Source organism: Saliphagus sp. LR7 (genome assembly GCF_003344565.1).
Classification (GTDB): domain Archaea; phylum Halobacteriota; class Halobacteria; order Halobacteriales; family Natrialbaceae; genus Saliphagus; species Saliphagus infecundisoli.
This window is the reverse complement of the sequence record NZ_QPND01000003.1, coordinates 1-55,557: the sequence shown is the minus strand read 5'-3', so window position 1 is coordinate 55,557 and position 55,557 is coordinate 1. Positions and strand designations below refer to the sequence as shown.

The window sequence follows — 55,557 nt, the reverse complement described above, 5'->3', positions numbered from 1 at the left end:
TCGGTCGCGATCTGGCCGGGTGCGACCCCGTTGACCCGGATCCCCTCCTCGGCGAGCTCGAGGGCCGCCCCGCGGGTGATCATCCGGACCGCGCCCTTCGTCGAGTCGTACTGGACCTGTTCATGCTGGGCCAGGGTCGAACTGATCGAGGCCGTGTTGACGATCGCGCCGGGTTCGCCCCGCTCGAGCATGTCGGCGGCCGCGACCTTGGTCCCGAAGAAGACCCCCCGGGCGTTGACCGCGTGGATCCGGTCGAACTCCTCGGGGGTCGTCTCGAGCATCGGCTTCGGGATCTGGAGGCCCGCGTTGTTGACCATGACGTCGACGCCGCCGTACTCGTGGGCGCTCTCGACGAGGGTCGCGAGGTCGTCGGCATCGGCGACGTCGGTCTCGACGTATTCGGCCTCGCCGCCCTCCTCGCGGATCAGTGCGTCGGTCGGAACGTCGCCGTCTTTGGGCTCGCGATCGATGTCGCCGTTGATCACCGTCGCGCCCGCCTCGCCGAACCGGCGGGCGACCGCCCGCCCGATCCCCGAGGAGGCCCCGGTCACGATCGCCGTCGCGCCGTCGTAGTCGTACGCTGGCATACTCCGTAGTTAGCCGGCCCGAACCAAATCAGTTCGGCTCCACCACGACCACCCGCAGGTCGTTGACGTTCGTCCCCGTCGGTCCCGTCCGGATCACTGCGCCGGCCTCCGCGAGAAGCGTCTGGACGTCGTTTCGCTCGAGGGCCTCCCGCGCCCGCTCGCGGTCGGTGACCGTTTCCCCGTCCACGATCGCGCCCGCGGCATCGCTCGCGCCGTCGATCCCGTCGGTATCGACGCTCCCGACGACCACCCCCTCCCTGCCGGCGAGGTCGATCGCCGCCGCGAGCGCGAACTCTCCGTTCGGTCCCCCGATCCCGGGTTCGCCCGCGACGGTGACGGTCGTTTCCCCGGCGGAGAGAAAGACCGCGGGCGCCGGGACGGGGTCGCCCGATTCCCGGCTCTCCTCTGCGATCGCGGCGTGGAAGCGTCCGGCCTCGCTCGCCTCCCCCCGAACGCGCGAGGAGAGTACCAGAGGTTCGTATCCCCGCTTTCCGGCCGCCGAGCGGGCGGCGTCGAGAGCGGTCCGCGAACTCGCGATCAGACACACGTCGGTCCGCTCAATGTCGGCGCCGGCTCCCCCAGGGTCCCCCCGTTTCCCGATCAAGTGCTCCCGGACGGCCGGCGCCTCGATACCGTACCGATCGAGGACTCCCCAAGCCTCGTCATCGGGTATCTCGTCCGGCGACACCGGACCGCTCGCGATGGTGCCCGGATCGTCGCCGACGACGTCGCTCATCACGACTCCGAGGACCCGGGCAGGTGCCGCGGCCGCCGCGAGTCCCCCGCCTTTGACCGCCGAACACCGCTTCCGGACGGCGTTTATCTCGTCGATCGCCGCGCCGCTTTCGAGCAGCTTTTCGGTGAGTTCCTGGAGGTCCGCGACCGTAAGGGCGCCCGCGGGCGCGACGAGCAGTGCGCTCCCGCCGCCGGTGATCGGCGCGATCACGAGGTCCTCGGGGCCCGCGCGCTCGGCGACCTCGAGCACCCGTCGGGTGCTCTCGACGCCGCGCTCGCTGGGATAGGGATGATCCCCCGGCAGGACCTCGATCGGACCCGCGGCTGTGGGATCGTCGGTGACGACCGCGCCGCCCGCGATCCGGTCGCCCAGCAGGTCCGAGAGCGCGCCCGCGAGGTGACCCGCGGCGTTGCCGCCGCCAGCGACGACGACCCGCTCGAACCCCGAAAGGTCGTACGCGGTCGTCTCGTCGCCGACGTCGGTGACCCGCAACTCGGTTCCCGAAAGCGAGAGCGCGTCGCCGACGACCCTCCTCGGATGGGCGGCGTCGATGCCGGCTGCGAGACAGTCGAGGGCAACCTCGTATGCGGGCGTTCGCTCGAGACGCTCCCGGTTCTCGATTTCGACGTGCGATACTCCGTCGGGCGCCGTCATGCCGTTTCCCCTCCGCTCCCGTGGTTCGACCGATCCGTCATGGAGGAACTCACGGCGCCGATGGCTTCAATGGTATCGGTGGAATCGGCGGATTTCATCCGGTATTTCCGGACACCTGCCACCAATCGGACCGACCGGCGCGTGGATTCGACCGATGCGGCCCGCGACCGACCGACCCCGGAGACCCGTACGACATCATCGGACGCCGGGCCGGCCTCCCGTCCGTACGCGGGCCGGCCCGCCGGGATCCTCGCCGCCCGAAGCGTTATACCCTCCCGGACGTAGCGCATCGCCATGGCACGGATCGCCTTCCACCGACGGGTCGAGGACGGAGAACGCGACGCCTACCGCGAGGAACACGAGGACGTTCCCGACGCTCTGGAGGAGGCGTACCTCGAATCTGGTGCCGGCCTCGAGACCTACTCGGTGTTCGAGGCCGACGGCCACGTCTTCGGGTTCATGGAGGTCGAGGACGAAGAGCGGATCCGGGAGATCATGGCCGAAAGCGACGCCCAGGCGGAGTGGGAGGTCGTGATGGACGGAATTCTGGAGGCCGACGACGGCGACTCCTGGATGGACGAGGTCTACCGGATGTGCTGAGGCGGGTCTACGAGCCGTCGTCGCCGCCGGCCGGCCGTCCGGGTGCGAGCAGTTCGATCGGGTGGACCGGCTCGTCGCCCAGCGAGCCGAGCTGTTCGGTACAAGAGGTGCCGCTGGTGAGAACCCGACCGCTCCCCTCGAGTTGGCCCGATAGCTCCTCGCCGATATCGACCGCGAGCTCGTAGTACTGGGACTTGTAGCCGAACGAACCGGCCATCCCACAGCACTCGGCCTCGCTGGTCGTCACGTCGTAGCCCGCGCGATCGAGGACGGCGACGGTGTGAGCCTCCAGGCCCATCGTCCGCTGCTGGCAGTGGCTGTGGTAGGCGACGTCTCCATCGCCTCGCGGCCCCGAAAGAACCCCCGCGTCGGCTCCCTCCTCGAGCAGTCCGTAGACGTACTCGAGGAGTTCGTAGCTCCCGGCCGAGATCGCGTCGGCGGTCCGCTCGGGAAGCAGCTTCTCGTACTCCCCGCGGAACATCGCGAGGTCGCTGGGCTCGATGATGACGACGTCGCGCTCCTCGATCAGGTGGGGCGCGAGCGCGTCGGCGACTCCCTGTGCTTTCTCGCGAGCGGTGGCGATCATCCCCTGGGAGAGCGGTGCTCGCCCCGACGACGGGATCTCGGGGATTCGGACCGGAACGCCGAGGGCCTCCAGCATCCGAACGGCGGCCTTCCCCCGATCGACGAGCACGTGGTTCGTGTAGAGGTCGGGGTAGAGGACGACCTCTCTGGTGGACTCCACCTCGCCGGATTTTCCTCGTTGCGCTCGTTTTTCCGAGGTGGCCACGCCACCTCGCTTCTCGAACCAGTCCACGAGCGTCTCCCGCCGGAACGCCGGCAGCTCCCGGCGGCTATCGACGCCGAAGAGCCGTTCCATCGCCTCTCGAGTCGGGCCGAGACCGGCGAGCCAGTTCGAGACCGGCGCGGTGGCGCTCCCGAGCCTCGCGAGGGTCTCGAAGTTTCCGAACAGGCGTTTCTGGAGGGACACCCCTCCGGGGTCGGCGTCGGGAGTCAGCCCCTCGACGAGCCAGTCGAACTCGCCGTCGTCGCCCCGGTTGATCCGATCGCGGACGACCGTATTGATCCACGGGATGTCGATCTTCACGGGGCAGGCCTCGACGCAGCGCGAGCAGCCCGTACAGAGGTCGTTGAACTCCGCGGCGGACTCCTGGCCGTGGACGCCGGCCTCCCAGCCGGTGGCGATTCCTCCAGTATAAGTCTCGCCGCCGAAGGCGTGGCCCCCGACGTGCTGGAAGTTCGCGCACGTGTTCGCACACGCCGAACACCGGATGCAGTACAGCGTCTCCTTCAGTTCGGGGTCCTCCCGCATCGCCATCCGCCCGTTGTCGATGAGCACGAGGTGAAAGTCGCGGTCGTCGGCGCTCCCCGAGTCGATCAGCTCGTCGGGCGAAGCGTGATCGACCACCGGCGACTCGACGGGCGGCGTCAGCAGGGAGACGTAGCTCGTGAGGTCCTGACCGGTGCCCGACCGGCCGATGAGTTCGACGAACGGCTGGAGGTCCTCGACGGAGGGAACGATCTTCTCGACGCCCGCGACGGCGACGTGCGTATCGGTGGCGGCGACGCACTTCCGGGCGTTGCCCTCGCTCGTCACCAAGGCGAGGGTTCCCGAGTCCGCGGTGATGAAGTTCGCGCCGGTCATTCCCACGTCGGCGGCGGCGATCTCTTCGCCCAGGCGATCGCGGGCGAACATCGTGAGCTCCTGGGCGGTCTCGAGTGGCTCCTCCGGCTCGAACACGCCGTTGAAGAGCTCGGCGATCCCCTCTCTCGATTTGTGGAGCGCGGGCGCGACGAGGTGGGACGGGGCTTCATCCGCAACTTGTAGGACCCACTCCCCGAGGTCGGTCTCGACCGCGTTCACTCCCTGCTCGGCGAGGTGGTCGTTGACGTCGATCTCCTCGGTCGTCATCGATTTGGATTTGACGACCGTCTCGGCCTCCTGCTCCGCACAGAGCTCGGCGATGTGGCGGTTCGCGTCGGCGGCGTCCTCCGCGATGTAGACCGTCCCGCCGCGGGCCTCGATGGTCTCCCGAACCGCGTCGATCAGCTCGGGAAGGCGCTCGATGGCCTCTTCCTTGATCGCCCGCGCCTCGTCTTTCAGCCCCTCGTAGTCCTCCAGACGGGCAACCGACTCGTAGCGCCCCTGATTGAACCCCTCGGTGTTCGCCCGGACGGCGTCGCCCTCGGATTCCATCAGCGCGCGGATCTTCGCCGCCTTCACCTGTCGAGACTCGCTCCTGGAACTCATTCGTCGCTACCTCCGTCGATCGTCTCTCCGACGTCCGCGTCGTCGTCGATCAAGACCACGTCGACCCCGCGCGGGCCGTGGGCGCCGACCACGAGTTCGCCCATGTCGGCGGTCGCGCTCGGTCCCGTCGCGACGACGATGCTCGCGCCCTCCTCGCGGAACGCGTCGCCGTGGTCGGCAAGGGTTGTTCCCATGTCGGGAACGACGTCGGCGGCGTCGAGGACCGCGATATGGCGATCGACGAAGAGGCTCGTCGGCTCGCTGCCCGCTCGATCCGAGCGCAGGAGGACGCTCCCGTAGTCGGCGACGGCGCCGACCGCGGGGGTGACGCCGGTCGTCGCCCGCTCGAGGTCGTCGGGCGTCGGCTCGGTCGTCGCGTCCTCAGGAGAGTCGATTCCCTCCCAGGGCAGCGGTGTCGCGACGACCGGCGGATCGGCGAGCTCCCCGATGACGTCCGTCGCCTCCTCGCGGGAAACGCGCGCGACGGGGACGCCGACCTCGCGGCTCCGCTCGCAGAACCGTTCGATCGCCGACCCGCCCTCGGCTTCGGCTGTCTGGTCCGCGTGCATCTATCCCAAGATTTGCCCCCAGCGGATTAGGCGTTGCGCTCTCCGGGATGGCAACGTTTACGGCTCCGTCGAGCGACGTCGATCCATGTCGATCGGCGTCTGTTACTTCCCCGAACACTGGCCCGACGAGGACTGGGAGCGCGACGTGGTGGCGATGGCCGACGCCGGTCTCGACTACGTCCGAATGGCCGAGTTCTCGTGGGGCGTCCTCGAACCCGAACGCGGCAGCTTCGAGTTCGAGTGGCTCGACCGCGCCCTCGACCTGATCGACGATCGGGGCATGCAGGCGGTGCTCTGTACCCCGACGGCCGCGCCGCCGCGGTGGCTCGTCGACGAACGCCCCGAGATCCTCCAGCAAGAGCGCGACGGCACCGTCCGCGAGGCCGGCAGCCGCCGCCACTACTGTTTCAACTCGCCGGCCTACCGCGAGGAGACCGAGCGGGTCGTCCGAAAGCTGGCCGAACGGTACGCCGACGATTCGCGAGTAGCGGGCTGGCAGACGGACAACGAGTACGGCTGCCACGGCACCGCCTACTGCTACTGCGACGACTGCGCCGACGCCTTCGGCGAGTGGGTTTCGGATCGCTTCGAGGACGCGGCGGACCTCAACGAGGCCTGGGGAACGACCTTCTGGAGCCAGCAATACGATTCGCTGTCGGACGTGGACGTCCCCCGACCCACGCCCGCCCAGGACCACCCCGCGCTCGCGCTCGCGTTCGCCCGGTTCACGAGCGACGCCATCCTCGACTACAACCGGCTCCAGACCGAGATCCTCCGGGAACACGGCGCCCCGTTCGTCACCCACAACTTCATGCACCTCTATCCCGCTATCGACCTCCACGAGGCGAGTGCGGACCTCGACTTCCTCTCGTGGGACTCGTATCCGACGGGCCACGTCCAGGAGGGCGAAGGAGAGGCGAGCGCCGACGAACTCCGTGCCGGTGATCCCGACCTCCTCTCGCTCAACCACGACCTCTACCGGAGCGTTGGCGGCGCGCCCTTCTGGGTGATGGAACAACAGCCGGGCGACGTCAACTGGCCGCCCCACTCGCCCCAGCCCGGGGAGGGCGCCATGCGGCTGTGGGCCCACCAGGCCGTCGCCCACGGCGCCGACAGCGTCGTCTACTTCCGGTGGCGCCGGTGTCTCGAAGGGCAAGAACAGTACCACGCCGGCCTCCGGAAGGCCGACGGGTCGCCCGACCGGGGCTACGACGACGCTACGGAGGCGGCCGAGGAGTTCAAGACCCTCACCGATCTCGACCTTCCCGAGGCCCCCGTCGCGATCCTCCACGACTACGAGACCCTCTGGGCGCTCGACGGCCGTGAACACGCCCCCGACTTCGACTACTGGACCCTTCTGGGGGCGTTCTACGACGCCCTGCGGGCCCGCGGGGTCGCCGTCGACGTCGTCTCCCCCGAGGACGACCTCGCGTACGACGCCGTGATCGCGCCCGCGCTGTACACCGCGAGCGAGGAGACTGCCGATCGGCTGGAGGAGTTCGTGAGGGAGGGCGGCCAGCTACTCCTTGGCCCCCGATCGGGAGTCGCCGACGAGTACAACAAGCTCCGCAGCGCCCAGCCCGGTCCCCTCGCCGACCTCGTCGGCGCGACCGTCGAGGGCTTCGAGACGGTTCCCCCGGAACTCCCGCGGTCGGTCGAGTCCGAAGACGGCGACCGCTACCCCATTCGGATCTGGGCCGAGTGGCTCGCACGCGATGAGGCGGCGGCCGAATATATCTACACGGGAGAGGACGTCACCGGCGGCCGGCCTGCGGTCGTCTCGAATCCCGTCGGTGATGGCCAGGCGACCTACGCGGGCCTCTGGCCGGAGCCTGATCTGGCCGACGAACTCGTCGGATCGATGCTCGAGCGCGCGGGAATCGACCACACGGAACGGTTCCCCGACGGGGTTCGGGTCTCGGTCCGCGACGGCCACGTCTGGCTCTGTAACTTCACGAGCGAGCCGGTCGACGTCGTTCTGGACGACGGCGAGTGGGTGCTGGGCGGACCTCGAGTAGAGCCGTTCGACGTCGCGGTCGCGGAAACCAACCGGCTCTCCGGTCTCTCGCTGGATTAGCGGATCTCGAAGCGGTACGTTCCGGCGCTCGCGACCAGGGCGAGTCCAGTGTTTCGATTTTGCCCGCCCTCGCTTTCCTTGGCCGGCTCGAGCCCGTCGGGAAGCGAGTCGGTCCACTGCCCGTTCTCGCGGAGCGTCTCGCCGCCACCGGCTCCGTCGCCCGTTTCGCTGACGGCCGCCTCCGTTCTGCAGGGCAATCGAACCGTTGCCTCCGTGTTCCAGGGGATCTCGACCGCGAGGTCGATTCCTCCCTCGACTTTCTCCCATCGGGAGCCAAAGCGGCCGTCGGGCGTTTCGATCTCGCCGTCGGCCCACTCGAGCCCCTCAGGGATCGCGGGGTCGATTGCGAGCCGCCGGGGCGCACCCTCGAATCGAAGGCCCGCCAGCGACTCGTAGAACCACTCGGAGACGAAGTTGAAGGGGGAGTGGTTGAAGGAGTTCATCCCGTCGCCGATCCGGTCGTCGGAATCCCAGCGCTCCCACATCGTCGTCGCGCCCTGGCGGATCATGTACACCCAGCCCGGACGCTCAGGCTGGCTCGCGACCTCGTAGGCGAAATCCGGGTAGCCGTGATCGACCAGCGCGCCCAGGAGGGGGCGCGTCCCCAGGAATCCGGTTCGGAGTTTTCCGTCGTCCTCCCGAACCTTCTCGGCGAGGCCAGCGGCGACGCTCTCCTCGTGCTCGTCGGGAACCAGCCCGAAATACAGCGGAACGGCGTACGACGACTGGGTTCCGGGGCCGTAGGTCCCCGTGTCGGGGTCGAAGAACTCGTCGGTGAACGCGCGGGCGATCCCGTCGGCGCGCTCGCGGTAGCGCTCGGCGTCGGCGTCGCTGCCGACGACCTCCGCGACCCTCGCGAGGAGGTCGGTCGTGTGGTACTGAAAGGCGGTGTTGAACAGGTCGTAGGGAAGCCCCCGCCGGCCGTCCGTGTTCTCGAAGGCCAGCCAGTCGCCGTAGTTGCCGTACTCGCCCGGGACGATCCCCTCCTCGCTCACCGAGTGCCAGTAGTCCACGTACCGGCGCATCCCCTCGTAGTGGTCCCGGAGAACCCCCCGGTCGCCGTACAGACAGTAGAGGTGCCAGGGGACGGTTACCTGGGACACTCCCCACGTCGGGTCCTCCGGGATCGAGCCGTACCCGTAGGGGATCGTGTCGGCGACGTAGCCGTGTTCGGACTGGACGTCCGCGTGATCGCCCATCCACTTCTCGTAGAACCCCCGCGAATCGAAGTTGTAACACAGCGCGCGGGCGGCGATCTGGTTGTCGCCGGTCCAGCCGAAGCGCTCGTCGCGCTGGGGACAGTCCGTGAGCACGCCATGGAGGTTCCCGCGCAGGCCCCACCGGGCGTTTTCCTGGACCTGCGCGAGGTCCTCGTTCGAGCAGTCGAAGCTCCCCACGGAATCGACGTCGGTGTGGACGACCTTCGCCCGGATATCCTCCGGATCAACCTCACAGCCGACCACCTGGGCGTACCGGAAGCCGTGGTAGGTGAATCGGGGCTCGTAGGTCGCGGGCTTCCCATCGGAGACGTAGCGGTCGGTCGCCTCCGCGCTCCGGAGGTCCTCAAGTGCGAGCTCGCCAGAGGGGAGGAGGGTCTCGGCATGGCGGATCTCGACTTCCTCGCCCCGGCGGGGTCCCTCGATGGCGAGTTCGACCCATCCAACGAGGTTCTGACCGAAGTCGATTATCGGACCGTCGTCTCCCTCCCGGACGTCGGTCGGAGCCAGAGTCTCGGTGACCCGGATCGGCGGCGTCCGCTGGGGCCGGAGGTCGCCCCCCGGTCCCTCGACCAGCCGGGCGTCGTCCCAGTCGCCGTCGTCGAACCCCGGCTCGTCCCATCCCGATCTCGCCCGGCGCGCGTCGTAGGTCTCGCCGTCGTAGATATCGTTTTCGACGATCGGACCCCGGATTGCGCGCCAGGAGCCGTCCGTCGAGAGCGTTCGGCTGCGCCCGTCCTCGTACTCGATCTCCACCTGGCAGATCGCCCGCGGCGAGCCGAATCCGGGCCAGTCCTGGGCCCGCTTGCCGAACCAGCCCCGTCCGACCTGAATCCCGAGAATGTTCTCGCCCTCGTGGAGGGCGTCGGTCACGTCGTACGTGCTGTAGAGCGCCCGCTCGTCGTACTGTGTCCAGGCGGGATCGAGCACCCGATCGCCGACGCGCTCGCCGTTGATCGAGAGTTCGCCGTAGCCGAGCCCGCAGACGTGGGCCCGCGCCCGAGCGATCTCGCCCGAAAGGGAGAGGTCGGCCCGCAACAGCGCCGATCCCGGCGCCGTCGTCGATCGGTAGCTCCCATCGGTCAGAGACTCCTGACTCCAGCTCTCGGATTCGACGCTCGAGGAGGCAGTGATCGGACGGCCGACCGCGAGGTCCCGGCCTTCGCCGTCGCGGACCGCGATCGCCGCGAGCGCGAGGACGCCCCAGACCGCACGCTCCTCGCGGACGAACTCCGGTTTCGAGCCGTCCGCGCCGGGCTCGACCGTATCGAGGGCGGTCGCGACGACTCTGACCTGGCGAGCCTCCCGTCCCACGTCGATGGTCACGGCGCCGTCGTCGTCCTCGCCGTCTCCGGCCTCCCAGTCGACAACCGTCTCCCACTCTCCTGCCTCGCCGGCGACCTCGAGCCGGACCCCTTCGGGAAACCCGAACCCTGTCTCGGGTGCGATCGTCGCCCCGTCGGGCGTCTCGACGGCGCCGATAGGGGTCGCGGGATGGAGTTCGACCCGCTCGACTCCGTGGACGTCTCCCAGATCAATTTCGATCCGCTCGGTCGACTCCTCTTCGGGTCGTCGCCACCGGCTCCGGTAGCCGTTGCTGTCGCCGCCCTCCGGCCGGTAGCCGATCCACTCGCCGTCGAACTCGCCGGGCTCGAGGGCGGTCGAAAAGCGGGCGACGTCGGCCCACGCGGAGGGCTCACCTTCCTCGTCCCAGAGCCGTACCGACCAGTAGTAGTCGGTGCCGGACTCGAGGGGCAGGCCGTCGTAGAAGACGTCGGTCGAGTCCGGGGTCGAGCGCTTTCCGGAGTCCCACAGTTCGCCGCGCCTGTCCTCGATGGCGGCCGCCGAACGGGCGACGAGAACTCGATACGCGGTCTGGCCCGCACCCCGTCCCCCTTCCTCGCCGCGCCACGAAAAGCGCGGCTCGTCGGGTGGGACGTCGATCGGTTCGGCCTCGTGTTCGACGCGGAGGTCAGTGGCCGCGACTCCGCTGTCGGCTTGCTCCATGCCCGGGCGGTTCCCGGCGGGGTCGCATATAGGTTCGGCCCGGAGAAGGTGGGCTACTCGTCGTACTCGAACTCCGTCCAGGCGCCCTCGCGGAACGGATACTCCTCGACGACGTCGAGATCGACCTCGATCCCCAGTCCGGGGTCGTCGGGAAGTTCCAGGCGGCCGTTTGCGACCGGCGGCTCCCCCTCCACGAGGTCGAACGCGAGGTCGAAGGGATACATCCCGGAGTCGCCCGAGGCCTCCACAAGCGGGTCGTCCTCGAAGACGGGGTACTCGACGAGACCCACCTCCGGAGCGGCGGCGACGAGGTGGGCGTTGGCCATCAGGCCGAGCCAGGTCCCGAAGTTGTGGGGGACGAACTCGATGTCGGTCCCGCGACAGTGCTCGATCGCGCGCCGACAGCCCGTAAAGCCGCGGTGGTGGCGGACGTCGCCCTGGAGGTAGGCGATGGCGCCCGTTTCCGCCAACTCGATCAGGCCCTCGGGGGATTCCTCGCTCTCGCCGCCCGCGAGGTCGGCGCCGGTTTCCGCGAGTCGCTGATACCCCTCGCGGTCGTCGGGCGCGACGGGTTCCTCGACCCAGTAGGCGCCCATCTCGTCGGCGTAGGAAACGATCTCGCGGACCGTCTCCTCGCCGTAGGGCTCCTCGAGTTTCCACCAGGTGTGAGAATCCAGCATCATCTCGGGCTCGTCGAGTGCGTCGCTCACCAGCTCGATCGTCCGTCGGTCGCCCTCCGGGCCGATCCCGGGCCGGTACTTGTAGCCCATGAACCCGGCCTCCTCGATCAGGGCGGCCTGGTCGGCGAACGCCTCGGGCTCCATGTACATCCCTGCGCTCGCATAGAGGGGGAGGTCCGTGGTCGGCTCGGGGGCATCGTCGTACTCCTCGGCGAGCAGTTCGTACACCGGCGCGCCCAGTTCCTTCCCCAGGACGTCGTAGCAGGCGACGTCGAGCGCCGAGATCGCCTGGGTCTCGAGTCGGTCGGGGAGGTCGGCGGCCGCGACCAGGTCGTGGACCTCGGCGGGTTCTTCGATCCGTTTTCCTTCGACCGCGTCCGCGACGTCGCCGTCGATCACGTCCGCGAAGGTGCCCTGGGAGTCGCCCTCGAAGTACTCCCGCATCGACGAACTCGTCGCGCCCGCGGTCGCCGCCCCACGGAGCCCGTCTGCGGTCTCGACGACGACGAGGACGACGTCGCGTTTGTGGAGCGTCCGCGTCCCGCCGTGGAACGCCCGTTCCTGCGGGGGGTCGATCGGCGAGGAGAGCGCGTAGCCGGTGACGTCGGTGAGTCGCATACCGGTCGTCGAGTCCGAAGGGACACATAGGGCGCGGGTTCCGGCGAGTCGCGCCCCCTTCGACAGCCCTTTTTCCCGGTGCGGGTTGCTGTCCGTATGCATACCCTGGGCGAGCGGGCGGAAGCGACGGCTACGGGCGTGAAGATCGGCTACGTCGGCGGCGGCAGCGACGGCTGGGCCCACACCCTCATCAACGACCTGCTCCAGTGTGCGGAGGTCTCGGGCCGGGTCGCACTGTACGATATAGACTACGAGGGGGCGGCGAAAAACGCGAAACTGGGCAACGAACTCCGCACCCGCAAGGAGGCCGTCGGCGACTGGACGTTCGAGGCTCACCGCGAGATAGAGGACGCGCTCGCGGACGCGGACTTCGTGATCTGTTCGATCCAGGATCCGCCCGAGGAGACGTTCGTCCACGACATCGACCTCCCGAAAGAGTACGGTATCTACCAGCCCGTCGCCGACACCGTCGGGCCGGGCGGCACCGTCCGCGCGTTGCGGGCCGTGCCCCAGTACCGCGAGATCGCACGCACCGTACGGGAGGAGTGTCCCGACGCCTGGGTCATCAACTACACCAATCCGATGACGGTCTGTACTCGCGCGCTGTACGCCGAGTATCCCGAAATCAACGCCATCGGGCTCTGCCATGAGGTGTTTCACGTTCAGGAGTTCCTCGCGGAAGTCGCCGAGGACCACGTCGAGGGCGCCGAGGACGTTTCGGGAAGCGAGATCGATATCACCGTCACGGGGATCAACCACTTCACCTGGATCGACGAGGCCCACTGGCGCGACCACGACGTCTTCCAGTATCTGGACGCGGAAGTCGAGGCCCGCCGGCCGCTCGCGGGTTTCGAGGCCGGCGAGTTCTCCGACGCGGGCTACTGGATCAACAACCACCGGATCGCACTGGACCTCTACGACCGCTTCGGGCTGCTCGCCGCGGCGGGCGACCGCCACCTCGCGGAGTTCGTCCCCTGGTATCTCGCGGTCGAAGAGCCCGAAGAGTTCCACCGGTGGGGCGTCCGGCTGACGCCGAGTTCGGCCCGCGTCGACGCCGACGAGGGCCCCGCGAAGATGGAGCGCTACCTCTCGGGCGACGACGAGTTCGAGTTCACCCGGTCGGGCGAGGAAGCAGTGGACATCATGCGTGCGCTGCTCGGGCTCGAGCCCGTCAAGACGAACGTCAACCACCCCAACGTCGGCCAGTGTCCGGACCTTCCGGAGGACGCGGTCGTCGAAACCAACGTGATGATCACCGGGAGCGGCGTCTCGCCGATCACCGCCGGCCAGCTTCCGCCCCAGATCCGGAGCATGGTACAGCGCCACGTCACGAACCAGGAGACGATCGTCGAGGCGGGAATGGAGGGGGATCTCGATCTCGCGTTCCGAGCGTTTCTCAACGACGCGCTCGTGACGATCGAACGCGACGAGGCCCGAGAGCTGTTCACCCGGCTGATCGAGACCGAACGCGAGTACTTCGCCGACTACGACCTGGAGGGGGAGAGCGTCCTCGCCGAGTGAAAGCCAGTGGTGGCGGGTCGGCCCGCCGCGTGGTGCCACCGGACCGCGCTGGACCCGATACCGGTGGGTCGGGGAAGGATTGACAACTATTATAGTCCCTTCCTCGGAAGGCGTTCTCATGGCATATACGGTCGCCGTGATCGGGACAGGAGCCGAACCCGAAAACCCCGGCAGGGACGGCTACGCGATGGCCTACCACCACGCCGCGGGCTACGAGAACCACGAGGAGTGCGAACTCGTCGCGTGTGCGGACATCGTCCGGGAGAACGCCGAGGCGTTCGCCGACGAGTTCGAGATACGCGAGGAGGGAATCTACGAGGACTACGGCGAGATGTTGAGCGAGGCCGAACCCGATATCGTCTCGGTCTGTGTCCCGCCGGCGATCCACGACCGGATCGTCCTCGACTGCGTTCGATCGCCGTCGGTCGAGGGAATCCACTGCGAGAAGCCGATGGACGACACCTACGGCGGCGCCCGGATGATGACCCAGGAGGCCGCCCGTCACGACGTCCAGCTCACCTTCAACCACCAGCGCCGATTCAGCGACGCGGTCCGGACCGCGAAAGAACTTCTCGACGCCGGCGAGATCGGCGAGTTAGAGCGGATCGAGTTCTCCGCGCCCGTCGGCATCTTCGACTACGGCAGCCACTCGTTCGACCTCTGTAACTACTTCAACGACGAGGTCGGCGGCGAGTGGGTCATGGCCCAGATGGACTACCGCGAGGAGAACGTCCTCTTTGGCACCCACAACGAGAACCAGGCGGTCGTCCTCTGGGAGTACGAGAACGGCGTCCACGGCCTCGGAACCAGCGACAGCACGGGCGAGGGCGGCCCCAACGCCGCCGTCGAGTGCCACAACCGTCTGATCGGAACCCGGGGAACGATCGAGGTCGGCCCCGAGGACGGCGAGACGGCCCTCCGGATCCGGCGGGCCGGCGACGAAGAGTGGGAAGCGGTGGACACGGAAGACGGGATGCACGGCTGGGAGTTCGTCGACCGCTCGATCGCCGAGAACGTCCGCTGTCTCGAGACGGGAGAGGAGCCCGAACTCGGCGCCGAAAACGCCCTGAACGCGACCGAGCTCATCTTCGGGGCCTACGAGTCCGCGCGACAGCGCGGCCGGGTCGATCTTCCACTCGACATCGACGACCATCCCCTCGAGGCGATGGTCGAGTCCGGCGAGCTCTCGCCCGCGCCGATGGAGGGCGAGTAATGGTCTCGCTGTCGGTCTGCGTCGAGATGGTGTACGACGACGAGCCATTCGAAGCACGGATCGGTCGGGCCGCCGAGGCCGGCGCCGACGCCGTCGAGTTCTGGGACTGGCGCGAGAAGGACCTCGAAGCGATCCAGAAAGCAGCGGAGGAGGCGGGCCTCCCCATCGTCGACTGTACCGCCGGTGGCTCCCTGACCGATCCCGACGAGGCCGACGAGGCAGTCGAGACGATCCGGGAGTCGATCGGGACTGCCGAGGAGTACGGGATCCCCTCGCTGATCGTGACGACGGGACAGGACCAGGAGGGTCTCGATCGCGAGACCCAACACGAGAACGTCGTGGAGGTGCTCTCGCGGGTCGCGGGCGACGCCGAGGAGGCCGGCGTCACGCTCGTCGTCGAACCACTGAACACCGCCGTCGATCACCCCGGCTACTTCCTCGTGAGCTCCGAGGAGGGCTTCGAGATCGTCGAGGAGGTCGGCAGCGACGCCGTGAAACTGCTGTACGACGTCTACCACCAGCAGGTCACGGAGGGCAACGTCATCGAGACGATCACGGAGAACGTCGATTCGATCGGCCACGTCCACGTCGCGGACGTCCCCGGGCGCCACGAACCCGGTACCGGGGAACTGAACTACGCGAACGTCTTCGACGCGATCGACGACGCCGGCTACGACGGCTACGTCGGCTGTGAGTTCTCGCCGACGGGCGATCCCGACGAGGCGGTGGCCGGCGTCCTCGATCTGGACTGATAGGGTCGGAGACGACGATTTACCGTTCGGTCGTGGTACCGTGTCGCGACCGACGGCGCACTGACTCGTCTCCGACCCTATGACCGGACGACCGTTCGCCAGAACGGGATTTTCCCGGATCGGGTCCGGTCTCGCCGACCGTATCAGGCGTAAGTCATGTTGACCTCGACGACGTTCGCCGACGAGAGCACGGTTTTGGGGATCTCCTCGACGAAGACGTCGTCGTCGAACCGGCTCATCGGGCCCGAGACCGACAGCGCGCCAAGCGGGTCGCCGTTCGGTCCGCGAAGCGGTGCCGCGACGCATCGCATCCCCTCGACGCGCTCCTGGTCGTCGATCGCGTACCCGCGCTCGCGGATCTCCGCGAGGTCCTCGAAGAGGGTCTCTCGGTCGGTGATCGTGCGCTCGGTGACCCCGGGGAGGCCGTGGGAAGCGATGATCGCCTCGACGCGCTCCTCGGGGAGGTGGGCGAGGATCGCCTTCCCCGTGGCCGTCGTGTGGAGGTGGGTCCGCATCCCGACATGGGTATCGAGCTGGACCGCGTCCTTGCCCTTGACCTTGTGGAGGAAGATCCCCATTCCGTGCTCCTCGACGACCAGGTTCGCGTGCTCGCCGGTCTCCTCGGCTAACTTCTTGACCTCGGGCGCGGCGACGCGATGGAGCTTCATCCCGTTTCTGACGTACCCCCCGAGCTCGAGGAATCGGACGCCGACGTGGTACTCGCCGTCGCGCTGAACGAGGTACTCGATGTCGGTCAGCGTCCGGAGGTGGTCGTGGACCGTGCTCTTTGGCATCCCGAGGTAGTCGGCGAGTTCGGCGACGCCCGCGCCGTCGAGCTCCCGGAGCGACTCGATGATCCGGAAACTCGTCGCGGCCGCCTTCACCGGGTGGTCGGTCTCGAGTTCGGTTGCCATGGTTTGAGGAACGATGGAACCGGGAGTACTTAATGATTGTCCGGCATACCCGGACCCGGATCGGCGAGCGTAACCCCCTTCCAAGCGTTTAAGCGGCGGGCTCGGATTGCTCCCGTATGGACGTCCTCGTCACCGGCAGCTACGGCCGCTGTGGGACCGCGATCATCGACCATCTCGACGACCGCGAGGAGTACGATTTCACCTATCTGAACCGCTCGGACCGCGACGACGACCACCCCTACGGCGGCTACGATACCGTCGTCGCGAACGTCACCGACTACGAGGCGATGCGGCCCGCCTTCGAGGGCAAGGACGCGGTGATCCACCTCGCGGCCTACCCCCACACCGACGGCGAGTGGGGCGACGTTCGGGAGCCGAACGTAGACGGCATGTACAACGCCCTGGAGGCCGCCCGCGAGGCCGACGTCGAGAGGTTCGTCTTCGGCTCGACCAACCACGTGATGGGGGGCTACGAAGAGGAACACGCCCCCGACCTCTACGACCCCGGCTACGGCCTCGTCCTCGACCACACCGATGCTGTCCGCCCCGACTCGTACTACGGCTCGACGAAGGCCTTCGGCGAGGACCTCGGGCGCCAGTACGTCGAGAACTTCGAGTACCCTCAACGGTTCTACGCGCTCCGGATCTGTACCGTCAACGGCGCCGACTACGACCACCCCTACGGCGACGCCGAGCAGGGGGTCGAAGACGGCAAGTTCGAGCGCGGAAGCGAGGAATACCGACGAACGGTTGCCCGGATGAAGGCAACGTGGCAGTCCCGGCGCGATTTCGCCCACGAGATCGAGTGCTGTCTCGAGGACGAAAGCGTCGAGTTCGGGATCTTCAGCGGCGTCAGCGACAACGACCGGCGCTGGTTCTCGCTCGAACACGCCCGATCGACGCTGGGCTACACACCCCGGGACAACGGCGAGGAGTGGGACGAGCCGCCCGCGTGAGGAGTGAGGAACTGACCGGCCTCAGAAGTTGTCGTAGACGGTCTTGTCGATCGTGTAGAAGTCCAGTCCGGCGTCGCCCTGCTCGCGCCAGGTCTCCGAAGAGGACTCCTTGAACCCGCCGAAGGGCACGTGGAGCTCCAGTCCGGTCGTCTTCGCGTTGACCTTCGCGACCCCGGCCTCGATCTCGTCGACGAACCGCTCGGCTTCGGTATGGTCCTCCGTCACGATGGAGGCCGAGAGCCCGTACGGAATGTCGTTCGCGACCTCGAGACCTTCCTCGAAGTCATCGACCTCGATTACGCTGAGGACGGGCCCGAACACTTCTTCCTGGGCGATCCGGTAGTCGTTCTCGACGTCGGCGAAGACGGTGGGCTCGACGTAGTAGCCCTCGCCGAAGCGGTCGCCCTCCAGGCGGGAACCGCCAGCGACGAGGCGGGCACCCTCTTTTTCGGCGACGTCGATGTACTCGAGGGTGCCCTCGAGTTCGCCCTCGCCGACCTGCGGGCCCATGTCGTACTCGTCGCCGGGGCCGACCTCGATCGACTCGGCCTCCTCGACGATGGCCTCGACGAACTCCTCGTAGATATCGGTGTGGACGATCGCTCTGGAGCAGGCGGTACACGCCTGGCCGGTGACGCCGAAGCGGCCGTTGGCGACGATCTCCGCTGCTTCTTCGACGTCCGCGCTCGAGGAGACCACCGTGGGGTTTTTGCCGCCCATCTCGGTCTGGGCGCGCTTGCCCGCCTGGGTCGCCGCGTCATACACCATCTGGCCCACTTCACCGGAGCCCGTAAAGGAGACCGCGTCGACCTCGTCGTGGGTCGAGATCGTGTCCCCGACGCTGCTGCCCGGTCCCGTCACGAGGTTCGCGACACCCTCGGGAAGGCCGGCCTCGTCGAGTGCCTCGAAGATCGAGACCACGGGCGCGGGTGCCAGCGACGCGGGCTTGATGACGAGCGTGTTGCCCGCCGCGAGCGCGGGTGCGATCTTCCAGGCCGGGATCGCGATGGGGTAGTTCCACGGCGTGATCAGCCCCGCGACGCCCACGGGTTCGGCGACCGTGTAGAGGTTCGTCTGGGGCGCGCTCGCCGATTTGACCTTGCCGCCGAGGTCGCGGGTCTTCTCGGCGTAGTAGTAGAAGATGTCGATCGTCCGCTGGACCTCCCCGCCTGCTTCCGCGTGGGTCTTCCCCTCCTCGCGGGTCAGCTCCTCAGTGAGTTCCTGTTTCCGGTCGGCGAGGATCCCCGCGGCCTCGCGCAGGATCGCCCCCCGCTGGGGCGCGGGCGTGTTCGCCCACTCGTCTTCGGCCGCCGCCGCGGCCTCGACGGCTTCGGCGGCGTCCTCTTCGTCCGATTGCTGGTACTCTGCAACCGTCTCGGAGGGGTCCGCGGGGTTGACCGTCTCGAAGGTCTCGCCCGTCCCTGCCTCCGTCCACTCGCCGCCCACGTAGTTTCGCTGTGCCATGGGCGACTCCTCGTGATACGGATATACGGATCTTGTGGTTGCGTCGCGTCGGCTAGTTCGAATCCGCCGTGGCTCCGCTCGGCGAGACTGGCGTGTGTGGACGTACCACCGCCGCTGGCGAAGGAAACCCGTTTATTCCCGAGAGACCCAGTCGGGGTAATGAACGCGGATCGGAGTTACCGGATCGGGCTCGTCGGCAAACCCTCGGTCGGCAAGTCCTCCTTTTTTAACGCGGCGACGATGAACGACGTGCCGGAGGGAGCCTACCCCTTTACGACGATCGACCCGAGCGTTGGCGAGGCCTACGTCCGTGTCGACTGTGCCGCCCCGGAGTTCGACGAGGAGTGTACACCCTCCGTCGGCTACTGCGAGGGCGGGACCAGATTCGTCCCGACCAAGCTGGTCGACGTCGCGGGGCTGATCCCCGGCGCCCACGAGGGCAAGGGCCTGGGCAACCAGTTTCTCTCGGACCTGAACGAGACCGACGTCCTCGTCCACGTCGTCGACTTCTCGGGTGAAACCGACATAGAAGGCGAGCCCACCGAGGGCCACGACCCCCGCGATGACATCGACTTCCTGGAGGCGGAGCTCGACCAGTGGTATCTCGGCGTGCTCGAGAAGGGGATCACCCGCTACGAGTCGGGCTACGTCACCGAAGAGGACGACATCGAGGAGGACTTAGCCGAGCAGATGAGCGCGTTCGGGATCACCGAGGACGGGATCAAGCGCCTCGTTCGCCGGATCGGAATCGGCTTCGATCCCGACGAATGGGGCGACGTGGACCGACTCGCGCTGGCCCGCGAGATCAGGACGGAGACGAAGCCGATGGTGATCGCGGCGAACAAGATGGACACCCCCGAGGCCCAGGCGAACTACGAGGAGATCACCGCTGACTCCGACTACGACCACCTCTCGATCCTCCCCTGTAGCGCCCACGCCGAGCGCGCGCTGAAGTCGGCCGCCGAGGGGGGCGCGATCGACTACCGCCCCGGCGACGACACATTCGAGATCACCGGTGACCTCGCGCCCGATCAGGAGGCGGGGCTCGAGCGGATCCGGGACTTCATCGAGGCGTACGGCTCGACGGGCGTCCAAGACGCCATCGAACGCGCGCTGTTCGACGTCCTCGGGGTCGTCCCCGTCTTCCCCGGCGGCGCCAACGGCCTGGGTAACGAACGCGGCGAGGTCCTCCCCGACTGTTATCTGCTCCCGCCGGAGTCGACCGCAGAGGAGTTCGCCTACGGCCTCCACTCCGACATCGGCGAGGGCTTCCTCCACGCGATCGACTGCCGCTCGAACCGCCAGCTCGGCAAGGCCTACGCCGTCGAGTCCCGCGATGTCCTCGAGGTCGTCACGACGAACTAACGACCCCTACTCGCCGCTCCTCGCCGCCCGGAGGTTCTCGACGGCCTCCGCGAGGGCCTCCTCGGCCCGGTCGTCGGGCAGTTCGTACTCGATCACGAGTGGCGCGTCGGGCGCGTGGTCGGCGAGCAGGCCGCGTATCGAGGGGAGGTCGAGCTCCCCCGCGCCGGGGACGTCCTCGAGTTCGGCCTCGGAGACGTCCTTGAGGTGGGTCGCGACGATCCGGTCGCCGAACTCCGGGATCGCCTCCCCTGGGGTTTCGTCCATCACGAGGAAGTGGCCGGTGTCGATGCAGACGCCCAGCCGCGGGTGGTCGTACCGGGAGAGGACCGCCCGGACGTCCCCGATCGAGGCGAACACCGCAGAGAGGTCGTCGTGGTGGACCGTCGAGTAGTTGTGGATCGCGACGTCGATCCCGTACTCCTCGCCGCGGGCGATCAGCTCCTCGGTGATTTCGTCCTGGTCGGGCGGATAGTTGACGGTGAGGTAGTCGGCGCCGAGCCGGTCTGCGAACGCGACGTGTTCCTCGACCTCCGCGGGCTCGGAGAGGTCGACGACGCCGTGGCCCCGAACGGTCGCGTCGGCGTCCTCGATCGCCGCGAGCCCGTCCGCGATCCGCGCTTCAGTATCGTCGGGCGAGAGGTGTCGCCCCCAGAGCTCGAGGGAATCGACGCCGACGCGCTCGACGGCCGCGAGAACCTCCTCGAGGCTCCGCTCTGCGAAGACGACGCTCTGGACGCTGACGTCGTTGCTGTGAATCACGGGCTGGTCGTCGTCGTGGGAGCCGAAAACGCTACCGATCAGTCCTGGCAGCAGCCGCCGGCCTCCTCGCCGAAGTCCAGCGCGAGGGGAGCCGAGATCGCCTCGTTTACGGCTTCGAGGCGCTCGCCGAGGGCGGCCTTGGCCTCGAGATACTGGGCCATGACGGGCATCGAGTGGAGTTCCTCCTGGGTCGCCTGCAGTTCTTGAAGGTCCTCCTGGCTCGCGCTGCCGCTCTGGCGGGCGAGCATGAACTCCTCGCGGGTCCGCTCGAACTCGTCGATCTTCGTCTGGGCCTCCGGGGACTCCTCAACCTCGGCCTTCGCCGCCTCGAAGGTCTCGTACTCGGGAAGCTCCGTGATCGCCTCGCCGAGGTCCGTCGCGAGGTCGTCGACCCGGCTCGTCTGGATGCTCATACCCTCGCTTGGGACGAGTCGGGTTTCAACCTGACGGTCGGATCGATTTCCATCGCTTGTAGCCAAAGGTATAAGTCCAACGGGCCCCGACCCGCGGGTATGGCCGTCGACGACTGTACCGGTGATTCGATCGAGCCCGCCCCGACCGACGACGCGCGCCGAGAGCCCGCGTCCGAACGGGCGATCCTGGTCGTCACCGACGCCGACGGGGTTGAGCGCTGGGTCGGCGACGGCGCCGACAGCGACGTCGCCGTGGTCGGCCCCGATCGCGGAGCCGAGTTCGGCCTCGAACCCGACGGAGGGGCGGTCGTCGCGTCGGTCGATCCGACCGACGGGACGGCCGACGTCGCCCGGTCGACCCGGCTCGGCGCGCCCCTCGAGCGGGGGGTCCTCCTCGAGGCGATCGATCGCCTCAACAGGCGAGCCCGATACGACGCCCTGCTCGCGGAGTACGCCCGACTCGCCGCCGGACGCGGGAAGCTAGAGGCCGAACGCGACGAGGCCGACCTCGCCGCCGACCGGGAGTATCGGGGGCTCCGGCGGCGCCTGGCCGACGTCGAGGCCGACCTCGACGATGTGACCCGGACGTTCGACGGCGAGGACTTCCGGGCGGCCTTCGAGACCGGCGGCTTCGGCGGGGCCTGCGAGCGCGCCGACTGAGACTCGCCGCCACAGTGCCCGAGAAGCGCCGCCGTTTTACGTTCCAGGGTTCAACGGTAGCTAATGAGCAACGAGTCGGCGTACAGCGAAGGAGACCTCAGGAACACGGGGATGGCCCTCAAACACGACCGGGAGTGGGACTACGAACTCGAGCGGATCGTCGACGCGATCGAGGAACGCGACGCCGAGACGGTCGGCCTCCAGTTCCCCGAGGGGCTGAAACGCCGCGGGCCGAAGGTCGCCGACGACCTCCGGGAGCTGACGGACGAGGGCACCACGATCATGCTCTCGGGCCAGCCCTGCTACGGCGCCTGTGACCTGGACACCTACCTGATGAAGCGGACGGACGTCTTCGTCCACTTCGGGCACTCGCCGATGAAGAACACGGACAAGGTGATCTACGTCCCGCTGTTCTCGAACGTCGAGATCCGGCCGATCATGGAGGAGTCCCTGGACACCCTCGAACCCCCCGAGGAGACGCCGGGGGTGGGCCTCGTCACCACCGCCCAGCACATGAACCGCTTCGACGAAATGCGGGAGTTCCTCGAGGGCGAGGGTTACGAGGTCCACACCCGCCGGGGCGACGATCGGCTGACTCACGAGGGCCAGGTGCTTGGCTGTAACTACGCGAGCGCGGACGTCGACGCCGACCAGATCCTCTATGTCGGCGGCGGCAAGTTCCATCCCCTCGGACTGGCGATGGAACACCCCGAGAAGACGGTCGTGATCGCCGACCCCGTCAACAACGTCGTGACGGTCGCGGATACCGAGAAATTCATGAAGCAACGCTACGGCGCAGTCCACCGCGCGATGGACGCCGAGAAGTGGGGCGTCATCTTCTGTACGAAGATCGGCCAGGGCCGCTGGGAGACCGCCCAGGAGATCATCGCGGACAACGACGACGCCTACCTGATCACGATGGACGAAGTGACGCCCGACCGATTGCAGAACTTCGACATGGACGCCTTCGTCAACACCGGCTGTCCCCGGATCACGACCGACGACGGTCCCCGGTTCCACAAGCCGATGCTCACCCCCGGCGAGTACGAGATCGCCGTCGGGAACGAACCCCTCGACTCCCTGGAGTTCGACACGTTCCACGGCACCTGGTAGCGGGAACGTCTCGGTTTTTGGTCCGTGATTCGATGAGATCGTCGATCGATCAGTGTCGGAACCGGCCCCGACCGGCCCGAACTGGCAGATTGCGCCGTCGAGGCGCCGTTTTTGCTCTTTTCCGAGCGACGCGGCTCGACCCCGATTCTGTATAGCGATTACGAGTTTATGTGGCGGCTGTCGGTCGAACGATCGGACGTGTAACGGGGCCGGCCACCGCTCGAACGGGAACACTTACCCACCAGTCACCCGGAGGATGGTGCATGGTCGAAAGCGACTGGGGCGACTGGCTCCCGCGTGCGATCGAGGACGCCGATCCCGACGGGGTCGCGATCTGGTATCTGGGCTGTAACGGGTTCGTACTGAAGGGAAGCGGGGGGACGACCCTCTTCATCGATCCCTACCTGGAAAGCGGGAACCCCCCGCGGACGATCCGGATGATTCCCGTGCCGTTCGATCCCGAGGAGATCGCCGAGGCCGACGCGATCCTGGGCACCCACGAACACACCGACCACATCGACGGCCCCTCCCAGGCGCCGATCCTCGCCGGGACCGGGGCGACGATGTACGCGCCCGACGACAGCCTCGGAGTCGTCGAAGACGAAGGATGGACCGACGAGTGGGCGATAGAGGAGAGCCAGCTCGAGGAAGTCGAGGAGGGCGAGGAGTTCGAAGTCGGCGAGTTCACGATCCACGTCGAGCACTCGAACGATCCCGACGCGACCCACCCCGTTAGCTACGTGATCGAACACGATGCGGGAACCGTCTTCCACGCCGGCGACTCGAAACCCTCCGAGGAGTTCGCCGACATCGGCCGGGAGTACGACATCGACCTCGGCATCCTCGCCTTCGGAACCGTCGGCATGGTCGGCGAGGGCGACGAGGCGAGCCGGACGCGGTGGTACAGCGACGAAAACGAGGTCATCGAGGCCGCGAACGACCTCCGAATCGACCGGCTCCTGCCGAGTCACTGGGACATGTGGAAAGGCCTGACCGCCGACCCGAAGGTGCTCCACCACCACGCGCGAAGCTTCGACTACCCCCGACGGCTCGAGATAAGCGAGATCGGCGACCGAGTCGACCTGTAAACGCAACGCGTTTAGCCTCCGCGAGCCCACACGGAGACGATGGGCGAGACGATCCCGATCGCGGTACCGAGGAAGGGCCGGCCCCTCGAGGCGGTCTTGGGCCGGCTGGCCGGGCTGGCCGGAGCCGAGGAGTTAGCCGACGGCGTGATCTCGACGCTGCGCCACGAGAAGGCGATCACGAAGGGTGATCTGGAACCCGAAACGGACGTCTACCGTCGTCTCGCCGACTACAGTTCTTCACCCGAGGGTCCCGACTATACTCTGCTCCGGGACGACCGAGAGGGGTTCCCCCGGCGGATCGTCTTCGACAGCGCCGAGATCCTCCTCGAAGGGGAGCGGCGGATCCGACTGATCGGCCGCGAGGAACCGTTCCGGGCGCTTCGGACCCACGAGTTCGCGCTGGGGTTCGACAGTGCCGACCTCGTCTTGGAGGAGGTCGTCGAACTCGGCGCCGGACCCGTCGAGCGGATCGCGGATCTGAACGCCCGGATCGACCCCACGGAGACCGACGTCAGGGTCGCCGGCGGCCTCGGCGACACCGTCTACCACACGCTGATGGTGACCCCCGAAACCGCTCCCGAAGCGGCACCGATCGATCGGGCGTTCCTCGCGAGCTACGAGGGACCGCTCTGTATCGTCCCCCGCTACGAGCGACTGGTCCGGGCGGTTCTCGGCAAGCGGGTCCTGGATGGGATCTCGTTTCGGTATCCGGAACACGGTCACGAGGAGGAGGCCGCCATCGCGGCCCACGGCGCCGGCGTCTACCTGACGGTGACCGGCTCGACCGCCCGCGACCACGGGCTCGTCCTCGGCGAGGAGCTCTTTCCCAGCGAGACCGTCCTGCTCGAAAACGCCGCCGAGCGCCGAAGTTCGCCCGCGGTCGAGGCCGTCAGGAACCTGATCGCGCCCGCGCCGGCCGAGACCGAACTCGTCGTCTGAACGGGTCAGGGATCGAGCGCCGCGAGATACCGGCCGACGCGTTCGGCCCGCTCGGCCTCGACGCCCGCAACGATCTCCCCGAACGTTCGTTCCGTAGCGCCCCAGAGTCCGGGATGGACGAGCAACTGAAAGCGATCGGGACGGCCGTCGGGAAACGGTGGCTCCCGTCGCCACTTCTGGCTCGAGTCCGAGCAGTAGCCGACCTCGGTGAAGTAACGGGGATCGTAGGCGTTCTCGAACCCCGCGAAGGGCTCGCCTAACACCCACTCGGGCGGCCGGTGAAAGGAGACGACCCCGCTCTCCTCGATCAGGCGGTCGAGGACCTCCCGTTCGGCGCGGACCCGCCGCTCGAACTCCGCGGATGGCGGCCGTTCGTCCCAGTAGTGGTGGGTGTTGAAGTGGAGCGCGACGTCGTGGCCGAGCGCCTCGATCTCCCGGAGGGCCTCGTGTTCCGCGACCGCGAGGAGGTTGTAGACCGGCGTCGTCAACAGGACACAGTACGTCGATTCGATATCCAGTCGGGACTCGATTCGGGCCATCTCGAGGGCGGTTTCGGGCGATAGATCGACGTCGTGGCGGAGGGTGATCTCGCCGTCGGCAAGCGGCGAGAAGTCGGTAAACGAGTAGCCCTCGGCGACCAGCGACTCAAGCAGTTCCTCGTACTCCCTTAGGGTATAGGAGAGGCGCTGGCCGCCGGCGAGTTCAGGCATCGATCCCCGACTCGGCGGCTTCCGTGTCGTCGGTGCTACTGGTGAGGTTGTGTCGGTGCTCGGGGCCGTCAACCCGGTCGTGATCGCCCCGGGACTCGAGGCGCTCGTCGACCGCCGGCTCCCACTCGCCCTCGACGGGTTCGTAGTCGGTCACGAGTAGCGTGCCGTCGGCCGTCGCGACGACGAAGTCGCCGGTCCAGAAGACCTCGACGATCGTTCCTGCCCGGGCCTCGGAGGCGAGATCCGTCGAGAACGGCCGAGCGTCCCAGATCATCACCCGATCGCCGTCGGCGAAGGTGAACGCACCCGGGTAGGGGTCGGCGACGGCCCGGACGAGATTGTAGACCTCCCTGGTTCCCTCACCCCAGTGGATCTCGCCGTCCGCGGGATTGCGCTTGGGGTAGTACGTCGCCTCGCCGGTCTGGGACTCCCCGACCGACTCTCCCCGGAGGAGCGGGCCGAGGACCTCCGCGAGCATCTCCTTCATGCAGATCGTGACCTTGTAGTAGAGCGTCTCGATCGTGTCGTAGTCGGTGATATCGAACTTCCGGGTCGCGAGGACCCCGCCCGCGTCGGCCTCCGGGTCGAGTCCGATCACCGACAGCAGGAACCGATCCCGATCCTCGATCAGCGACCAGTTTAGCGGCGACCGACCCCGCCCCTTCGGCAACCCGAACGCGCTTCCGTGGTTGCCGATCGCGCCGTGGGTCGCCGCCTCGAGCGCTTCTTCAGGAATCAGGCGCTGCCAGCCGTTGACGATCAGGAGGTCGGGATCGACCCCTCGGACGTGTTCGCAGTCTGCGTCGGTCATCGAGTACGTCTCGGGGTAGTAGACCGGGATATCGTAACGATCGCCGACCTCGGCGAACGACGCGTAGCCAGAGACGTCGTTCCGGCGTGCGGTTTCCGGATTGATCGTCACGATCTCGACGATCGGGACGCCGCGATCGAGCAGCGTCTCGAGGACGTCACGGGCAGGCGCGGTGCAGCCGACGTAGACGACCTCGGAGCCCTCGGGTATGTTCATGCACGAGGTCCGCCGCCAGCGATCATTGTTATCCTCCGGTTTCCCCCGATTGGGTCGTCCATACCCGCTCAGGCCTCCAGGGGAGATCGAGTTGGGTATATCAATATGTGATTTATGAGTCGCCTCCCAGTCACTGGATCGCACCAGTGACATAATGTGTATATCGAGTGAGCAATAGTGCCATCAGCCGCCTCGCGAGGGCTCGCTTGACCGCCGTTCGAGGACCACCGGCCGAAGGTGTCTCCCGATCAGAGACGGGACTCGATTCCAGACCGTGTCGAGACGCCACCATAGACCGTCGGCTGGCGAGTCCGTCTCGGTCGGTTTCACCGACCGGCGAACGATTCCGTATATCGTCTCCGGAGATATGGGAAGGAGAACGCGAACCCGGAAACCACCCAATTGATACCCGCTATCGTGTAGACGTCCGATCAGCTATCGCTGCATCCTCTTCGGTTCGTCTCCCAGGACCGGTCGTATCATAGGGCCGGTTGTTGCGATATACAGGCGATCGGCATAACGGGCCCGGCGACCGCCGGTGACGGACTACACCGACCCTATCAGCTATTTCTCCCGCAATCACGGGCCCGAAAACCCGCCGTGAACCCACTGCGCACGTTTCGATTCACGCGGCGAAGAGAACCGGAGAATCGTTACGAGGCGCTCGAGGGAGTCCAGAGGCGATCCGAAGCCCCATCGGTGCGGTTCGATGACGAGGATGAAGGGCCCGACAACGGGAACTGTGAGTCGTCCCGATCGGCTGGACGGGTTCGGCCGTCGCGACCGTGAAGTTCGCGAGAACGACGAACAGCGGCCCGTACCGAGAACGACTACCGTGGGCAAGGAGAGCGAAGGCAGGTCTTGTTGAAGCCGATATATTGAGGGCCACGGCCCGCGAAGGGTGAGTCGATGCTAGAGCTACTTCACACCGGCAGCGAACATCCCGATCTCTGGTGGGTCCTCGTTCCCTCACTCCTCTCGTTTCTGGCGGGGCTGGGTATCGCCACGGTTTCGGATCGGATTCGAGAGACGCTTCGACCTCGGGCGAGCGCTCCCGACGAATAATTCGACGGACGGTTCGGAACCCATACGGGAAGCACATCCTCGAAATCGGAAATCCCTCGTGTCTCGCTCACCCCCGGCAGGGAGGACCAGCCACAGTAGGCGAGAGTTCGTCCCGGACCGACATGTTCTGTCCCGCGAGAGACCCGCCCGAACGTATTAATATTCAATAAAGAAGGGCCACCACTAATCCCAAAATGTGGGCCATAGGTGAAGGACATCTCGATACACGGCCCCAGATTTCGGTGCCTTGATGGACCATCAGTTCAGATTAAGGCCCTAATCTAGACTAGTGGGGCACATTGAAGGTCATCGACTGTGAGAGGTAATCCATGAGCGACTCGGCCGAGGAATCCAGGGTGGCCGTAAAGACTCGGGTTCCCGCCTACCAAAAACAGCAATGGGTGGAGCACGCCGAGGAACTCGACATGAGCCAGAGCGAGTTCGTCCGGACGATGGTCCAGGCCGGACGAAAGGGGTTCGAGCCCGACCACGAGGAACCCCGTTCTGGGAGTCCAGACCCCCGGGGTAACGGCCTGGAAACCCGGGTCCTCGAGTTGCTCTCCGAGGGGCCCCGCTCGTGGGAGGAGCTCCTCGAGGCCGCAAGCGGCGAGATCGAGGAGCGCCTCGACGAGACCCTCGAGGACCTCCAGAGCCGAGGCCGCGTTCGCTACAGCGGGCGCCACGGGGGGTACACGGTCATCGGGGGCGAGAGCGATGGCGAGTGAGGTGGAGACCGAACGCGAAGCCATCGAGGATCCGATCGCGTACTTCCTCGAGGACCAGCGCTATCACGGCCGGAGCGAGCGGACGATAGCCGAACACGAGCGCGTACTCCGGGCGTTCGAGGCGTTCGTCGAGAGTGAGGAGACGCCCGGGGGACCCGTAGAATCGCCCGTCGAGGCCGGTCGTCGGGAGTGTATGGCCTGGGTCCACTCGTTGCGCGGCGACCTCGAACCGGGTACGATCGCGACCTACGCCTCCTACGTCCACCGGTTCTACGACTACATGACCCAGGTCGGCGCCTTCGAGTCGAACCCGATGGCCCTCGTGGTCCGGGAGATGGACGAATCGATCGACACGAACCCCGCCAGACGCGAGATCTCTGTCCCGGACATGCGGGAGTTCGTCGCGGGCATCCCTCACCCGCTCGAGCGAGCAGTCGTCCTCACGCTACTGAAAACCGGCGTTCGGGTGGGTGAACTTTGCAACCTCGACCTCCGAGATCTCTCGATGCCGGTCGAGAGCTGCGAGATGACGCTCGAGCCCCGGGTGCAACTCGATGGACGCCCGAACTCGCTGTACGTCGATTCCGAGCCGGTTCGGGGGAAAACGGTAAACGGCGAGGAGCGGACGGCCTCGAACAAGCGCAAACGGGCGACCGTGATACCGGTAGACGACGAGCTCCGCCGAGTGCTCGAAGAATGGCTCGCGATCCGTCCCGACGCCGCCTCGCCCGCGGGGCCGCTCTTTCTCGACACCGGCGGCTCGTGGGGCCAGCGTCTCGAGCCCTCGGACATCCGCTACATGGTCGAGAGCCACGCCCGCGAGTACGGCTGGTACCGGACCGGAGGCGGCGCGGCCGAGAACGTCACACCCCACTACTTCCGGCACTTCTTCACGACTCACTTGCGGGACCGGACGGGCGACCGCGGCGTCGTGAAGTACCTCCGCGGGGACGTCGCAAGCGACGTCATCGACACCTACACCCACAACTGGGGCGATCAGGTCCGGCGAGTCTACGAACGGAACGTCTACTCGCTGCTGTGATCGTGATTTCTGGCCAAACCCTCGATTAAGAACATGTTTTAATATGGCCTATGAGGTGTAGTGGCTCGGCCGCATGAATCATATAACGCTATACACAATTCAGAGCGGGCTGAAACGTGGTTTATGTTGCGTATCTGGTGTTTCGAGTCCGGACACTGCTCGCATCACGCATTTGTCGGTCCAGTCGCCATAGACCGGTATGGTGCCGCTCGGCTCGGAGGGCTACTGGCTCGTCCGCCTTCTCTTCGAGCGGGGGCTGGCGGTGATCTACCTGTTCGCGTTCATCGTTGCGCTCAAGCAGTTTCGTCCTCTGGCGGGCGAGGACGGTCTCCTCCCGATCGACGAATACGCGGAAGGCGACGAGTTCGGGGAGCGGCCGAGCCTCTTTCAGCTCCTTCCCGACGACCGATTCATCGGCGCGGCCGCCTGGACCGGAGTCGTCCTCTCGAGTCTCGCGCTGGTCGGAGTGCCCTACTGGCTCCCCGAACCCTACCCCGTCGTCGCCTCGATGGCCCTGTGGGGTGCGATGTGGGCGCTCTACCTCTCCTTTGTCAACGCCGGGCGGGTCTTCTACGGCTACGGCTGGGAGTCGATGCTCCTGGAAACCGGCTTCCTCGCGATCTTTCTCGGTGCAGGCGAAACCGCACCGCCGACCGTCGTCCTCCTCCTGATCTCCTGGGTGCTCTTTCGGAACATGTTCGGCGCGGGCCTGATCAAGATCCGTGGCGACGACTGCTGGCGGGAGTTGACGTGTATGGACTACCACTACGAGACCCAACCGATCCCCAACCCCCTCTCGTGGTTCGCCCACCAGCTCCCCGATCGGTTTCACCGGGTCGAGGTGCTGGGCAACCACGTCGTCGAGCTCGCGATCCCCTTTCTGTACTTCGCGCCCCAGCCGTACGCGACCGTCGGCGGCGTCGCGACGATCGGCTTCCAGCTCTGGCTGATGACGACCGGCAACTTCGCATGGCTGAACGCCTTGACCATCGTCCAGGCGACGGCGACGTTCGGCGACGGCACCCTCTCGGTTCTGCCGGGAGTCTCCGCGCCGGCGGCGGCACCGACGCCGCTCTACCTCGAGGCCCTCGCCCTCCTCGTCGCCGCGGTCATCCTCGTGCTCTCGGTCCCACCGACCCGGAACATGCTCTCGCCGGGCCAGGTGATGAACACCTCCTTCGACCCGATCCACCTCGTCAACAGCTACGGCGCCTTCGGCTCGGTCACCAGAGAACGCTACCAGCTCGTGATCGAAGGGACTCGCGAGCCGAACCCGGGGGAAGACGACTGGGAGGCCTACGATCTGAAAGGCCAGCCCGTCGATCCCGCCGAACGCCCGCCCCAGTGGGCGCCCTACCACCTCCGGCTGGACTGGCAGCTCTGGTTCGCCGCCATGCGGTCCCGTCCGGGCCCCCGCCAGCGGTGGCTGCTCGCCCTGCTGGCGAAGCTACTGGAGGGCGACCGGGAGACCGAATCGCTGCTCGCGGCGACGCCGTTCGAGGAGTCGCCCGAACGGATCCGGGTGCTCAGGTATCGCTACCGCTTTACCACCCGCGAGGAACGCACCGAGACCGGCCGGTGGTGGTCCCGCGAGCGCGTCGGCACCTACGTTCCCGCGAGTACGCGCGAAGAACTCGGTAGCAGTCGCCGGATCCGGCTTCGATAACGACGGATATAGACCGGATAAACCCACACTCGATATATGGAACGGTTCGTCCAGTCGATCGTCGCCGGCGGGCTCGCGCTGGTCGCTGGCCTCTGGCTCGTGGCGCTGGGGGGTTCGATCCCCCGGCTCGCCGGAATCGGCCTCGCTCTCCTCGGGATCGTCGGTCTCGTACGCGGGATCGGGAGCGAGATCCGGTACTCGTAGCCCGGGAGTTTTAAGCGTCGGTCCGACGAGCCGCCAGTATGGCAGAGATCGTCGTCCTCAACGGTAGCGCACACGGAATCCCCTCCAGCGAGTGTGCCGACGCCCTCCGCGAGCGCCTCGATCGCGAGGTCGAACTCGCCGAGTCGCCGGCCGAGGAGGTCGAACTGATCCGGGATGCCGAGGTCGCCGTCGGCGGGAACATGCGCGAGGAGGTCATAGACGCCGCCGGCGAACTCGAGCTGTTCGCCTGCTCGTCGGCCGGGGTCGGCCACCTCGACTTGGACGCGCTCGGAGAGCGGGGGATCGCGGTGACGAACGCCTCGGGCGTCCACGGGCCGAACATCGCCGAGCACGTGCTGGGGTGGATGCTGATGATCACCCGCCGGCTCGACGAGGGACTCGCCCGTCAGGACCGACGGGAGTGGAGCCACTTTCAGGCGTTCGGGGAGTTCCAGGGCTCGCGGGTCTGTGTCGTCGGCCTCGGCGCGATCGGACAGGCGATCGTCGAGCGCCTGGCGGGCTTCGGTGTCGAGACCGTCGGCGTCCGCTACTCCCCGGAGAAGGGCGGACCGACCGACGAGGTGTACGGGTTCGACGAGATCGAGGAGGCACTGGTCGGGGTCGATTACCTCGCGATCGCCTGTCCGCTCACCGACGAGACCCGGGGACTGATCGGCGGCGAGGAACTCGCGACCCTGCCCCCGGACGCCGTGTTAGTCAACGTCGGCCGCGGCCCGATCGTCGAGACCGAGGCGCTCGTCTCGGCCCTGCGAAACAACAAGCTCCACGCGGCGGCCCTCGATGTCACCGATCCCGAACCGCTCCCCGAGGACCACGAGCTCTGGGGGCTCTCGAACGTCTACATCACGCCGCACAACTCCGGGCACACGCCCCATTACTGGGAGCGCGTCGCGGAGATCCTCGTCAGAAATCTCGAGCACGTCGAGGAGACCGGGGAGTACGACGACCTCGAGAACCAGGTCGCCTGAGAGTCAGTACGCCGCCTCGAACAGTTCGATCACGTCCCCGCGGTCCATTCTCCGAGGGTTGCGGTCGATGTTGTGTTTCGAGTGCTCGAAGGCGACCTCGGCGAAGCCCTCGAACTCGTCGGTGTCGATGTCGCCCAGTTCGGAGATTCGGTTCGGGATCCCGATGTCGTCGTTCAGCGCGGCGACCGCGTCGGCCCCCCGCCGGGCGAGCTCGAGGTCGGACTCCCCTGCCCGGCGTTCGACGCCGAGCAGGTCGGCGACCTCCGCAAGTCGGGCGGGTTCGGCGGGCGCGTTGTACCGCATGACGTGGGGGAGGAGCACGGCGTTCGCTCGTCCGTGGCCGATCCCGTACTCGATCCCCAGGGGATAGGTCAGCGCGTGGACGGCCCCGAGCCCGGAGTTGACGAACGCCTGGCCGGCGATGGTCGCCGCGAGGCTCATCCGGTAGCGCGCGCGGTCGTTGTGGGCGCCCTGGTGGACCGCCTCCCGCAGGCTATCGCCGATCAGCCCGATCGCCTCGCGGGCCAGCCCGTCCGTGAAGGGCGTTCGGAGCGTCGAGACGTAGGCCTCTATCGCGTGACTCAGGGCGTCCATCCCCGTCGCGGCGGCGACTCCCGGCGGAAGCGACCGGGTGAGGTCGGGATCGACGACCGCGAGGTCGGCGAAGAGGTGTTCGGAGTAGACGACCTTCTTGTTGTCCCCGTCCTCGCTGTCGGCGAACACCCCGATGTGTGTCACCTCGCTTCCGGTCCCCGCGGTCGTCGGCACGAGCGCGGTCGGTCGGCCCTCGCCGGGGACGTTCCCCATTCCCAGCATCTCGCGAACCGGAACGTCGTGGTCGGCGAGGACGGCCGCCAGTTTGGCCGTGTCCATGCAGCTTCCGCCGCCGACACCGACCACGAGATCGGCCTCGGCCTCCCGGACGGCCTCGGCGGCGTCCTCGGCCAGCCGAAGCTTCGGCTCGGGATGAACGTCCTCGAACGTCGAGAGTTCCAGCTCCGAGAGCGCCTCAAAGACGGGGTCGGCGGCGCCGGCCTCCACGACGTCGCCGTCGGTGACGACGAGCGCCGACTCGAACCCCTCGGCGAAGCCGGCGAGTTCGCTCGCCGCACCCATTCCGTAGCGGACCTCGTTCGGACTCTCGATCCCGTACACCCGGTCGATGGCTCCGATCCCGTCGAACATACCAGATGGATGCCGGGCGGCCCCAAAAGTGTAGGCGGTCACCGCAGCGGGACGTCGGTGATCGAAAAGCGAGCGCCGCCCGCCTCGCTCTCCCCGATCCGGACCGACCAGCCGTGGGCCTCTACGATCTCGCGGACGATCCCCAGCCCGAACCCGGTTCCCTCCGCGGCGGTCGAGTAGCCGACCTCGAAGACGCGCTCGCGGTCGGCGGGCGCGACCCCGGGCCCGTCGTCTTCGACGTAGAAGCCGTCAGCGAGGTCGCCGACGCGGACCTCGCTGGCGCCGTGTTCGGCGGCGTCATCGGGAGCCTGCGAACGATTGCTCGTGGAGCCGTGCTCCACGGCGTTGCGAAAGAGGTTCTCTACGACCCGCGAGAGCCGGCTCCGGTCGGCCAGCACGACCGCCTCGCTTTCGACCCGGAGGGTGATCCCCGCCGTCTCGACGGAGTCCCAGCACCGGGCCGCGAGGTCCGCGATCCGGACCCGCTCGAAGTCCTCGACGACCCGTCCCCCGCGGGCGAGCGCGAGGGCGTCCGCGACGATCTCCCGGCTCCGCTCGACGGCCCGCGCGGCGTCGGTGACGTGCTCGCCCCCCTGTTCGCCGGCGAGCTCGAGATGGCCCGCCGCGACGCCGAGGGGGTTTCGCAGGTCGTGGCCGAGCGCGCCCGCGAACGCCTCGAGGCGATCGCCGTCCGTCCCGATCGCCGGGGTGCTCCCCCGGTGGAAGTCCCCCCGGCCGGTCCGATCGAGGGCCGCCCGGACCGTGGTCGCCAGGATCTCGACCAGCGCCTCGTCGGTGTCGTCGAACGCCTCTGGGTCGGGCGAGGAGGTGATGAAGACGCCGTGGTCGCCCAGCGGGTGGATGATCCCGCTGGCCGCGGGGGTCTCGGCGGCGTCCATCACTTCCCCGGACTCGACGTCGTCGATGACGAGGGACTCCCCGCGCTCGAAGACGTCCCAAACGACCCGATCGGTCGTCCGATCCGGGTCCGTCCGCCGGTAGGCCGAGTCGGTTTCGAGTCGCTCCCGGACGCCCTCGGTGACGGCGACCGGCTCGAGGACCTCGCCCTCGCGGAGATGCACCCCGCTCAGGGGGAGATCGAGCGTCTCCTCGGCGGCCCGGACGGCGACCTCGGCGACCCCCCGCCGGCTTTCGGCCCGGATGAGGTCGTCCATCCACGTCTGGAGCCCTCGGATCTTCGCCTCGCGTTCCTGTCTCTCGGTGACGTCGATCAGACAGCCCTCGATGGCGACGACCTCGCCCTCGGCGACGATCGGGGTTCCTTTCTCCCAGACGTGGCGGCGCTCGCCGTCGGCGGTCCGGATCCGGTAGGTCGCCTCGAAGGACTCGCCGGTGTCGACCGCCGACCGGACCCGCTCGGCTAAGTCCCCTGCGTCCGCCTCGGCGATGAGGTCGTCCCCGAAGGCGACCTCGCCGCGCTCGAGGGCCTCGGGCGGGTAGCCCGTGAGTTCCTCGACCCGGCCGCCGACGAACGACATGTTCCAGGGCGGCTCCGGCGAGCAGCGGTAGACCATCCCCGAGAAGTTGTCCAGAAAGGTCGCGAACTGGCGGCGGCTCTCGGCCAGCGCGACGTGGGCGCGATGGCGTTCGACGGCGTTCGTGACGCGGTTCGCGAGCACGCGGTACTGTTCGGGGCCGCCCTTCTGGAGGTAGTCGGTGACCCCCGCCGAGATCGCCTCGCTCGCGATCTCCTCGCTTCCCCGCCCCGTAAAGAGGACGAAGGGAATTTCGGGATGGTCCTCGCGGACGCACTCGAGGAACTTCAGGCCGTCGGTGCCGGGCATCTCGTAGTCGCTGACGATACAGTCGATCCCGCCCTCCTCGAGGCGCTCGCTTCCCGCCCCGGCGTCGGGAGCCGTCTCAACGACGATCCCCTCGCCCTCCCGCTCTAAGAACGACCGCGTCAGCTTCCGGTGGGAGGCGTCGTCGTCCACGTGGAGCACGCGGAGGGAGTCCGGATCGGTGGCCGCCGCACCGGACGCCGGAGCCACGATCCCCTGGTGCATACCGGTCACTCGTCGGCGAGCATGATGAGTGCTTCGGCCTGACTGTCGGGAAATCGGATGGGTTCCTGGCGCTATTCGGCGTCGGGCCCGGCTCCGTCAGCCTCGCTGTGCGATCCGACTCCATCGATATCCGAGACGTTTGTGCGACCGCGTCCGCGAGATGCCGATTCGACCGCCGCGAGCGCGGAAAGGACCGACGACGGCTCCGTGGACTCCGCGGCCGCCCGGATCGCCCGGTAGGCGGCCGCGGCCTCCTCGCCCGCATAGTTTCGCTCGGTGAGTGGCGTCGTCTCACAGACGACCGCCGGGGGGGCATCGAGCGCCGAGAGGAGAAGCTGGTTGCCGCTCCCGAGGTGGAGGTCACAGACGACGACCGCGTCGGCCGTCCGGATCCGTTCTTTGGCGGCCGCGAGCAGCTCCCGGTCGAGCGGGGCGTACGGTTCGGCGACGAGCGGGTCGATCCCCTGGCGGGTCGCGGCCGCCGCCGCCGGCCCGCCCGCGACGAGCGGGCCCGCAGTCACTTCGACGCCGGTTCCCTCCAGGCGTGCGAGGACGCCCGTGGCGGCCGCCCCCCGTCCGAGCACGTGGACCCGTTCGGGGAGCTCCGAGGGCACCCCGCCAGGGAGGGCAGTGACCGTCGGCGACCCCGTGACCGGGTTCGTCGCGAAGGCGGTGGTGGCGTCGAACGCCTCCGCGATCCGGTCGGCCGACAGCACCTCCTCCGGAGACCCCGTCTCGACGATTCCTCCCCCCGCAAGGACCGCGAGCCGGTCGCAATACCGGGCCGCGAGCTCGAGGTCGTGGATCGCCGCCAGCGCGGTCTTCCCCTCCCCAACGAGTTCGGCGACGAGCTCGAGGGTCTCGACCTGGTGGGCGATGTCGAGGTTCGCCGTCGGTTCGTCGAGCAAGACGACGGGCGTGTCCTGGGCGACCGTCCGCGCGAGGATCACCCGCTGGCGCTCGCCGCCGCTGACCGCCTCGATCGACCGGTCTTCGAACTCTGCGACCGCGGTCCGCTCCATCGCCCGGTCGACGCGCTCGCGGTCCTCGGGGGTCGGCGGCGAAAACCGCGATCGGTAGGGCGTCCGGCCCATCTCGACGACCTCGCGGACGTCGAACGAAAAGGAGAGGTGGGTGTCCTGGGGAACCACCGAGACCAGCCGGCTCGACTCCCGCGAGGAGAGATCGCCGATCTCGCGGCCGGCGACCCTGACGGTGCCGGCGTCGGGGGAAATCGCCGCGCTGATCGCCCGCAGGAGCGTCGTCTTGCCGGCGCCGTTGGGACCGACGAGGCCGACGAACTCGCCCTCCCCGACCGACAGCGATGCCTCGGAGAGGACGGAGACGTCGCCGAAGGAGACGGAGAGGGAGTCGGCGTCGATCACAGCGCGTGCACCTCCCGCTCGGTGAGCAAGTAGAGAAAGAAGGGCGCGCCGAAGGCGGCGGTGACGATGCCGACCGGGACCTCGGCGGGGCCCGCGCGGGCGAGGGTGTCGGTCGCGACGAGAAAGGAGGCCCCGGCGAGCGCGCTCGTCGGCAACAGGATCCGGTGGTCGGGACCGACGAGCAGGCGCATGACGTGGGGGACGACGAGGCCGACGAAGCCGATGACGCCCGCGACGGCGACCCCTGCCGCCGTCACGACGCTCGCGAGCGCGAGCAAGAGTAGCTTGGTCCGCTCGACGTCAACCCCCAAGTGATGTGCGTCCTCCTCGCCCAGCAGGAGGACGTTCATCTCGCGGGTGAAGGCCGCGAGGACGGCCACCCCGACAAGGACGACCGGCAGCGAGACCGAGACGTCGCTCCAGGTGGCGTTCGAGAGCCGGCCCATCAGCCAGATCATCGCCTCCCGTAAGCTGTCGCCGCTGTGGACGAGCATGTAGGAGATCGCTGCCCCCAGAAACGCCTGGACGGCGACACCCGCGAGCAGGAGAGTGGCGACCGGCGTCCGCCCGCCCTCGGTCGCGATGGCGTAGACGAGAAAGGCGGTCGCGAGCGCGCCGGCGAAGGCGGCGGGCTGGAGCCCCACCGGGAGGAGTGCCGGAAAGGCGATGACGGCGACGGCGCCCGCGGCGGCCCCCGTGGAGACGCCGATGATCGAGGGGTCGGCCAGCGGGTTCCTGAAAAAGCCCTGCATCACGGTGCCCGCGGCCGCGAGCCCGAAGCCGACGGTCGCCGCGAGCGCGATCCGGGGAAGCCGGATGTCGGCGACGATCGTCTGGTGGCTCGAACGGACGTCGAACGCGAACGGGCGGACGAACTCGAGCGACGGTGCGGGAAGCGACCACCCGAGAAGGGGCAGCGCCCGCTCGCCGAGACCGGCTCCCGTGGGGACGGCGACGGCGTTCAAAACGGCGAGGGCGACCGTCACCGGCCCGATCCGGGCCGGGCCGAGGCCGGCGCTGGCGACGACGACGACCGCGAGGATCGCCGTCAGGCCGGCCGACCACGAGACGATCCGTCCGACTCGCTCCATCTACAACAACTGCGATTGCTTTAGCCAAATATTTATTGGAGTCTGCCGCACGGGGAGACGAGACATGCGAAAGCTACTGACGATCCTGCTGGCCGCCTTCCTGATCGCGAGCGTGGCCGCCCCGCCCGTCGCCGCGGGCGCGGCGGGCGCCTCGGGCGCGACCGGGGCGAGTGCGGCCCAGGCCGAGGCGACCTGCGAGTACCCGGTCGAGTTGACCGACGCGACCGGCGAGGACGTGACGCTGGACGAACCGCCCGAACGGGTCGTCGCCCTGCAGGCGAGCGACGCCCAGACCGTCTTCGAGATCGGCGCCGAGGAGAGCCTGGTCGGGATGCCGATAAACGACTTCACGTCCCACCATGACGCCGGCAACCGAACGAACGTCGCCGTCGAGGGGCAACAAAACGTCGACATCGAGACCGTCGTCGATCTCGAGCCCGACGTCGTTCTCGCGGCGAACGTCACCGAGGAGGAGGACATCCAACAGCTCCGGGAGGCCGGGGTCACGGTCTACCACTTCGAGACCGCCGAGGACCTGACGGACGTCCGTGAGAACGTCCAGCGCACCGGCGAGCTGACCGGCGCCTGCGAGGGCGCCCAAGAGCGCATCGACTGGATGGACGAGCGCCTGGGTGCCCTCGAGACCGCTCTCGAGGGCGTCGAGCGCCCGCTTGCCTACTGGTCGATGGGGGGCGGCTACACCGCGGGCAACGGCACCTTCCAGAACGCGATTCTGGAGACTGCAGGCGTCGAAAACCTCGCTGCGGAGGCCGGCATCGCCGGCTGGCAGGAGATCAGCAACGAGGTCGTGATCGAGGAGAACCCCGAGTGGATCGTCTACGGGACTGCGGACCCCGAGATGGAACCCGCGCTCAGCGAGGGCGCGATGGAAACGACCGCCTACGAGGAGGGCAACCTCGTCGCGGTGGACTCGAACGCCGTCAGCCAACCCGCACCCCACGTCGTTACCGCGATCGAGACGATCGTCGAGGCCGTCCACCCCGAGGCCTACGAGGAGGCTCAAGCGATCCTCGAGGAGGGCAACGGGACCGAAGGAGCCAGCGAGAACGCGACCGACGCCAACGGAACGGAAGCCAACGCGACCAACGACTCGGTCGGCGAGGAACCGAACGAAACCGCCGACTCGAACGAAACGGCAAACGAATCGACGGGCGTCGGCGAGAACACCACCAACGAAACCGGCGAGAACACCACCAACGAAACCGGCGAGAACGCCACCGACGAGATCGACGCGGACGACAAGACGGAGAACGCGACCGACGGGAACGGAACGGAAGCCAACGCGACGGGTGAAAACGCTACCAACGACACCGACGGCGCCGAGAACGCGACGGATCCCGAGGAGAGCGCCGAGAGCGACGACGGCGACTCGATCCCGGTCGGAATCGTCGCCGCGGTCGTCGCCGCGATCGCGGTGATCGCCGCGGCGGTCGTCGGATTCCGCCGGCTGTAGCCGGCGTTCGAAAGGCGTTTACCCCCATCGGCTCACAGGTCCGGCATGGTCGAAAACGTCATCTGGCCCGCCTATCTCGACGCGGAGCTTTCCCGGAAGGAGGGGAGGCGGGTTCCCGAGGGGCTTGCCGTCCCCGAGCCGACGGTCGACGAGATCGCACAGGCGGTCCAGCAGATCGGCTACGACGCCACGATCGAACGCGAGAAGACCTACTCGCGGGAGTCCTGGGAAGCGCGAGGCCGGGTCGTCGTCCGGGGCGCCGAGGACTCGACGAAGAACGACCTCGTCCAGGCGGTCGCGGCCTACGTCGCCGCGATCCGCGAGTGAGATGGCGGTCCGCCGGGTCGGAACCGTCCGCGACACCGCCCAGGGGCTGCTCGTCCTCCGCGCGGAGGAGGGGGCAGACCACGACGACGAGATCGGGACGATACTGTTGTCCGAATCGCTCGAGGACGTCGGCCGGGTCGTCGACGTCTTCGGGCCCGTCGATCGGCCCTACCTCGCCGTCACCCTCGAGGCGGGCGTCCACGCGCCCGCGCTGGTCGGCTCGACGCTGTACGCGCGGTAGGGGTCTACGCTGTACGCGCGGGAGGATTGGGGCAGACGGGACGGCCGCCGCGGCCGGACCGAGGTCACAACACCGATACCGCCCCGGTCCGAACCCCCCGTCATGAACGACCGGACGCGGGTCCTCGTCGCGGTCTCCCTTACGGTCGGGCTCTTCCTCGCCGTCCAACTGGGTGCTCTCGCGCTGCTCGGGCCCTTCGCCGACTCCGGCCAACAGGCGGTCGAGGACCCGGAGAACCCGACGAACAGCCTGCTCTACTTCGCTGCGATCCTCGTCGGAACGGGCGTGATGCTCGCGGCCTTTCGCTACGGCTTCGAGTGGCTCATCCGCGGACTCGTCGTCGTCCTCAGTGCCTTCCTCGCGTGGGTCGTCCTCGCCGAACTCCTCCCGCCCGCGATCTCGGTCGTCTCGCTCCCCGCCGGAATCGCAGTCGGGATCGCCCTGCTTGCCTACCCCGAGTGGTACGTGATCGACGCCGCGGGCGTCCTGATGGGCGCCGGCGCCGCCGGCCTGTTCGGCGTCAGCTTCGGGCTCCTGCCCGCGCTCGTTCTCCTGGTGGTGCTCGCGATCTACGACGCGATCAGCGTCTACCGGACCCGCCACATGCTCTCGCTCGCGGAAGGCGTGATGGACCTGAAGATCCCCGTCGTCCTCGTCGTCCCGACGAGCCTCTCGTATACCTACCTCGACGGGGAAAGCGCGGAGGGAGCGTTCGACCTCGAGGAGGATGCCGACGAAGACGGTGTCGAGGACGACGCCGACCCGGAGGCCACCGACCCCGAACGGGACGCCCTGTTCGTCGGCCTCGGCGACGCCGTGATCCCCACGATCCTGGTCGCGAGCGCCGCCGTCTTCGTCGATACCGGGACGCTCGCGGTGCCGGGGCTCACCGTCAACCTCGCCGCACTCGGCGGGATCGTCGGCACCCTCACCGGGCTCCTCGTCCTGCTCGCGCTGGTGCTCCGGGGCCGGCCCCACGCCGGGCTCCCCCTGCTGAACGGCGGCGCGATCGCCGGCTATCTGCTGGGTGCGCTCGCCAGCGGCCTCTCGCTTTCGGCGGCGCTCGGGCTCTAGTGGTCGAGCCCCTCGAACAGCGTCTCGATCCGGCCCGCAGACCCGGGCAGCGCCTCGGGATAGACCCCGACGGCGACGACGTGGTCCCCGTCGTGGGCGAACCGGGTGACGTCGACCAGGGCATCGACGTCGAAGCCGTCGATCGTGACCGTCCCCGAAAAGGTCGTGACCGTCGTCGCCTTGAGGGACTCCACGCTCCGCTCTCCCACGGGCTCGCCCCTGACCGACAGCTCCGGGTACTGCTCGTCGGCGTAGGCGGCGATCTCTTCGGGTCCCATCTCGGCGATCGGGTTCAGCTCCCGACCCAGCACTGACGCTCGGGGACTCGTCACCGTCGTGAACACGCCGGCCGTGACCTCGCCGATTCCAGGGAGGTCCGCTGACCGGGCGTACTCGACGTACTGGTTGCGGAACTCCACGGACTGGCCCGCGACCGTCTCCTCCTCGACGACCTCGTGGCTCTCCTCCAAGCCGTAGCCGGCCTCCTCGATCGCCGACTCCGCGACGGTCGCCGGCGCGGCCTCGCGGGTGGTTACGTCGTCGATCGCGCCGCCGAGACAGCCCGCGAGGCCGGCCACGGAGGCGGTCGCGACCCCGGCGAGCAGCCGGCGCCGCGAAGGGGGAGGACTCATCGGGAGTCGGTAGGTCGCCGAGGCGCATAGGGGTTCTCCTCTCTCAACGCCGGCGAGACTGCCCGTACCACGAGCATGGCTGAGGCCCGTCCCCGGCCTGTGCATCCACCCGGCTGATCCGACCGCGACCGCGATCGAGAGTCCCCGCTCCGACGACCGACCTCGGCCGCTCAGAGTTCGGCCAGGACCTCGTCTGAAAACTCCTCGAGAACCCCCCGCGGGTCCCGATCGTCGTCCGTCTGCCGGATGTTGATCATCACGTGATCGACCCCGGCGTCGCGGAGCCCCCGAACGTGCTCGCGGAACCACTCGCTGCCGGCTGCGTACCCCTGGTGGATCGGCTCCGGCTCCGCCGACGGATCCTCCTTCAGGTCCACGTGCAACACCTGAACGTACGGCTTCGTGTTCTCGCTCCCCGTCTCGCGAACCAGCTCCCGCCACGTCGCCAGTTGGTCCTCGAGGTCCTCGAGCGTGTGCTGGTAGTAGACCCAGCCGTCGCCGTGGTCGGCGATCCACTCGAGGGACTGGCGTGCGCGGCCGGTGACGAGCAGCGGGAGCGTCTCGGTCGTCGGTTTCGGCACGAGGTCGAGCGACCCGTCGAGCGTCCCGAACGAGGAGTCGAGTTCGGGGTAGTCCTCCGACCAGAGAGTCCGAACCACGTCGACGTGTTCTCGGAACAGTTCGCCGCGAGCGTCCTCGTCGATATCGAACGCCGGAAACTCCGGCGGCCGGTCGCCGGTCGCGACGCCGAGGACCAGCCGTCCGCCCGACAGCCGGTCGACCGATGCGGCCGCCTTCGCGACGTGTAACGGGTGCCTCAGCGGAAGGATGATCGACCCCGTGACGAGGGCGACGTCGTCCGTGTTGGCGGCGACGTGTGTGAGGAAGACCCACGGGTCGTACACCTGCCCGGCGTCGTTGAACCGCGGCCAGTACAGCGGGACGTCGCGAAACCAGAGCGCGTCGAACCCCAGGTCGCTCGCCGCACTCGCCAGTTCGACCTGCTGCTCTAAGTCCTCGAACGACGGAATCGGATCCGACGCCGTCGTGATCGGGAAGAACAGACCGACCGAGAACTCGTCGTCGAACAGGCGCCGATAACCCTCGTTCGCGTATGGACGCATTGTCCCTCATTGCGTCCACGGCCGAGTGAAGATTGTGGTTGTGGCTACCGGTTCGACCGACCCGACTGAAGGGGACGCCTCGAGCGTTCCCTCACGACACGGACACCCCCGCTCGCGTTCGATCCCCTCCCTCAGTTCCCGCCCGGAAGCCGATACGACGGGCCCGAATCCGTATCCTGGACTTCGACCCCGAGGGCCTCCAGGTCGTCGCGGAGTTCGTCGGCGCGCTCGTAGTTGCCTGCCTCGCGTTCCTCGCCCCGGATCGAGAGGACGAGTTCGACGACCTCGCCCGCGAGGGCGGCCTGCCCGTCGGCCTCGCCGACAAAGGAAAGCCCCAGGACGCCCCCGAGTTCCTCGAGAGCCTCGACGGCCTCGCGGAGTCCGCGGTAGTCGTAGCGCCCGCCGTCGCCCGGATCGATGGCTTCGAAATGGCGGTTGATCGCGCCCGCGATCTCGAGGAGTTCGGACTGCGCTCCCCGGGTGTTGAAGTCGTCGTTCATCGCCCGCTCGAATCCGTCGCGAGCGTCCGCGACGGCCTCGCGAAGCTCCGCGTCCTCACTCTTGGTTCCCGCGTCGGGCGAGTCGATGGCCTCGACGGCGTTCTCGTGTGCACGCTCCATGCGCTCCCAGCGTTCCCCGGCCTCGGCGATCGTCCGCTCGCTGTAGAGCTGTTCGCTGTTGTACGAGCCGGCGGTGAGGAAGGTCCGCAGGACGTTGGTTCCCCACTCGGAGACGGCCTCCTCGACGGTGACGAAGTTTCCCAGGCTCGAGGACATCTTCTCGTCGCCGATCTCGAACAGTTCGCAGTGAAGCCAGTAGGACGCGAACCGTTCGCCGCTTGCGGCCTCGCTCTGGGCGATCTCGTTTTCGTGGTGGGGGAAGACGAGGTCCCGCCCCCCGACGTGGACGTCGATGTGGTCGGCGAGATGGGTCATGCTCATCGCCGAGCACTCGACGTGCCAGCCCGGACGGCCCTCTCCCCAGGGGGAGTCCCAGGTCGACGCGCCCGCGGCGGCCTCCTCGGCGGGCGCGGCCCCGTCGTGGCGGTGTTCCTCGATCGCGGCGGGATCGACGCCGCCCGCCTTCCAGAGCGCGAAGTCCGCGGGATGGCGCTTCTCGGATCGCTCGTCGGGATCGCCCTGGGATTCCATTTCGTCGATGTCCTGGTTCGAGAGTTCGCCGTACTCCTCGAAGCTCGTGACGTCGAAGTAGACCGACCCCTCCGACTCGTAGGCGTACCCTTTCTCGACGAGGGTCTCGATCAGTTCGACGATCTCGGGGACGTGTTCGGAGACGCGGGGATAGACCTCCGCACGCAGGAGGTTCAGCGAACGCATGTCTGCGATCGTTCGGGCGAGGTAGCTCCGGGCGACCGCCTCTTCGTCTCCCCCTGCCTCGCCGATCCGGGCGACGATCTTCTCGTTGACGTCCGTAAAGTTCTCGACGTGGCGGACGTCGTAGCCCAGGTACTCGAGCCATCGGTGCATCACGTCGACGTGGACCCACGACCGCGCGTGACCGAGGTGGGGCGGATCCGAGACCGTCAGGCCACAGTAGTAGAGTAAGACGTCCTCGGGGTCCCGCGGCTCGAAGGGCTCGCGTTCGCCCGTCAGCGTGTTCTCGACGTGGAGCGTCATTGCCGGAGAATACCGCTGGCCGGACGTTAAAAGGTCGGATACGGGACCGTAGACCGATCGAGCGAACGCCGCCGCGAGTCAGGGGACCGACTCGAGGGCGCTCTCGACGGTTCGGAGCGCGTTCGACCCCGCGCGGCGGTCGACGACGACGGCGAGTGCGTCGCCGCCGACGCCCGCAGCGTGGACCGCGACGTCCTCGACGGCGAGGGTCGCGAGGACGGTCCGGAGCGCAGCCGAATCGACGTCGCCGGTCGCAAGGACCGCGGTCCGGTCGCCGCCGCCGGCGGCGAGGGCGGTTCCGCCGACGGAAAGCAGCGGCTCCGCCTCGTCGGCGGGTCCGACGCCGCTTTCCATCGTGATCCGGGCCTTTCGGGGGTCGGGCTCGTAGTCGGGCAACTCCTCGGCGTAGCGCCGGAGCGCGGTCGCGACCGCCTCGACATCGCCGACGTCGAGAAAGCGCGCCGCCGCGGTGTAGTTGAGGACGCCCGCCCGGAGCGCGCTCACGAGAAACGGGTGCTCCCGTGCCGCGCGCCTCGTCTCGGCTGCAAGCGACATATCCCCGAGGGCGTCCGGCGGGGGCATAAACGCGCCGACCGGATCGCCGCGGGGACCGCGGCGTTTTTCCCCTGGCCCGACCCAGAGGAGGCCATGAATCCCGAGGATGTCGAGCGAGTCATCGAGAGCGAACTCGAGGGCGCGAAGGCGACGGTCCGGCGCGCGCGCGGCGAACACGACGACGACCACCTCGCGGCGACGGTCGTCTCGCCCACCTTCGAGGGCGAGGCGCTGGTCGCCCAACACCAGCAGGTGTACGACGCCCTGGGCGAGCGGATGACGACGGACATTCACGCCGTCGAACTCTCGACGTACACGCCCGCGGAGTACGAAGAGCAGAAGTAGTTCCCGACAGGTCGGGAGAAAGATCAGTTCGTTTATCAGGTTACCGTCGAACGGTCCCGCATGGAGTCACTGCATTCGAGGGTGCGAGCCGTCTGGATCGTGCGGGCGGTCGTCGTCGCGTGCGTCCTCACCGTCGCGGTCGCGGCCGCCGAGCGGTGGCTCGTCGACACCCTCCCGGCGGCCGCCCTCGTGGCCGTCGGCCTCGTCGCGGCGGGCGTCGGCATCGGCCACGCCCTCGTCCTCTACAGCAGGTGGGGGTTCGAGCTCCAGGACGACGCCCTCTATCTCGAGCGCGGCGTCGTCACGTTCGTCGAGACGTCGGTTCCCTTCGTCCGGGTCCAGCACGTCGACACCGAGTTCGGACCCGTAGAGCGCGCGCTCGGGCTCTCGAGCGTCGTCGTCTACACTGCCGGCTCCCGGAACGCCGACGTCACGATTCCTGGCTTGCGACCCGAGCGGGCCCGTCGGCTCCAGGAAACCCTCCGGGACCTCGCGGTCGAGAGCGAGGGCGAGGACGCGGTATGAGCCGGCTCCATCCGGTTACGGCACTGACGAAAACCCTCGGCTACGCGGTCCAGTGGGCATCGGTCCCGTTTTTCCTCGTCAGCATCCTCTCGGGGGCCTTCGACGTCGTCCGGATCGACTGGGTGTTCTCGCTCGCCCCGGTCGGCTTCCTCCTCGGGGCCGCCTACGGACTCGCCGAGTACTACCGCTTCGAGTACGAACTCAGCGAGGACACGTTCGATCTGGCCTCCGGCGTGTTCTCGCGGCGTGACCGGGAGATCCCGTTTCGCCGCGTCCAGAACGTCGACGTCTCCCGGGGGATCGTCCAGCGGCTCCTCGGGCTGGCCGTCGTTTCGATCGAGACCGCGGGCGGCGGCGACACTGAGGCGACGCTGCGGTACGTCGGCGAGGGCGAGGCCAACTGGCTCCAGCGGGAGATCCGTCGGCTGACCGCCGAGGACGACGAAACCGAAGCCGACGAGCGAGAAGGCCTCGATCCCGATCCGACCGAACGCCCCGAACCGGCGACCGCCGGGACGAGCGGGGACCGCCGGCCGACGCACCTGTTCGAACTCGACCAGGTCGAACTCGGTCTCCTCAGTCTCACCACCGCCAAGCTCTCGGCGTCGATGGTCGTCGCCGTCGTGACCGCGTTCGGCGGCGACACCGCCCTCGGCCTGGTGCTCTCGCTGGCCAGGCCGTTCGGCGGTCCCGCCCAACTCGCGGGCGCCTCCCCGCTGGAGTACGCCGCCCTGGCGCTTTCCTCGGCGCTCTACGGCGCCGTCGCGACCTACCTCGTCGGGGTCGTCTACACGTTCGTCGGCTACTACGGTTTCCGGATCGGGGAGGCCGGCGACGACCTCGTCTACGAGCGCGGACTCCTCCAGCGCTACAGCGGGTCGATCCCGACCGAAAAGATCCAGACGCTCTCGATCGTCGAGAACCCCCTCCAGCGCGCGATCGGCTACGCCGGCCTCCGGATCGAGACCGCGGGCTACGGCCCCGACGGCGGCGGCGGGAACCAGTCGGCGATCCCGCTCGCCAAACGGAGCCGTGTCGAGCGGTTCGTCGCGCGGGCGACCGGAATCGAATCTGGCGACTTCGACCGGCCGCCGACGATGGCTCGCCGGCGCTACCTCGTCCGCTACTCGCTTCTCGCGGCGGCGGTCGTCGCCGCGGCCGGCGCGGCGGGGGTCGTCTGGGACCTCCCCCTCTGGTACGCGAGCGCCCTCGCCTTCGTGGCAGCACCGGTCGGGGCCCACCTCCGGTGGACGAACCTCGGCTACGACCTCCGGGAGAACCACCTGCTGGTTCAGGAGGGGTTCTGGCGGCGGCGGACCCACGTCGTCCCCTACTACCGCCTCCAGACGGTCTCGACCCGACGCACCGTCTTCCAGCGCCGACTCGGACTGGCCAGCCTCGTGATCGATACGGCCAGTTCGCGGACGTTCGTCCGGGGGACGCCGACGATCCACGACCTCTCGCTTTCGACGGCCCGGTCGATCCACGCCGACTGCCGGGAACGGTTGGAGGACGCCCGGCGGACCAGGGCCCGCGAGGAGCGTGCGCTTTCGGTGGCTTTTACCTGACCCGCCGCGACCTCTCGGCCATGACCGACGACGTTCGCATCGAGGAGGACAGCCTGGGAGAGATGGAAGTGCCCGCCGACGCCTACTGGGGCGCCCAGACCCAGCGCGCGGTCGAGAACTTCCCGATCAGCGGGATCACCTTCGGCCGGCGGTTCGTCCGCGCGCTGGGCGTCGTCAAGAAGGCCGCCGCCCAGGCCAACCGCGACCTGGACCTGCTCGACGACGAGATCGCCGACGCGATCGTCGAGGCCGCCGAGGAGGTCATCGCGGGCGAGCACGACGACCAGTTCCCCGTCGACGTCTTCCAGACCGGATCGGGCACCTCCTCGAACATGAACGCCAACGAGGTGATCGCCAACCGCGCCGCCGAGATCACGGGCGCGGAGATCGGATCCCGTACTGTGCATCCGAACGACCACGTCAACTTCGGCCAGTCGAGCAACGACGTGATCCCCACGGCGATGCACGTCGCGAGCCTCGAGGCGCTCGAGAAGGACGTGATCCCGGCGCTCTCGACGCTCCGGGAGGCCCTGGAGGCGAAAGAAGAGGAGTTCGACGACGTCGTCAAAACGGGACGAACGCATCTCCAGGACGCTACGCCCGTGACGCTGGGCCAGGAGTTCTCGGGCTACCGGAGCCAGATCGAGAAGGGCCTCGTCCGGGTCGACAACACCCGCGAACACCTCGCGGAACTCGCGCTCGGCGGAACGGCGGTCGGCACCGGACTCAACACCCACGAGGAGTTCCCGGGCCGGGCGGCGGAGTACATCACCAAGGAGACGGGCGTCCAGTTCCGCGAGGCCGACAACCACTTCGAGGCCCAGGCCGCCCACGACGCGATGAACGAGGCCCACGGCGCCCTGCGAACCGTCGCTGGCTCGCTGAACAAGATCGCCAACGACCTCCGGCTGCTCGCGTCGGGTCCCCGGAACGGACTGGGCGAAATCGAACAGCCCGAGAACCAGCCCGGCTCCTCGATCATGCCGGGCAAGGTGAACCCGGTCGTCGCCGAAGCGGTGAATCAAGTTCACAAACAGGTCGTCGGCAACGACGCCGCGGTGTCGGCGGGTGCCGCGGAGGGCCAGATCGACCTCAACCTCTACAAGCCGGTGCTGGCGCACAACTTCCTCGAGTCCGCCGAACTGATCTCGAACGCGAGCGCGGTGTTCGCCGAGCGGTTCGTCCGACCCCTCGAGGCCAACGACGAGCACTGCGCCGAGCAGGTCGAAGGGTCGATGGCGCTCGCCACCTCGTTGAACGTCCACATCGGCTACGACAAGGCGAGCGAGGTCGCGAAGGCCGCCCTCAAGGAGGGCAAGACGGTCCGCGAGGTCGCCGTCGGGAAGGGCTACATCAGCGAGGAAGAGGCCGACGAGGTTCTCGACCCCGCGAAGATGACCGAGCGCGGACTGCTCGGCCGCGAGGAGTAGCCGCGGTACTGACCCGTCGAATCCCGCCACAGTCAGGTCCGCGAACGGAATCCAAGCAGTTTTCACGGAGAACGTCGTCGGACATATTATGCACACCTGCCGAACCTGCAACCAGTCGTTCGGGAGCGAGCTCGCCCTCGAGCTCCACCGGGACAAGTGCGCCGAGGGACGGTTGCTCTGTGGGCTCTGTGGCGAGCGGTTCCGGGAGGCCGAGGCCACCGAGGACGGCTGGCACTACGCCTGCCCGAACGAGGACTGTTCGGGCGAGGGGCTGACCGAGGACCTCCTCGCGGGCGACGCCGGGACGGCGACCCGCTGAGACGGCCAGACGGGGGTCGAATCCCATCCTTTATTCGGGGCCCAGCCCTCGCGCCGGGCATGGAACGGCTCTCTCCCCGGATTCGTCCCGTCTGGCTCACCGCGGCGATCGTCCAGGCGGCCGTCTCGGGGGGACTTCTCGTCGGCGGCGCCGTCGGACTGACACGGGCGACGGATCTCGCCGATGCCGTCGGGCTCGCGGAATCGACCGTCGTCCAGGGTGCCATCGCCCTCGCCGTTGTCCTCGCCGTCGTCCGGCTGGCGCTGGCGTGGCTTCGCTACTCGGTCTGGCGGTTCGAGCTCCGCGAGGACGCCCTCTACATCGAACGCGGCGTTCTGACCCGCGTGAAGACCGTCGTTCCGTTCGTCAGAGTCCAGCACGTCGACTCCCAGCGCGGTCCCGTAGAGCGGGCGGTCGGGCTGGCGACGGTCGTCGTCTACACGGCGGGCTCGCGAAGCGCCGACGTGGCGATCCCCGGCCTGCGGCCCGACCGTGCCGAGGACCTCCGGGAGGAGCTTCGCCGGCTCGCGATCGAGAGCGAGGGCGAGGATGCGGTATGAGCGGTGAGCGCGGCGGGGACGACGGAAGCGAGCCGGCGAGGGGCTCGGTAGACGAGTCGGGCGAGGAGGGGCCGTCGGACTCCGGGTCCGGCGAGCCGGCGGTCGGCGAAAGCGGGGGATCCGGACCGGGAGCCGCCGAAAGCGGGGGTGGCGGTGATCCCTCGACGAAGCTTCATCCGTACTCCGTTCCCTACCGATCGCTCTCGCGGAGTTTCTCGACCGGCTCGCTGTTCTTCTTCGTCGGCGTGTTCACCTCCCCGGGCGGCGGGGGGGACCTCCTCACCCTGGGCGCAATGGTCGTCGTCGGAATCGTCCTCGGGATCGCCTACGAGATCGCCTACTATCAGCGGTTTCGCTACGAACTCACGAGCGACACGTTCGACGTCGCCTCGGGGGTGGTCTCTCGGCGCGACCGGGAAGTCCCTCTCCGGCGGGTCCAGAACGTCGACGTCCAGCAGAACGTCCTCCAGCGCGCGCTGGGACTCGCCGCGGTCAACGTCGAGACCGCCGGCGGCGGCGAGACCGAGGTCGTCCTCCACTACGTCGGCGAGGCCGAGGCCGAGCGCCTCCAGCGCCTGCTCCGGACGGGCGCCCGCGAGGACGCGGGACAGGACGGCGTCGAGAGCACGGAGCCCGGACGGGAGCCGGACGAGGAAGAACTCCTCTTTGCGATCCAGCCCAACGAGCTGGCGATCCTGAGCGTGTTCACGATCGACCCGGGGGCGAGCCTGCTGGCGACCATCGCGCTTTCGTTCGCCAGCGGGTTCGACCCGACTGCACTGGTCCCGCTCGCACCGTTCGAGGGGGGCCTTCCGGGAAGCGGGCTGATCGCGCTCGCCTGGGCCGCTCTCCTCTTCGTGCTCGTCGCCTGGATCGTCAGCGCCGTGCTCACGTTCAGCCGCTACTACGGCTTCCGGCTCACGCGTGCGGGCGAGGAACTCCGCTACGAGCGGGGGCTGCTACAGCGCTACAGCGGGACGATCCCGCTGGACAAGGTCCAGACGCTGACCGTCGAGGAGTCGATCCCGTTCCGGTGGATCGGCTACGGCTCGCTGGCCGTCGAGACCGCGGGCTACGCCCCCGGCCAGTCGGGCTCGGGCGGCGCCGAGTCGGCGGTCCCGATCGCCGAACGCGAGCGGGTCCGGGCGCTGGCGCGCTCGATCGAACCCTTCGGCGACCCCGGGCTCGAGTCCTCCCCGAAGCGAGCGCGCGAACGCTACGTCGTTCGGTACGGCGCCGTCGTCGCCGCCGTCGTGGCCGCGGGCTACGCGGTAGACGCCGCTACGGGTGCCCTCGGGGACTGGTACGTCCTCGCGGCCTTGGCCCTCGCGGTCCCGGTCGCGGCCCACCTCAAGTGGGCGAATCGCGGGTTCGCGGTCGGCGAGCGCTACTTCTTCGCCCGGACCGGCTTCTGGAAGCGGACGACGAAGGTCGTTCCCCACTACCGGATCCAGTCGGTCGTCGACACGCGAAACGTCTTCCAGCGCAGGCGCCGGCTCGCCAGCGTCACCGCCGACACCGCGAGCTCGGCGGCCTTCTTCGGCCGGGCGGCGACGGCCTACGACATCGACGCCCGCCGTGCCACGGAACTTCGCGAGGATCTCAACGACCGCCTCCAGGAGCGCCTCCGAGAGCGAAAGCGCCACCGGCTCGCGGGGGGCGAACCACCAGCGGACGCCGGGGCCGACGGGGAACGTGGCGAGGGGAGAGCCGGGGACGCGACCGGCGCCTGAGACTACCGGCTGTCCGTCGTTCGGGGCTCTCGGTCGAACGAGGGGCCGAGAGCCGTCATACAGGTACAGGCGGCTACGAGCGGCGAGGATCCGAACGCTTTTGAACCGAATTGACCAACCGGTCAGCTAATGGAGTCGAACGACGGTTCGCTCGAGGAGACGGGACCCGCGAGGACAGGGTGAATCCCCGATCCGGGGGCATCGACCGGCTCCGCGCCCGGGTGGCCGACCGGCTCGGCGGCGACGGGCGAGGGGTCGTCGTCGCCGCGGTGATCGCCAGCACCTTTTTTATCGGGTTCGGTGGCGGGGTCGTCTTTCCGATCCTGCCGAACCTCGGGGTTGTCCTGGGGATCTCGCCGGTTCTCGTCGGGATCATCCTGAGCGCCAACCGCTTCTCGCGGCTGGTCGCCAACGCCCCTGCAGGGGTGTTGGTCGATCGGATCGGGACCCGCACGCCGTTCGTCGTCGGGATGGCCGTGCAGGCGGTCGCGACCGTCGGCTACGTCGTCGCGATCCCCGCACCGTTTCCCGAGGCCTGGTTCCTGCTCGCGCGAGTACTGTGGGGATTGGGCAGCGCGCTCGTCTTCGCGACGGCCTACACCATCGCCGCCGACGTCAGCGACGGGGACTCGCGGGGGACAAACATGGGAGTCATCCGCGGCGGGGTTCTCTTCGGCTTCCCCGTCGGGGTCGTCATCGGCGGCGTCGTCAGCGAACTCCAGAGCACCGCGGCTGCGTTCGTCGTCGCGGCCGTCTTCGCCGCCCTCGCGACCGGGATCGCCTACCGGGTGATCCCCGAGACCCACGTCGAGGGCGGGAGCCGCGACTCGATCAAGCCCTGGGACGTCGATACGAGCCCCGCGGCGCTGGTCGTCGGCTTCGTCAACTTCGCCGTACTGTTCGGGTATATCGGCGCGCTGTTCGCCTCGCTCGTGCTCTTTCTCGGCGAGAACGACCTCGGGGTGTTCGGCTTCGACGCCCAGGGCACCTCGGGGATCTTCATGGCGATCACCGTGATCGCCGCGGGCGTGTTCATGTTCCTCGGCGGCGTCGTCAGCGACCGGCGCCAGTCGCGGGTCCCAACGCTGCTGGTCTTTCTTTCGACCGCGTTCGTCGGCTTTCTCCTCCTCGCGCGGGCGGACTCGCTCGCGACGCTGACCGTCGCCTGTCTGTTCGTCGGCGCCGGCCAGGGCGGGACCAGCGGCCCGCTGATGGCGCTGCTGGCCGACCTCACCCCCGAGGAGTCGATGGGGCGGGCCGTCGGAACGAACAACGTCCTCGGGGACGTCGGGGCCGGGCTCGGACCCGTCGTCACCCTGCCGGCGATCGACGCCGTCGGCTTCACTCCGGTCTATCTCGCGTGTGCGCTCCTCCCGATGATCGCCGCGGCGACCCTCCTCGCCGGCGTCTACCGGGAGACCGGCGAGTTCGTCCCCGCGGTCGAGGACTGAGTCGCATAATCGGACTTTTTACCCCTCGGCGCCCCACTGGCCGACAATGAGCGAGCGCGACCACGACTACGAGGACGCCGGACTCGTCGCCGGCCTCGAGATCCACCAGCAACTCGACACGGCGACGAAGCTGTTCTGTGACTGCCCGACCGAACTGCGCGAACCCGAAGAGTCCTCCCGACGGTTCACCCGCTATCTCCATCCCACTCGGAGCGAACTCGGCGAACTCGACGACGCCGCCCTAGAGGAGAGCAGGGTCGACCGGGAGTTCGAGTATCTCGCCTACGACACCACCTGCCTCGTCGAGGAGGACGAGGAGCCCCCACACCGACTGGACGAGGAGGCCATGGAGACGACCCTCGAGATCGCCCAGCTTCTGGACGCCCGGCCGGTCGATCAGGCCAACGTCATGCGAAAGCTCGTCGTCGACGGCTCGAACACCTCCGGCTTCCAGCGCTCGACGCTGATCGCGACCGACGGCGAGATCGAGACGGAAAAGGGATCGGTCGGGATCGAGGACCTCCTGCTCGAGGAGGAGAGCGCAAAGAGAGTCGAGGAGACCGAGGAAGGCGTCCGCTACAGCCTCGACCGACTGGGAATCCCCCTCGTCGAGATCGGCACCAGCCCCGACATCCGCTCGCCCGCCCAGGCCCGGGAGGCCGCAGAACGAATCGGGATGCTCCTTCGCTCGACGGGCAAGGTCAAACGCGGGCTGGGAACCATCCGCCAGGACGTCAACGTCTCGATCGCCGAGGGCGCCCGCGTCGAGATCAAGGGCGTCCAGAGCCTGGACGACATCGACGACATCGTCCGCACGGAGGTCGGCCGACAGCTCGAGCTCGTGGCGATCCGCGACGAACTCGCCGAGCGGAACGCCGCGGTAGACCAACCCGAGGACGTCACGGAGGTGTTCGAGGGCACCGACAGCGGCGTGATCGGCGGCGCACTCTCCTCGGGGGGGAGCGTGATGGGCGTCCGTCTGCGCGGGTTCGACGGCCTCGTTGGCCGGGAGATCGCCCCCGACCGCCGGCTGGGGACCGAACTCTCTGATCACGCCAAACGCCACGGCGCCGGCGGGATCTTCCACACCGACGAGCTGCCGGCCTACGGCGTCACCGAAGGGGAAGTCGCCGACCTCCGGGAGGCCGTCGATGCCGAGCCCGAAGACGCCGTCGCCATCGTCGCCGACAGCGGGGAGACCGCGCGCACCGCTATCGGCGCGGTCGCCGACCGGGCCCGGGCCGCCGTCGCGGGCGTCCCCGAGGAGACCCGCGGCGCGAACGACGACGGCACCACCCGCTACCTTCGCCCGCTGCCCGGCGCAGCCCGGATGTACCCCGAGACCGACGTCCCGCCGGTCAAACCCGACCGGAGCGAGGTCGAAACTCCGGAGCTCCTGACCGAGAAGGTCGGACGGTACGAGCGCGAGTACGACCTCGATCGTGGACTGGCCGAACAGGTCGCCTACGGCCGGCGGATGCCCGTCTTCGAGCGTGCGGTGGGCGAGGGCGTCGATCCGACCCTCGCGGCGACGACGCTGGAATCGACCGTGACGGAGCTTCGCCGGGACGGCGTCGCCATCGAGAACGTAAGCGAAGAGCAGTTCGCCGGCGCGCTCGCGCTCGCCCGCGACGACGACCTCCCGACGGGCAACGTCGGCGACCTGCTTTCGGCGCTGGCCGACGCGTCGGAGCTCACCGCCAGGGAGGCCGTAGAGCGCGAGGATCTCGGCGGCGCCTCCGAGGACGAGGTTCGGGAGGCCGTCCGCGAGGTCGTCGAGCGAAACGAGGAGCAAGTACACGAGGAGGGGATGGGCGCCTTCTCGGGCCTGATGGGCGAGGCGATGGGCGCGCTGGGCGGGCAGGCCGACGGCGAGGCCGTCAGCGCGGCGCTGCGCGAGGAGATCCAGAAGCGATCCTGACCCGGTCGGCCGTCGTCCCGGGCGCGGCCGCTTTCGGGGTCCGTCCGTCGTCGAACACGCGGCCGAACACCCCGTAGAACACCGGGATCAAATCCCGTCCGAACGAAGCAGCGAAAACGAGCGATCGGAGACGAGTCCGGTTACCTGCGCAGCCAGCTCGGGATGCCGGCGTGGTCGGGCGCGTTCGCGTGGTCCGGAACCCCCGCGTGAGCGGGCGGACGAACGCTCTCGACGGCTTCGACGGTAATTTCGGCGCTGGCCATTTCCTGGAGCGTCGAGATAGAGTAGCCGTAGGTGGCGGGTTCGAGGTCGTCCTCGAGGGTGTGGGTGAGCGAGACGGTCGTGGAGTCG

General features: G+C 68.3%; 50 protein-coding genes and 1 pseudogene (1 of these 51 only partly in view). 30 read left to right on the top strand and 21 right to left on the bottom strand.

The window, feature by feature from the left end; all coding sequences use genetic code 11:
• Together DVH23_RS05245 and DVH23_RS05240 are read right to left on the bottom strand one after the other, a co-directional pair.
• A protein-coding gene (locus DVH23_RS05245; protein ID WP_114576389.1) for an SDR family NAD(P)-dependent oxidoreductase crosses the window boundary here: on the bottom strand, positions 1-587 show its 5' portion. 190 nt of this gene lie to the left of the window's left edge; 587 of the gene's 777 nt are visible here — the first part of the coding sequence; its start codon is at positions 585-587; its stop codon lies beyond the left edge, outside the window.
• Positions 588-615: 28 nt separating this feature from the next.
• A complete protein-coding gene (locus DVH23_RS05240; RefSeq protein WP_114576388.1) occupies positions 616-1,977 on the bottom strand; it encodes a glycerate kinase in 1,362 nt (453 codons plus the stop codon).
• Between the two features lie 294 nt (positions 1,978-2,271).
• Between DVH23_RS05240 and DVH23_RS05230 the strand changes: the two genes are divergently transcribed.
• Positions 2,272-2,577, top strand: a complete 306-nt coding sequence (locus tag DVH23_RS05230; protein ID WP_114576386.1) for an L-rhamnose mutarotase — start codon at positions 2,272-2,274, stop codon at positions 2,575-2,577.
• A 7-nt stretch (positions 2,578-2,584) separates the two neighbouring features.
• Here the strand turns inward: DVH23_RS05230 and DVH23_RS05225 are convergent, their stop codons facing one another.
• Together DVH23_RS05225 and DVH23_RS05220 are read right to left on the bottom strand one after the other, a co-directional pair.
• Positions 2,585-4,849, bottom strand: a complete 2,265-nt coding sequence (locus tag DVH23_RS05225; RefSeq protein WP_198667852.1) for an LUD domain-containing protein — start codon at positions 4,847-4,849, stop codon at positions 2,585-2,587.
• Positions 4,846-5,418, bottom strand: coding sequence for an LUD domain-containing protein (locus DVH23_RS05220; protein WP_114576385.1), 573 nt, complete (start codon positions 5,416-5,418; stop codon positions 4,846-4,848). Before DVH23_RS05220 ends, DVH23_RS05225 begins: the two co-directional genes overlap by 4 nt.
• 85 nt (positions 5,419-5,503) lie before the next feature.
• Here DVH23_RS05220 and DVH23_RS05215 point away from each other — a divergent pair, with 85 nt between their 5' ends.
• Complete coding sequence (locus tag DVH23_RS05215) at positions 5,504-7,495, top strand: beta-galactosidase (protein ID WP_114576384.1); 1,992 nt, start codon at positions 5,504-5,506, stop codon at positions 7,493-7,495.
• Here the strand turns inward: DVH23_RS05215 and DVH23_RS05210 are convergent.
• Positions 7,492-10,719, bottom strand: a complete 3,228-nt coding sequence (locus DVH23_RS05210; protein WP_114576383.1) for a family 78 glycoside hydrolase catalytic domain — start codon at positions 10,717-10,719, stop codon at positions 7,492-7,494. The two genes, DVH23_RS05215 and DVH23_RS05210, sit on opposite strands and share 4 nt — an antisense overlap.
• A 53-nt stretch (positions 10,720-10,772) precedes the next feature.
• Positions 10,773-12,017, bottom strand: a complete 1,245-nt coding sequence (locus tag DVH23_RS05205) for a mandelate racemase/muconate lactonizing enzyme family protein (protein WP_114576382.1) — start codon at positions 12,015-12,017, stop codon at positions 10,773-10,775.
• A 96-nt stretch (positions 12,018-12,113) separates the two neighbouring features.
• Here DVH23_RS05205 and DVH23_RS05200 point away from each other — a divergent pair, with 96 nt between their 5' ends.
• The 3 genes from DVH23_RS05200 (at position 12,114) to DVH23_RS05190 (ending at position 15,503) form a co-directional block, all read left to right on the top strand.
• Entirely contained in the window at positions 12,114-13,538 is a 1,425-nt protein-coding gene (locus tag DVH23_RS05200; RefSeq protein ID WP_114576381.1) for a glycoside hydrolase family 4, read from the top strand.
• Between the two features lie 118 nt (positions 13,539-13,656).
• Positions 13,657-14,751, top strand: coding sequence for a Gfo/Idh/MocA family protein (locus DVH23_RS05195; protein ID WP_114576380.1), 1,095 nt, complete (start codon positions 13,657-13,659; stop codon positions 14,749-14,751).
• Complete coding sequence (locus DVH23_RS05190; RefSeq protein WP_114576379.1) at positions 14,751-15,503, top strand: hydroxypyruvate isomerase family protein; 753 nt, start codon at positions 14,751-14,753, stop codon at positions 15,501-15,503. The genes DVH23_RS05195 and DVH23_RS05190 overlap by 1 nt, the downstream gene beginning before the upstream one ends.
• A gap of 143 nt (positions 15,504-15,646) precedes the next feature.
• On the opposite strand, the gene DVH23_RS05185 is transcribed toward DVH23_RS05190, so the two are convergent.
• Complete coding sequence (locus DVH23_RS05185) at positions 15,647-16,417, bottom strand: IclR family transcriptional regulator (RefSeq protein ID WP_114576378.1); 771 nt, start codon at positions 16,415-16,417, stop codon at positions 15,647-15,649.
• A 116-nt stretch (positions 16,418-16,533) separates the two neighbouring features.
• Between DVH23_RS05185 and DVH23_RS05180 the strand changes: the two genes are divergently transcribed.
• On the top strand, positions 16,534-17,373 hold the full coding sequence (locus tag DVH23_RS05180; RefSeq protein WP_114576377.1) for an NAD(P)-dependent oxidoreductase: 840 nt from the start codon (positions 16,534-16,536) through the stop codon (positions 17,371-17,373).
• A gap of 21 nt (positions 17,374-17,394) precedes the next feature.
• Here the strand turns inward: DVH23_RS05180 and DVH23_RS05175 are convergent, their stop codons facing one another.
• On the bottom strand, positions 17,395-18,837 hold the full coding sequence (locus DVH23_RS05175) for an aldehyde dehydrogenase family protein (protein ID WP_114576376.1): 1,443 nt from the start codon (positions 18,835-18,837) through the stop codon (positions 17,395-17,397).
• A gap of 159 nt (positions 18,838-18,996) precedes the next feature.
• Here DVH23_RS05175 and DVH23_RS05170 point away from each other — a divergent pair, with 159 nt between their 5' ends.
• Positions 18,997-20,202, top strand: a complete 1,206-nt coding sequence (locus tag DVH23_RS05170; protein WP_114576375.1) for a redox-regulated ATPase YchF — start codon at positions 18,997-18,999, stop codon at positions 20,200-20,202.
• A gap of 6 nt (positions 20,203-20,208) precedes the next feature.
• Here DVH23_RS05170 and DVH23_RS05165 read toward each other — a convergent pair whose 3' ends face one another.
• The gene (locus tag DVH23_RS05165) at positions 20,209-20,961 is read right to left on the bottom strand and encodes a sugar phosphate isomerase/epimerase (protein ID WP_114576374.1); all 753 of its coding nucleotides are present in this window, start codon (positions 20,959-20,961) and stop codon (positions 20,209-20,211) included.
• 38 nt (positions 20,962-20,999) lie between these two features.
• A complete protein-coding gene (locus DVH23_RS05160) occupies positions 21,000-21,374 on the bottom strand; it encodes a YlbF family regulator (protein ID WP_114576373.1) in 375 nt (124 codons plus the stop codon).
• Between the two features lie 99 nt (positions 21,375-21,473).
• Here DVH23_RS05160 and DVH23_RS05155 point away from each other — a divergent pair, with 99 nt between their 5' ends.
• From DVH23_RS05155 to DVH23_RS05140, 4 genes are all read left to right on the top strand, one after another.
• The gene (locus DVH23_RS05155; RefSeq protein ID WP_114576372.1) at positions 21,474-22,034 is read left to right on the top strand and encodes a HalX domain-containing protein; all 561 of its coding nucleotides are present in this window, start codon (positions 21,474-21,476) and stop codon (positions 22,032-22,034) included.
• 63 nt (positions 22,035-22,097) lie between these two features.
• Positions 22,098-23,147: a diphthamide biosynthesis enzyme Dph2 gene (dph2, locus tag DVH23_RS05150; RefSeq protein ID WP_114576371.1), complete on the top strand. Its 1,050-nt coding sequence runs from the start codon at positions 22,098-22,100 to the stop codon at positions 23,145-23,147.
• 263 nt (positions 23,148-23,410) lie between these two features.
• Complete coding sequence (locus tag DVH23_RS05145) at positions 23,411-24,235, top strand: MBL fold metallo-hydrolase (protein ID WP_114576370.1); 825 nt, start codon at positions 23,411-23,413, stop codon at positions 24,233-24,235.
• A 39-nt stretch (positions 24,236-24,274) separates the two neighbouring features.
• Positions 24,275-25,174 (top strand): hypothetical protein, encoded by a 900-nt coding sequence (locus DVH23_RS05140; RefSeq protein ID WP_114576369.1) that lies wholly within the window; start codon positions 24,275-24,277, stop codon positions 25,172-25,174.
• Between the two features lie 5 nt (positions 25,175-25,179).
• Here DVH23_RS05140 and DVH23_RS05135 read toward each other — a convergent pair whose 3' ends face one another.
• Positions 25,180-25,884, bottom strand: coding sequence for a hypothetical protein (locus tag DVH23_RS05135; RefSeq protein WP_114576368.1), 705 nt, complete (start codon positions 25,882-25,884; stop codon positions 25,180-25,182).
• The gene (locus DVH23_RS05130; RefSeq protein ID WP_198667851.1) at positions 25,877-26,911 is read right to left on the bottom strand and encodes a methionyl-tRNA formyltransferase; all 1,035 of its coding nucleotides are present in this window, start codon (positions 26,909-26,911) and stop codon (positions 25,877-25,879) included. The genes DVH23_RS05135 and DVH23_RS05130 overlap by 8 nt, the downstream gene beginning before the upstream one ends.
• Before the next feature lie 909 nt (positions 26,912-27,820).
• Here DVH23_RS05130 and DVH23_RS24130 point away from each other — a divergent pair.
• The 6 genes from DVH23_RS24130 (at position 27,821) to DVH23_RS05110 (ending at position 32,602) form a co-directional block, all read left to right on the top strand.
• Positions 27,821-27,976: a hypothetical protein gene (locus tag DVH23_RS24130; RefSeq protein ID WP_198667850.1), complete on the top strand. Its 156-nt coding sequence runs from the start codon at positions 27,821-27,823 to the stop codon at positions 27,974-27,976.
• Between the two features lie 329 nt (positions 27,977-28,305).
• The gene (locus DVH23_RS05125) at positions 28,306-28,701 is read left to right on the top strand and encodes a DUF5805 domain-containing protein (protein ID WP_114576366.1); all 396 of its coding nucleotides are present in this window, start codon (positions 28,306-28,308) and stop codon (positions 28,699-28,701) included.
• Entirely contained in the window at positions 28,691-29,743 is a 1,053-nt protein-coding gene (locus DVH23_RS05120) for a tyrosine-type recombinase/integrase (RefSeq protein ID WP_114576365.1), read from the top strand. The genes DVH23_RS05125 and DVH23_RS05120 overlap by 11 nt, the downstream gene beginning before the upstream one ends.
• 199 nt (positions 29,744-29,942) lie before the next feature.
• On the top strand, positions 29,943-31,409 hold the full coding sequence (locus tag DVH23_RS05115) for a lipase maturation factor family protein (protein ID WP_114576364.1): 1,467 nt from the start codon (positions 29,943-29,945) through the stop codon (positions 31,407-31,409).
• 36 nt (positions 31,410-31,445) lie between these two features.
• On the top strand, positions 31,446-31,613 hold the full coding sequence (locus DVH23_RS24125) for a hypothetical protein (RefSeq protein ID WP_198667849.1): 168 nt from the start codon (positions 31,446-31,448) through the stop codon (positions 31,611-31,613).
• A gap of 38 nt (positions 31,614-31,651) precedes the next feature.
• Positions 31,652-32,602 (top strand): D-2-hydroxyacid dehydrogenase, encoded by a 951-nt coding sequence (locus DVH23_RS05110; protein ID WP_114576363.1) that lies wholly within the window; start codon positions 31,652-31,654, stop codon positions 32,600-32,602.
• Between the two features lie 3 nt (positions 32,603-32,605).
• Here DVH23_RS05110 and DVH23_RS05105 read toward each other — a convergent pair whose 3' ends face one another.
• The 4 genes from DVH23_RS05105 to btuC form a co-directional block, all read right to left on the bottom strand.
• Positions 32,606-33,787 (bottom strand): iron-containing alcohol dehydrogenase, encoded by a 1,182-nt coding sequence (locus DVH23_RS05105; RefSeq protein WP_114576362.1) that lies wholly within the window; start codon positions 33,785-33,787, stop codon positions 32,606-32,608.
• 38 nt (positions 33,788-33,825) lie between these two features.
• On the bottom strand, positions 33,826-35,814 hold the full coding sequence (locus DVH23_RS05100; RefSeq protein ID WP_114576361.1) for a response regulator: 1,989 nt from the start codon (positions 35,812-35,814) through the stop codon (positions 33,826-33,828).
• A gap of 71 nt (positions 35,815-35,885) precedes the next feature.
• A complete protein-coding gene (locus tag DVH23_RS05095) occupies positions 35,886-37,199 on the bottom strand; it encodes an ATP-binding cassette domain-containing protein (RefSeq protein ID WP_114576360.1) in 1,314 nt (437 codons plus the stop codon).
• Positions 37,196-38,290, bottom strand: coding sequence for a vitamin B12 ABC transporter permease BtuC (btuC, locus tag DVH23_RS05090; protein WP_114576359.1), 1,095 nt, complete (start codon positions 38,288-38,290; stop codon positions 37,196-37,198). The genes DVH23_RS05095 and btuC overlap by 4 nt, the downstream gene beginning before the upstream one ends.
• 64 nt (positions 38,291-38,354) lie before the next feature.
• Here btuC and DVH23_RS05085 point away from each other — a divergent pair, with 64 nt between their 5' ends.
• The 4 genes from DVH23_RS05085 (at position 38,355) to DVH23_RS05070 (ending at position 41,406) form a co-directional block, all read left to right on the top strand.
• A complete protein-coding gene (locus tag DVH23_RS05085; protein ID WP_114576358.1) occupies positions 38,355-39,764 on the top strand; it encodes a PGF-CTERM-anchored ABC transporter substrate-binding protein in 1,410 nt (469 codons plus the stop codon).
• Positions 39,765-39,809: 45 nt separating this feature from the next.
• Positions 39,810-40,091 carry a signal recognition particle subunit SRP19 gene (gene srp19, locus DVH23_RS05080; protein ID WP_114576357.1) on the top strand — a complete coding sequence of 94 codons (282 nt, stop codon included), beginning with the start codon at positions 39,810-39,812 and terminating at the stop codon, positions 40,089-40,091.
• A gap of 1 nt (position 40,092) precedes the next feature.
• Positions 40,093-40,332: an H/ACA ribonucleoprotein complex subunit GAR1 gene (locus DVH23_RS05075; protein ID WP_114576356.1), complete on the top strand. Its 240-nt coding sequence runs from the start codon at positions 40,093-40,095 to the stop codon at positions 40,330-40,332.
• 102 nt (positions 40,333-40,434) lie between these two features.
• A complete protein-coding gene (locus DVH23_RS05070; RefSeq protein ID WP_114576355.1) occupies positions 40,435-41,406 on the top strand; it encodes a presenilin family intramembrane aspartyl protease PSH in 972 nt (323 codons plus the stop codon).
• Here DVH23_RS05070 and DVH23_RS05065 read toward each other — a convergent pair.
• The 4 genes from DVH23_RS05065 to DVH23_RS05050 all read right to left on the bottom strand — a co-directional run bounded on the left by DVH23_RS05065 (position 41,403) and on the right by DVH23_RS05050 (position 45,354).
• Positions 41,403-42,038, bottom strand: a complete 636-nt coding sequence (locus DVH23_RS05065) for a DUF6517 family protein (protein ID WP_114576354.1) — start codon at positions 42,036-42,038, stop codon at positions 41,403-41,405. The genes DVH23_RS05070 and DVH23_RS05065 overlap by 4 nt on opposite strands.
• 170 nt (positions 42,039-42,208) lie before the next feature.
• Positions 42,209-43,162, bottom strand: a complete 954-nt coding sequence (locus DVH23_RS05060) for an LLM class oxidoreductase (RefSeq protein WP_114576353.1) — start codon at positions 43,160-43,162, stop codon at positions 42,209-42,211.
• A 131-nt stretch (positions 43,163-43,293) separates the two neighbouring features.
• Complete coding sequence (gene cysS, locus DVH23_RS05055) at positions 43,294-44,799, bottom strand: cysteine--tRNA ligase (protein ID WP_114576352.1); 1,506 nt, start codon at positions 44,797-44,799, stop codon at positions 43,294-43,296.
• 78 nt (positions 44,800-44,877) lie between these two features.
• Positions 44,878-45,354: a hypothetical protein gene (locus DVH23_RS05050; protein WP_114576351.1), complete on the bottom strand. Its 477-nt coding sequence runs from the start codon at positions 45,352-45,354 to the stop codon at positions 44,878-44,880.
• A gap of 93 nt (positions 45,355-45,447) precedes the next feature.
• On the opposite strand from DVH23_RS05050, the gene DVH23_RS05045 reads away from it, so the two are divergent.
• The 9 genes from DVH23_RS05045 to gatE all read left to right on the top strand — a co-directional run bounded on the left by DVH23_RS05045 (position 45,448) and on the right by gatE (position 55,206).
• Complete coding sequence (locus tag DVH23_RS05045; RefSeq protein WP_114576350.1) at positions 45,448-45,699, top strand: BolA family protein; 252 nt, start codon at positions 45,448-45,450, stop codon at positions 45,697-45,699.
• A 60-nt stretch (positions 45,700-45,759) separates the two neighbouring features.
• On the top strand, positions 45,760-46,224 hold the full coding sequence (locus tag DVH23_RS05040) for a PH domain-containing protein (protein ID WP_114576349.1): 465 nt from the start codon (positions 45,760-45,762) through the stop codon (positions 46,222-46,224).
• A complete protein-coding gene (locus DVH23_RS05035) occupies positions 46,221-47,792 on the top strand; it encodes a PH domain-containing protein (protein WP_114576348.1) in 1,572 nt (523 codons plus the stop codon). The genes DVH23_RS05040 and DVH23_RS05035 overlap by 4 nt, the downstream gene beginning before the upstream one ends.
• Before the next feature lie 20 nt (positions 47,793-47,812).
• The gene (locus DVH23_RS05030) at positions 47,813-49,222 is read left to right on the top strand and encodes an aspartate ammonia-lyase (RefSeq protein ID WP_114576347.1); all 1,410 of its coding nucleotides are present in this window, start codon (positions 47,813-47,815) and stop codon (positions 49,220-49,222) included.
• A gap of 88 nt (positions 49,223-49,310) precedes the next feature.
• The gene (locus DVH23_RS05025; protein WP_114576346.1) at positions 49,311-49,541 is read left to right on the top strand and encodes a transcriptional regulator; all 231 of its coding nucleotides are present in this window, start codon (positions 49,311-49,313) and stop codon (positions 49,539-49,541) included.
• A 59-nt stretch (positions 49,542-49,600) separates the two neighbouring features.
• Positions 49,601-50,101, top strand: coding sequence for a PH domain-containing protein (locus tag DVH23_RS05020; protein ID WP_114576345.1), 501 nt, complete (start codon positions 49,601-49,603; stop codon positions 50,099-50,101).
• Complete coding sequence (locus DVH23_RS05015) at positions 50,098-51,834, top strand: PH domain-containing protein (protein ID WP_157972335.1); 1,737 nt, start codon at positions 50,098-50,100, stop codon at positions 51,832-51,834. Before DVH23_RS05020 ends, DVH23_RS05015 begins: the two co-directional genes overlap by 4 nt.
• Before the next feature lie 221 nt (positions 51,835-52,055).
• On the top strand, positions 52,056-53,285 hold the full coding sequence (locus DVH23_RS05010; protein WP_394342623.1) for an MFS transporter: 1,230 nt from the start codon (positions 52,056-52,058) through the stop codon (positions 53,283-53,285).
• 46 nt (positions 53,286-53,331) lie between these two features.
• Positions 53,332-55,206, top strand: coding sequence for a Glu-tRNA(Gln) amidotransferase subunit GatE (gene gatE / locus DVH23_RS05005; protein WP_114576344.1), 1,875 nt, complete (start codon positions 53,332-53,334; stop codon positions 55,204-55,206).
• A gap of 140 nt (positions 55,207-55,346) precedes the next feature.
• Here gatE and DVH23_RS05000 read toward each other — a convergent pair.
• Positions 55,347-55,557: pseudogene (locus DVH23_RS05000) on the bottom strand (hypothetical protein); the annotation flags it as partial.

What these genes read in the sequence shown, in the direction of transcription:
- DVH23_RS05240 (WP_114576388.1), bottom strand. Translation starts at nt 1,977, where the DNA reads ATGACGGCGCCCGACGGAGTATCGCACGTCGAAATCGAGAACCGGGAG.
- DVH23_RS05230 (WP_114576386.1), top strand. Translation starts at nt 2,272, where the DNA reads ATGGCACGGATCGCCTTCCACCGACGGGTCGAGGACGGAGAACGCGAC.
- DVH23_RS05225 (WP_198667852.1), bottom strand. Translation starts at nt 4,849, where the DNA reads ATGAGTTCCAGGAGCGAGTCTCGACAGGTGAAGGCGGCGAAGATCCGC.
- DVH23_RS05220 (WP_114576385.1), bottom strand. Translation starts at nt 5,418, where the DNA reads ATGCACGCGGACCAGACAGCCGAAGCCGAGGGCGGGTCGGCGATCGAA.
- DVH23_RS05215 (WP_114576384.1), top strand. Translation starts at nt 5,504, where the DNA reads ATGTCGATCGGCGTCTGTTACTTCCCCGAACACTGGCCCGACGAGGAC.
- DVH23_RS05210 (WP_114576383.1), bottom strand. Translation starts at nt 10,719, where the DNA reads ATGGAGCAAGCCGACAGCGGAGTCGCGGCCACTGACCTCCGCGTCGAA.
- DVH23_RS05205 (WP_114576382.1), bottom strand. Translation starts at nt 12,017, where the DNA reads ATGCGACTCACCGACGTCACCGGCTACGCGCTCTCCTCGCCGATCGAC.
- DVH23_RS05200 (WP_114576381.1), top strand. Translation starts at nt 12,114, where the DNA reads ATGCATACCCTGGGCGAGCGGGCGGAAGCGACGGCTACGGGCGTGAAG.
- DVH23_RS05195 (WP_114576380.1), top strand. Translation starts at nt 13,657, where the DNA reads ATGGCATATACGGTCGCCGTGATCGGGACAGGAGCCGAACCCGAAAAC.
- DVH23_RS05190 (WP_114576379.1), top strand. Translation starts at nt 14,751, where the DNA reads ATGGTCTCGCTGTCGGTCTGCGTCGAGATGGTGTACGACGACGAGCCA.
- DVH23_RS05185 (WP_114576378.1), bottom strand. Translation starts at nt 16,417, where the DNA reads ATGGCAACCGAACTCGAGACCGACCACCCGGTGAAGGCGGCCGCGACG.
- DVH23_RS05180 (WP_114576377.1), top strand. Translation starts at nt 16,534, where the DNA reads ATGGACGTCCTCGTCACCGGCAGCTACGGCCGCTGTGGGACCGCGATC.
- DVH23_RS05175 (WP_114576376.1), bottom strand. Translation starts at nt 18,837, where the DNA reads ATGGCACAGCGAAACTACGTGGGCGGCGAGTGGACGGAGGCAGGGACG.
- DVH23_RS05170 (WP_114576375.1), top strand. Translation starts at nt 18,997, where the DNA reads ATGAACGCGGATCGGAGTTACCGGATCGGGCTCGTCGGCAAACCCTCG.
- DVH23_RS05160 (WP_114576373.1), bottom strand. Translation starts at nt 21,374, where the DNA reads ATGAGCATCCAGACGAGCCGGGTCGACGACCTCGCGACGGACCTCGGC.
- DVH23_RS05155 (WP_114576372.1), top strand. Translation starts at nt 21,474, where the DNA reads ATGGCCGTCGACGACTGTACCGGTGATTCGATCGAGCCCGCCCCGACC.
- dph2 (WP_114576371.1), top strand. Translation starts at nt 22,098, where the DNA reads ATGAGCAACGAGTCGGCGTACAGCGAAGGAGACCTCAGGAACACGGGG.
- DVH23_RS05145 (WP_114576370.1), top strand. Translation starts at nt 23,411, where the DNA reads ATGGTCGAAAGCGACTGGGGCGACTGGCTCCCGCGTGCGATCGAGGAC.
- DVH23_RS05140 (WP_114576369.1), top strand. Translation starts at nt 24,275, where the DNA reads ATGGGCGAGACGATCCCGATCGCGGTACCGAGGAAGGGCCGGCCCCTC.
- DVH23_RS05135 (WP_114576368.1), bottom strand. Translation starts at nt 25,884, where the DNA reads ATGCCTGAACTCGCCGGCGGCCAGCGCCTCTCCTATACCCTAAGGGAG.
- DVH23_RS05130 (WP_198667851.1), bottom strand. Translation starts at nt 26,911, where the DNA reads ATGAACATACCCGAGGGCTCCGAGGTCGTCTACGTCGGCTGCACCGCG.
- DVH23_RS24130 (WP_198667850.1), top strand. Translation starts at nt 27,821, where the DNA reads ATGCTAGAGCTACTTCACACCGGCAGCGAACATCCCGATCTCTGGTGG.
- DVH23_RS05125 (WP_114576366.1), top strand. Translation starts at nt 28,306, where the DNA reads ATGAGCGACTCGGCCGAGGAATCCAGGGTGGCCGTAAAGACTCGGGTT.
- DVH23_RS05120 (WP_114576365.1), top strand. Translation starts at nt 28,691, where the DNA reads ATGGCGAGTGAGGTGGAGACCGAACGCGAAGCCATCGAGGATCCGATC.
- DVH23_RS05115 (WP_114576364.1), top strand. Translation starts at nt 29,943, where the DNA reads ATGGTGCCGCTCGGCTCGGAGGGCTACTGGCTCGTCCGCCTTCTCTTC.
- DVH23_RS24125 (WP_198667849.1), top strand. Translation starts at nt 31,446, where the DNA reads ATGGAACGGTTCGTCCAGTCGATCGTCGCCGGCGGGCTCGCGCTGGTC.
- DVH23_RS05110 (WP_114576363.1), top strand. Translation starts at nt 31,652, where the DNA reads ATGGCAGAGATCGTCGTCCTCAACGGTAGCGCACACGGAATCCCCTCC.
- DVH23_RS05105 (WP_114576362.1), bottom strand. Translation starts at nt 33,787, where the DNA reads ATGTTCGACGGGATCGGAGCCATCGACCGGGTGTACGGGATCGAGAGT.
- DVH23_RS05100 (WP_114576361.1), bottom strand. Translation starts at nt 35,814, where the DNA reads ATGCACCAGGGGATCGTGGCTCCGGCGTCCGGTGCGGCGGCCACCGAT.
- btuC (WP_114576359.1), bottom strand. Translation starts at nt 38,290, where the DNA reads ATGGAGCGAGTCGGACGGATCGTCTCGTGGTCGGCCGGCCTGACGGCG.
- DVH23_RS05085 (WP_114576358.1), top strand. Translation starts at nt 38,355, where the DNA reads ATGCGAAAGCTACTGACGATCCTGCTGGCCGCCTTCCTGATCGCGAGC.
- srp19 (WP_114576357.1), top strand. Translation starts at nt 39,810, where the DNA reads ATGGTCGAAAACGTCATCTGGCCCGCCTATCTCGACGCGGAGCTTTCC.
- DVH23_RS05075 (WP_114576356.1), top strand. Translation starts at nt 40,093, where the DNA reads ATGGCGGTCCGCCGGGTCGGAACCGTCCGCGACACCGCCCAGGGGCTG.
- DVH23_RS05070 (WP_114576355.1), top strand. Translation starts at nt 40,435, where the DNA reads ATGAACGACCGGACGCGGGTCCTCGTCGCGGTCTCCCTTACGGTCGGG.
- DVH23_RS05065 (WP_114576354.1), bottom strand. Translation starts at nt 42,038, where the DNA reads ATGAGTCCTCCCCCTTCGCGGCGCCGGCTGCTCGCCGGGGTCGCGACC.
- DVH23_RS05060 (WP_114576353.1), bottom strand. Translation starts at nt 43,162, where the DNA reads ATGCGTCCATACGCGAACGAGGGTTATCGGCGCCTGTTCGACGACGAG.
- cysS (WP_114576352.1), bottom strand. Translation starts at nt 44,799, where the DNA reads ATGACGCTCCACGTCGAGAACACGCTGACGGGCGAACGCGAGCCCTTC.
- DVH23_RS05050 (WP_114576351.1), bottom strand. Translation starts at nt 45,354, where the DNA reads ATGTCGCTTGCAGCCGAGACGAGGCGCGCGGCACGGGAGCACCCGTTT.
- DVH23_RS05045 (WP_114576350.1), top strand. Translation starts at nt 45,448, where the DNA reads ATGAATCCCGAGGATGTCGAGCGAGTCATCGAGAGCGAACTCGAGGGC.
- DVH23_RS05040 (WP_114576349.1), top strand. Translation starts at nt 45,760, where the DNA reads ATGGAGTCACTGCATTCGAGGGTGCGAGCCGTCTGGATCGTGCGGGCG.
- DVH23_RS05035 (WP_114576348.1), top strand. Translation starts at nt 46,221, where the DNA reads ATGAGCCGGCTCCATCCGGTTACGGCACTGACGAAAACCCTCGGCTAC.
- DVH23_RS05030 (WP_114576347.1), top strand. Translation starts at nt 47,813, where the DNA reads ATGACCGACGACGTTCGCATCGAGGAGGACAGCCTGGGAGAGATGGAA.
- DVH23_RS05025 (WP_114576346.1), top strand. Translation starts at nt 49,311, where the DNA reads ATGCACACCTGCCGAACCTGCAACCAGTCGTTCGGGAGCGAGCTCGCC.
- DVH23_RS05020 (WP_114576345.1), top strand. Translation starts at nt 49,601, where the DNA reads ATGGAACGGCTCTCTCCCCGGATTCGTCCCGTCTGGCTCACCGCGGCG.
- DVH23_RS05015 (WP_157972335.1), top strand. Translation starts at nt 50,098, where the DNA reads ATGAGCGGTGAGCGCGGCGGGGACGACGGAAGCGAGCCGGCGAGGGGC.
- gatE (WP_114576344.1), top strand. Translation starts at nt 53,332, where the DNA reads ATGAGCGAGCGCGACCACGACTACGAGGACGCCGGACTCGTCGCCGGC.